General features: G+C 56.4%; 53 protein-coding genes and 1 riboswitch (2 of these 54 only partly in view). Of the genes, 21 read left to right on the plus strand and 32 right to left on the minus strand.

Annotated elements, in window-relative coordinates; translation table 11 throughout:
* From AC0TOF_RS11780 to AC0TOF_RS11800, 5 genes are all read left to right on the plus strand, one after another.
* On the plus strand, positions 1-166 hold the final stretch of the coding sequence (locus tag AC0TOF_RS11780; protein ID WP_473768368.1) for a D-TA family PLP-dependent enzyme. Its footprint begins 899 nt before the window's first position; 166 of the gene's 1,065 nt are visible here — the last part of the coding sequence; the start codon falls outside the window, past its left edge; its stop codon occupies positions 164-166.
* A gap of 13 nt (positions 167-179) precedes the next feature.
* Complete coding sequence (locus AC0TOF_RS11785) at positions 180-653, plus strand: hypothetical protein (RefSeq protein WP_473768369.1); 474 nt, start codon at positions 180-182, stop codon at positions 651-653.
* Between the two features lie 546 nt (positions 654-1,199).
* The gene (gene proV / locus AC0TOF_RS11790) at positions 1,200-2,384 is read left to right on the plus strand and encodes a glycine betaine/L-proline ABC transporter ATP-binding protein ProV (RefSeq protein WP_122001947.1); all 1,185 of its coding nucleotides are present in this window, start codon (positions 1,200-1,202) and stop codon (positions 2,382-2,384) included.
* An 81-nt stretch (positions 2,385-2,465) separates the two neighbouring features.
* Entirely contained in the window at positions 2,466-3,371 is a 906-nt protein-coding gene (locus AC0TOF_RS11795; protein ID WP_473768370.1) for an ABC transporter permease, read from the plus strand.
* A 60-nt stretch (positions 3,372-3,431) separates the two neighbouring features.
* Positions 3,432-4,298 carry a glycine betaine ABC transporter substrate-binding protein gene (locus AC0TOF_RS11800; protein ID WP_006469146.1) on the plus strand — a complete coding sequence of 289 codons (867 nt, stop codon included), beginning with the start codon at positions 3,432-3,434 and terminating at the stop codon, positions 4,296-4,298.
* 41 nt (positions 4,299-4,339) lie between these two features.
* Here AC0TOF_RS11800 and AC0TOF_RS11805 read toward each other — a convergent pair whose 3' ends face one another.
* From AC0TOF_RS11805 to AC0TOF_RS11845, 9 genes are all read right to left on the minus strand, one after another.
* The gene (locus tag AC0TOF_RS11805; RefSeq protein WP_473768371.1) at positions 4,340-5,239 is read right to left on the minus strand and encodes a DMT family transporter; all 900 of its coding nucleotides are present in this window, start codon (positions 5,237-5,239) and stop codon (positions 4,340-4,342) included.
* 313 nt (positions 5,240-5,552) lie between these two features.
* Positions 5,553-6,008 carry a BA14K family protein gene (locus AC0TOF_RS11810; RefSeq protein WP_473768372.1) on the minus strand — a complete coding sequence of 152 codons (456 nt, stop codon included), beginning with the start codon at positions 6,006-6,008 and terminating at the stop codon, positions 5,553-5,555.
* Between the two features lie 244 nt (positions 6,009-6,252).
* Positions 6,253-7,425 carry an iron-containing alcohol dehydrogenase gene (locus AC0TOF_RS11815; protein ID WP_473768373.1) on the minus strand — a complete coding sequence of 391 codons (1,173 nt, stop codon included), beginning with the start codon at positions 7,423-7,425 and terminating at the stop codon, positions 6,253-6,255.
* A 30-nt stretch (positions 7,426-7,455) separates the two neighbouring features.
* Positions 7,456-8,841, minus strand: coding sequence for an aldehyde dehydrogenase family protein (locus tag AC0TOF_RS11820; RefSeq protein WP_473768374.1), 1,386 nt, complete (start codon positions 8,839-8,841; stop codon positions 7,456-7,458).
* Between the two features lie 36 nt (positions 8,842-8,877).
* Positions 8,878-10,248, minus strand: a complete 1,371-nt coding sequence (locus AC0TOF_RS11825) for a glutamine synthetase family protein (protein ID WP_473768375.1) — start codon at positions 10,246-10,248, stop codon at positions 8,878-8,880.
* Positions 10,249-10,310: 62 nt separating this feature from the next.
* Entirely contained in the window at positions 10,311-11,378 is a 1,068-nt protein-coding gene (locus tag AC0TOF_RS11830) for a TRAP transporter substrate-binding protein (RefSeq protein WP_473768376.1), read from the minus strand.
* Positions 11,379-11,478: 100 nt separating this feature from the next.
* A complete protein-coding gene (locus AC0TOF_RS11835; protein ID WP_473768377.1) occupies positions 11,479-12,804 on the minus strand; it encodes a TRAP transporter large permease in 1,326 nt (441 codons plus the stop codon).
* On the minus strand, positions 12,801-13,352 hold the full coding sequence (locus AC0TOF_RS11840; protein WP_473768378.1) for a TRAP transporter small permease subunit: 552 nt from the start codon (positions 13,350-13,352) through the stop codon (positions 12,801-12,803). The genes AC0TOF_RS11835 and AC0TOF_RS11840 overlap by 4 nt, the downstream gene beginning before the upstream one ends.
* Positions 13,353-13,363: 11 nt before the next feature.
* The gene (locus tag AC0TOF_RS11845; protein WP_473768379.1) at positions 13,364-14,158 is read right to left on the minus strand and encodes an N-formylglutamate amidohydrolase; all 795 of its coding nucleotides are present in this window, start codon (positions 14,156-14,158) and stop codon (positions 13,364-13,366) included.
* A 192-nt stretch (positions 14,159-14,350) separates the two neighbouring features.
* Here AC0TOF_RS11845 and AC0TOF_RS11850 point away from each other — a divergent pair, with 192 nt between their 5' ends.
* Positions 14,351-15,130: a MurR/RpiR family transcriptional regulator gene (locus tag AC0TOF_RS11850; RefSeq protein WP_473768612.1), complete on the plus strand. Its 780-nt coding sequence runs from the start codon at positions 14,351-14,353 to the stop codon at positions 15,128-15,130.
* 20 nt (positions 15,131-15,150) lie between these two features.
* On the opposite strand, the gene AC0TOF_RS11855 is transcribed toward AC0TOF_RS11850, so the two are convergent.
* The 7 genes from AC0TOF_RS11855 to AC0TOF_RS11885 are packed head-to-tail and all read right to left on the minus strand — an operon-like array spanning position 15,151 to position 21,883.
* Complete coding sequence (locus AC0TOF_RS11855; RefSeq protein ID WP_122001935.1) at positions 15,151-15,801, minus strand: TetR family transcriptional regulator C-terminal domain-containing protein; 651 nt, start codon at positions 15,799-15,801, stop codon at positions 15,151-15,153.
* A gap of 26 nt (positions 15,802-15,827) precedes the next feature.
* Positions 15,828-16,838 carry an ABC transporter substrate-binding protein gene (locus tag AC0TOF_RS11860; RefSeq protein WP_122001934.1) on the minus strand — a complete coding sequence of 337 codons (1,011 nt, stop codon included), beginning with the start codon at positions 16,836-16,838 and terminating at the stop codon, positions 15,828-15,830.
* A gap of 16 nt (positions 16,839-16,854) precedes the next feature.
* Entirely contained in the window at positions 16,855-18,234 is a 1,380-nt protein-coding gene (locus AC0TOF_RS11865) for an FAD-binding oxidoreductase (RefSeq protein ID WP_473768380.1), read from the minus strand.
* Entirely contained in the window at positions 18,231-19,442 is a 1,212-nt protein-coding gene (locus tag AC0TOF_RS11870; protein WP_473768381.1) for an amidohydrolase family protein, read from the minus strand. Before AC0TOF_RS11870 ends, AC0TOF_RS11865 begins: the two co-directional genes overlap by 4 nt.
* Positions 19,414-20,256 (minus strand): ABC transporter permease, encoded by an 843-nt coding sequence (locus AC0TOF_RS11875; protein ID WP_473768382.1) that lies wholly within the window; start codon positions 20,254-20,256, stop codon positions 19,414-19,416. The genes AC0TOF_RS11870 and AC0TOF_RS11875 overlap by 29 nt, the downstream gene beginning before the upstream one ends.
* Positions 20,257-20,266: 10 nt before the next feature.
* Positions 20,267-21,073, minus strand: a complete 807-nt coding sequence (locus AC0TOF_RS11880) for an ABC transporter ATP-binding protein (protein ID WP_473768383.1) — start codon at positions 21,071-21,073, stop codon at positions 20,267-20,269.
* A 9-nt stretch (positions 21,074-21,082) separates the two neighbouring features.
* Positions 21,083-21,883, minus strand: a complete 801-nt coding sequence (locus tag AC0TOF_RS11885; protein WP_473768384.1) for a creatininase family protein — start codon at positions 21,881-21,883, stop codon at positions 21,083-21,085.
* A 245-nt stretch (positions 21,884-22,128) separates the two neighbouring features.
* On the opposite strand from AC0TOF_RS11885, the gene AC0TOF_RS11890 reads away from it, so the two are divergent.
* Entirely contained in the window at positions 22,129-23,361 is a 1,233-nt protein-coding gene (locus AC0TOF_RS11890) for an NAD(P)/FAD-dependent oxidoreductase (RefSeq protein ID WP_473768385.1), read from the plus strand.
* Between the two features lie 9 nt (positions 23,362-23,370).
* Positions 23,371-23,760 carry a RidA family protein gene (locus AC0TOF_RS11895; protein ID WP_473768386.1) on the plus strand — a complete coding sequence of 130 codons (390 nt, stop codon included), beginning with the start codon at positions 23,371-23,373 and terminating at the stop codon, positions 23,758-23,760.
* Between the two features lie 203 nt (positions 23,761-23,963).
* On the opposite strand, the gene AC0TOF_RS11900 is transcribed toward AC0TOF_RS11895, so the two are convergent.
* Entirely contained in the window at positions 23,964-24,110 is a 147-nt protein-coding gene (locus AC0TOF_RS11900; protein ID WP_002965914.1) for a DUF1127 domain-containing protein, read from the minus strand.
* Positions 24,111-24,603: 493 nt separating this feature from the next.
* A riboswitch (glycine riboswitch) is annotated at positions 24,604-24,687 on the plus strand.
* Positions 24,688-24,833: 146 nt separating this feature from the next.
* On the opposite strand from AC0TOF_RS11900, the gene gcvT reads away from it, so the two are divergent.
* The 7 genes from gcvT (at position 24,834) to efeO (AC0TOF_RS11935) (ending at position 34,216) form a co-directional block, all read left to right on the plus strand.
* Positions 24,834-25,937 (plus strand): glycine cleavage system aminomethyltransferase GcvT, encoded by a 1,104-nt coding sequence (gene gcvT / locus AC0TOF_RS11905; protein ID WP_473768387.1) that lies wholly within the window; start codon positions 24,834-24,836, stop codon positions 25,935-25,937.
* A 5-nt stretch (positions 25,938-25,942) separates the two neighbouring features.
* Positions 25,943-26,311 (plus strand): glycine cleavage system protein GcvH, encoded by a 369-nt coding sequence (gene gcvH / locus AC0TOF_RS11910; protein WP_006471988.1) that lies wholly within the window; start codon positions 25,943-25,945, stop codon positions 26,309-26,311.
* Between the two features lie 4 nt (positions 26,312-26,315).
* The gene (gene gcvP, locus AC0TOF_RS11915; protein ID WP_473768388.1) at positions 26,316-29,129 is read left to right on the plus strand and encodes an aminomethyl-transferring glycine dehydrogenase; all 2,814 of its coding nucleotides are present in this window, start codon (positions 26,316-26,318) and stop codon (positions 29,127-29,129) included.
* A gap of 844 nt (positions 29,130-29,973) precedes the next feature.
* Positions 29,974-30,816 (plus strand): iron uptake transporter permease EfeU, encoded by an 843-nt coding sequence (gene efeU, locus AC0TOF_RS11920; protein ID WP_473768389.1) that lies wholly within the window; start codon positions 29,974-29,976, stop codon positions 30,814-30,816.
* An 11-nt stretch (positions 30,817-30,827) separates the two neighbouring features.
* On the plus strand, positions 30,828-32,018 hold the full coding sequence (gene efeO, locus AC0TOF_RS11925; protein ID WP_473768390.1) for an iron uptake system protein EfeO: 1,191 nt from the start codon (positions 30,828-30,830) through the stop codon (positions 32,016-32,018).
* Positions 32,018-33,325, plus strand: a complete 1,308-nt coding sequence (gene efeB / locus AC0TOF_RS11930) for an iron uptake transporter deferrochelatase/peroxidase subunit (protein ID WP_473768391.1) — start codon at positions 32,018-32,020, stop codon at positions 33,323-33,325. The genes efeO (AC0TOF_RS11925) and efeB overlap by 1 nt, the downstream gene beginning before the upstream one ends.
* 63 nt (positions 33,326-33,388) lie before the next feature.
* Positions 33,389-34,216, plus strand: a complete 828-nt coding sequence (efeO, locus tag AC0TOF_RS11935) for an iron uptake system protein EfeO (RefSeq protein ID WP_473768392.1) — start codon at positions 33,389-33,391, stop codon at positions 34,214-34,216.
* 139 nt (positions 34,217-34,355) lie between these two features.
* On the opposite strand, the gene AC0TOF_RS11940 is transcribed toward efeO (AC0TOF_RS11935), so the two are convergent.
* The gene (locus tag AC0TOF_RS11940) at positions 34,356-34,850 is read right to left on the minus strand and encodes an Lrp/AsnC ligand binding domain-containing protein (RefSeq protein WP_122001921.1); all 495 of its coding nucleotides are present in this window, start codon (positions 34,848-34,850) and stop codon (positions 34,356-34,358) included.
* Between the two features lie 162 nt (positions 34,851-35,012).
* Here AC0TOF_RS11940 and putA point away from each other — a divergent pair, with 162 nt between their 5' ends.
* The 5 genes from putA to AC0TOF_RS11965 all read left to right on the plus strand — a co-directional run bounded on the left by putA (position 35,013) and on the right by AC0TOF_RS11965 (position 44,238).
* Entirely contained in the window at positions 35,013-38,696 is a 3,684-nt protein-coding gene (gene putA / locus AC0TOF_RS11945; RefSeq protein WP_473768393.1) for a trifunctional transcriptional regulator/proline dehydrogenase/L-glutamate gamma-semialdehyde dehydrogenase, read from the plus strand.
* A gap of 231 nt (positions 38,697-38,927) precedes the next feature.
* Positions 38,928-39,953, plus strand: coding sequence for an ABC transporter substrate-binding protein (locus AC0TOF_RS11950; protein WP_473768394.1), 1,026 nt, complete (start codon positions 38,928-38,930; stop codon positions 39,951-39,953).
* A 155-nt stretch (positions 39,954-40,108) separates the two neighbouring features.
* Positions 40,109-42,334, plus strand: a complete 2,226-nt coding sequence (locus AC0TOF_RS11955) for an ABC transporter permease (protein ID WP_473768395.1) — start codon at positions 40,109-40,111, stop codon at positions 42,332-42,334.
* Positions 42,331-43,392, plus strand: a complete 1,062-nt coding sequence (locus tag AC0TOF_RS11960) for an ABC transporter ATP-binding protein (RefSeq protein WP_473768396.1) — start codon at positions 42,331-42,333, stop codon at positions 43,390-43,392. The genes AC0TOF_RS11955 and AC0TOF_RS11960 overlap by 4 nt, the downstream gene beginning before the upstream one ends.
* 45 nt (positions 43,393-43,437) lie before the next feature.
* Positions 43,438-44,238 (plus strand): inositol monophosphatase family protein, encoded by an 801-nt coding sequence (locus AC0TOF_RS11965; protein WP_473768397.1) that lies wholly within the window; start codon positions 43,438-43,440, stop codon positions 44,236-44,238.
* A 20-nt stretch (positions 44,239-44,258) separates the two neighbouring features.
* Here the strand turns inward: AC0TOF_RS11965 and AC0TOF_RS11970 are convergent, their stop codons facing one another.
* The 6 genes from AC0TOF_RS11970 to AC0TOF_RS11995 all read right to left on the minus strand — a co-directional run bounded on the left by AC0TOF_RS11970 (position 44,259) and on the right by AC0TOF_RS11995 (position 51,229).
* Positions 44,259-44,702 carry an NUDIX hydrolase gene (locus AC0TOF_RS11970; protein WP_473768398.1) on the minus strand — a complete coding sequence of 148 codons (444 nt, stop codon included), beginning with the start codon at positions 44,700-44,702 and terminating at the stop codon, positions 44,259-44,261.
* Between the two features lie 78 nt (positions 44,703-44,780).
* A complete protein-coding gene (gene iolB, locus AC0TOF_RS11975) occupies positions 44,781-45,590 on the minus strand; it encodes a 5-deoxy-glucuronate isomerase (RefSeq protein WP_473768399.1) in 810 nt (269 codons plus the stop codon).
* Between the two features lie 3 nt (positions 45,591-45,593).
* Positions 45,594-46,496, minus strand: coding sequence for a myo-inosose-2 dehydratase (gene iolE, locus AC0TOF_RS11980; protein WP_473768400.1), 903 nt, complete (start codon positions 46,494-46,496; stop codon positions 45,594-45,596).
* Positions 46,497-46,499: 3 nt separating this feature from the next.
* Positions 46,500-48,323 (minus strand): 3D-(3,5/4)-trihydroxycyclohexane-1,2-dione acylhydrolase (decyclizing), encoded by a 1,824-nt coding sequence (iolD, locus tag AC0TOF_RS11985; protein WP_473768401.1) that lies wholly within the window; start codon positions 48,321-48,323, stop codon positions 46,500-46,502.
* Between the two features lie 32 nt (positions 48,324-48,355).
* Positions 48,356-50,263, minus strand: a complete 1,908-nt coding sequence (locus tag AC0TOF_RS11990; RefSeq protein ID WP_473768402.1) for a bifunctional 5-dehydro-2-deoxygluconokinase/5-dehydro-2-deoxyphosphogluconate aldolase — start codon at positions 50,261-50,263, stop codon at positions 48,356-48,358.
* Between the two features lie 132 nt (positions 50,264-50,395).
* Positions 50,396-51,229 carry a MurR/RpiR family transcriptional regulator gene (locus AC0TOF_RS11995; protein WP_122001910.1) on the minus strand — a complete coding sequence of 278 codons (834 nt, stop codon included), beginning with the start codon at positions 51,227-51,229 and terminating at the stop codon, positions 50,396-50,398.
* Between the two features lie 121 nt (positions 51,230-51,350).
* Here AC0TOF_RS11995 and iolG point away from each other — a divergent pair, with 121 nt between their 5' ends.
* On the plus strand, positions 51,351-52,355 hold the full coding sequence (iolG, locus tag AC0TOF_RS12000) for an inositol 2-dehydrogenase (protein ID WP_473768403.1): 1,005 nt from the start codon (positions 51,351-51,353) through the stop codon (positions 52,353-52,355).
* A gap of 194 nt (positions 52,356-52,549) precedes the next feature.
* Here iolG and AC0TOF_RS12005 read toward each other — a convergent pair whose 3' ends face one another.
* The 8 genes from AC0TOF_RS12005 to AC0TOF_RS12040 form a co-directional block, all read right to left on the minus strand.
* Positions 52,550-52,882, minus strand: coding sequence for a hypothetical protein (locus tag AC0TOF_RS12005; RefSeq protein WP_151651022.1), 333 nt, complete (start codon positions 52,880-52,882; stop codon positions 52,550-52,552).
* A 122-nt stretch (positions 52,883-53,004) separates the two neighbouring features.
* A complete protein-coding gene (locus AC0TOF_RS12010; protein ID WP_473768404.1) occupies positions 53,005-53,232 on the minus strand; it encodes a hypothetical protein in 228 nt (75 codons plus the stop codon).
* Between the two features lie 5 nt (positions 53,233-53,237).
* Positions 53,238-53,681, minus strand: a complete 444-nt coding sequence (locus AC0TOF_RS12015; protein WP_473768405.1) for a hypothetical protein — start codon at positions 53,679-53,681, stop codon at positions 53,238-53,240.
* 17 nt (positions 53,682-53,698) lie between these two features.
* A complete protein-coding gene (locus tag AC0TOF_RS12020) occupies positions 53,699-54,373 on the minus strand; it encodes a peptidoglycan recognition protein family protein (protein WP_063881997.1) in 675 nt (224 codons plus the stop codon).
* A gap of 57 nt (positions 54,374-54,430) precedes the next feature.
* Positions 54,431-55,561 (minus strand): phage late control D family protein, encoded by a 1,131-nt coding sequence (locus AC0TOF_RS12025; RefSeq protein ID WP_151651024.1) that lies wholly within the window; start codon positions 55,559-55,561, stop codon positions 54,431-54,433.
* Positions 55,562-55,565: 4 nt separating this feature from the next.
* Positions 55,566-55,805 carry a tail protein X gene (locus AC0TOF_RS12030; RefSeq protein ID WP_006472365.1) on the minus strand — a complete coding sequence of 80 codons (240 nt, stop codon included), beginning with the start codon at positions 55,803-55,805 and terminating at the stop codon, positions 55,566-55,568.
* Complete coding sequence (locus AC0TOF_RS12035) at positions 55,802-56,224, minus strand: phage tail protein (protein WP_151657822.1); 423 nt, start codon at positions 56,222-56,224, stop codon at positions 55,802-55,804. The genes AC0TOF_RS12030 and AC0TOF_RS12035 overlap by 4 nt, the downstream gene beginning before the upstream one ends.
* Positions 56,224-57,082 carry the final stretch of a phage tail tape measure protein gene (locus AC0TOF_RS12040; protein ID WP_473768406.1) on the minus strand. Its footprint extends 1,415 nt past the window's final position, so only the last 859 of its 2,274 coding nucleotides appear in the window; its start codon lies beyond the right edge, outside the window; it ends in the stop codon at positions 56,224-56,226. The genes AC0TOF_RS12035 and AC0TOF_RS12040 overlap by 1 nt, the downstream gene beginning before the upstream one ends.

The raw sequence follows: 57,082 nt of genomic DNA on the forward strand, positions 1-57,082 counted from the left end.
CGGCAAGCTGACCGGCGATGTTGCCGGTCTGGAAGTCGGCGAGCGCGTGCGGATTATCCCTGACCATGTCTGCGTCGTTTCCAACCTCTTTGACGAGGTTCATCTTGTTTCGGGCGATAACGTCATTGATATCTTGCCGGTCGCCGCGCGTGGAAAGTTAAGATAATCAGGAGGATAGCATGAAGGGTGCGGTCAATCCGTTTGCAGGCGACAAGGATCGCGAGCAGATATGGGAAATGCTCGTGCGACGCGATATCGAGGCTTTCGTATCGCAGGACTGGTCGCTGGTGGCCAATGATTTCGACGAGCTACGCTTCCTCGGCATTCACGCGCATAATGATCGCGATCCCGACAAATGGGATGCAGGATTTCCGACGCTCGCAAGCTATCGCGATGAATGGCTGCGTCAGGCGGCAGAAAGTGCGGCGGTTGAATATGCCGAATCTTTGGCCGAAGGGATCTTCCGTGCGACCGATTTGAGCGTGATCGATATTACAGGCGACGTCGCGGTGGCACGAAAAAAATTCGATGGAACGATTGCAAGAAAGGACGGCTCCGTCGACCGCCTCAACTGGCAGACGCTCTATTTCTGCCGCCGCGAGGGAACGCGCTGGAAGATCACAGGCTTTGTTGGATATATGGCGTATCGCTGAAAGATCGGCCACACTGCCTATCACGGCGCGGATCGCCCGATCTGCGCCGTTTTTATGTATAGACTAAATAGTTGCAGATTGCAGTATAATCACACTATTTTTCTGCAATTATAGTCTTTTTTCTCCCGAATTATACTAATTCGGATGATGTCGCAGCTGATGGCATATTTGTCGCAGGCCGTTCCGGTAATTGACTGGAAGAGGACTACTATTGCCTTCAAGCTGGTTGATCACCTCCTGCTTTGAGCGGTGTCGAACAGTCCTCAAAATTCGTCGTGCAACCCTTCAAAAAAAACATTCAAGGGGACGGTTGCCGGACGGATCATTCAGATGAATTCACGGCTGTGGGTGGACATGTCGGGAAATGACCTATATAGAATCAGGCAATCTATCGATAATCATTCCATGTGGGCCGTTCGCGGAACGCAGATTGAGTGCGAGCATTTTGCGCTGGAATGAAGTTCTATCAATGTTAAAAAGGAGATTAAGTCCGCCAGCACAGCGGGGTTAAACTTAATGCATGGTATTTTATACAAGGAAGAAAGTATGAAGTCGCCGGCTAAGACTAAAATAAGCTTGAAAGGCATTTTTAAAGTCTTCGGCGATGATCCGGAGCGTGCAATGCAGGAGTTGCGCGCAGGTAAATCAAAAACCCAGATTCACAGCGAATTCGGCGCAACAATCGGCGTCGATAATGCGACCTTCGATATCTATGAAGGCGAAGTATTCGTTATTATGGGCCTCTCCGGCTCGGGCAAATCCACGCTTCTGCGTCTGCTCAATCGCCTGATCGAACCGACTGCCGGCTCCATCGAAGTGGATGGCCGCGATGTCGTCAAAATGACCAAGCGCGAGTTGATCGATCTTCGTCGCCGCGACATGAGCATGGTATTTCAATCCTTCGCGCTGCTACCCAATCGTTCGGTCCTCAACAATGCGTCTTTCGGCCTTGAAGTGGCTGGAATGGGCGAGGCGGAACGCCACCAGAAGGCACTGAAGGCGCTCGCAGCGGTCGGACTGGAACCATACGCCCATAGCATGCCGGACCAGCTTTCCGGCGGTATGAAACAACGCGTCGGACTGGCGCGGGCGCTGGCCAGCGAGCCGACCATTCTTCTGATGGACGAGGCTTTTTCTGCACTCGATCCGCTGATCCGCACCGAAATGCAGGACGAACTGAAGCGTCTTCAGGCGGAGCACAGCCGCACGATCATTTTCGTCAGCCACGATCTCGATGAAGCCATGCGTATCGGCGACCGTATCTGCATCATGCAACACGGCAAGGTGGTGCAGGTTGGAACGCCGAACGAAATCGTGTCGGCACCGGCCAACGATTATGTCCGTTCCTTCTTCCGCAATGTGGATGTGTCCCGCGTATTCAAAGCCGCTGATGTGGCGCGCGAGGATGAGCTCATCGTTTTCGAACCCGAGCAGCTGGCAACAGCGCTTGAACGGTTCGATACGAGCGGGAAGACATTCGGTGTGCTGATCGACGCTGACCGTACCTATCGCGGAATGGTTAGCCGTGATGCGCTGGCAAAGGGTGCTGTAGCGCAAGGCGGGAACGGGCTGGAAGGCGTCTCTGCCATCGAGGCGGAAGCGCCGCTTTCCGGATTGTTGACGCAGGTGGCGGAAAGCCCCTGGCCGGTCCCGGTTACGGACCGCCAGAACCGCTATGTCGGTGCCATCAGTAAATCGGCATTGCTCGAAACGCTTGGCCGCGCGGGTTGATACCTGCACGCCAACGGACTTTTGCCTGATAGGGGCAGAATGGGTCCAATCCAGAAGAAATACGGAAATGGACGGTAAAACATGGATTTGAATTTCAGTGTCGGCGGCTGGGCGGATGTTGTGGTCAACTACATTCTCGACCACTTTACGCCCGCGCTCGATATGATCGCAGCCACTATCGGTTTTGTTACCGACAGTATTCAAAATGCTCTGCTCGCTGTGCCGCCGAGCGGCGGGGTTGCAGTTTTAACATTGCTATCGCTGTGGCGCGTGGGGTGGAAATTTGCGATTTTCACCGCACTCGCGCTGGGCCTCATCATCCACATGGATTTGTGGATAGGCACGATGGAAACTCTCTCGCTAGTATTGGCTTCTACTGCTATCGCAGTGTTTATAGGTATTCCACTCGGCATCGCTATGGCGCGCAGCAATACGATAGCATTGTTGGTACGCCCGGTTCTCGACCTCATGCAGACCATGCCTGCTTTCGTCTATCTCATTCCGGCTGCAATGTTTTTCGGTCTTGGTGCTGTGCCGGGAACGATTGCGACGGTGATCTTTGCCATGCCGCCAGTCGTGCGTCTAACCAATCTCGGTATCCGGCAGGTGCATTCGGAGTTTGTCGAGGCGGGGTTGGCATTCGGCTGCACGTCGCAGCAGCTTCTGTTTAAGGTGCAGCTTCCGAACGCCATGCCCTCGATCATGGCCGGTATCAATCAGACGATCATGCTGTCGCTTTCAATGGTGGTTATCGCATCGATGATTGGTGCAGGCGGACTTGGTAGTACGGTCCTGACCAGCATAGGCCGCCTCAATGTGGGCCTCGGCTTCGAAGGCGGCCTTGCCGTGGTCATTCTGGCAGTCATTCTCGACCGCATTACCCAGAGCTTTGGCAAGGGCGGGGCCGGATTTTTCAAGCGGCTCGCATCTCTAAGGAAGGCGGCGGACACTCAGTCCGCCTCGTCCTTTCGCAAGCAGGAAGCATGAAACAGGCAAAAATAAACAAGAATAACAACGGGAACTGATACCAATCGAAAAGGAGAAGCTATGTTAGGCAAACTAACCAAATTCGGTCTGGCGGCAGTTGTGGCGGGAACGATGACCATGGGCGCAGCATTTGCGCAGGACAGCAAGCCGGTTAAAATCGGCTGGGCACCATGGTCGGATGCTGAGTTCGTCACAAAACTTGCCAAGAAGCTGATCGAAGACAATCTCGGCCAGAAGGTCGAACTGGTTCAGACAGACGTGGCCCCACTCTATCAGGGCGTGAGCCGTGGCGATATTGATGCCATGATGATGGCCTGGCTGCCGGAAACCCACGCTGACTACTACAAGCGCATCGAGGGCAAGGTCGAAAATCTCGGCCCGCTCTATGAAGGTGCGAAGCTCGGCTGGATCGTTCCGGCATACATTCCCGAGAGCGAGATCAGCTCCATCGAGGACCTGAAAAAGCCCGAAGTTCGCGAAAAGCTGAAAGGCGAAATCCAGGGCATTGATCCGGGTGCCGGTCTTACCCGCCTGTCGCAGGAAGCGATCAAGAAATATGGGCTGGACTACAAGCTCAATATTTCGAGTGAAGCGGCCATGCTGACCACGGTCGACCGCGCCACGCGTTCCGACGGCTGGTTCGTGGCGACTTCGTGGAGCCCGCACTGGATGTTCGGCAAGTACAAGCTGCGCTACATTGCCGATCCTGAAGGCGCACTTGGTGGTGCTGAACATATCGACGCTATCGCACGCAAGGGCTTCAAGGAAGAGAACCCGAAAGTTGCGTCGCTGCTCACCAAGATGAGCCTTCCGATCAGCGAGCTTGAGGCTGCGATGTTCGATGCGCAGGAAACATCCTATGAAAAGGCCGTCGACAAATATATCGCGGACCACCCTGATCGCATCAAGGAGTGGCTGGCGGAATAAAGCCCAAGCAAAAGCCCCGGGAAACCGGGGCTTTTCGCATTCTATCCTCTTCGAGCAATCAGGATACCGGAGATCACGATAATACCCCCGAGAGCCTGCAGCATGCCGATGGGTTCGGACAGGAGCGTCCAGGCAAGAAACGCCGCGACGACCGGTTGCAGAAGCAAGGTGAGTGACGAGAACGACGCAGGAAGATAGGCAAGCGCATAAGCGATCATGCTTTGACCTGCGGCATGGGTCACCCAGGCCAACCCGGCAAGGATCAGCCAGCCAAAGAGCGTGGCGGGCAGAATCTGACCTTCCATGAAATAAGCGACCGGCAGTGAAAACACCGCGGCAATCGCGCTGCTCCACAGCATGATGCGCATGGTGGAAAAGCGGCTGCGCAGGCGGCCCACCGAGAGGATGTAACCGGCATAGAAGACTGCGGCCAGAAGCGCCATCGCATCGCCGGAAGATTGGGACTGGAGAAGCTCACCCGGTCCACCTTTCAGCACCACGACACCGAGGACCGCGACGGCAAGTCCGATCATGAAGGAGGTGCTCACGCGCGACTTGAAAAGCAGCCATGAGCCGAGCGTCACGAAAATCGGTGCCATATTGGCAAGCAGCGTTGCATTGGCAACGGATGTCATGTGCAGCGACAAATGCCACGCGCCCAGATCGAAAGCGATAAACAGACCGGGCAGGGCGAGACGCAAACAATCGGACGGGGTGAGCGGAGCCGCAGCTTTTTCTTCGCGCCGCTCGCGGCCATCCATGAGCAAAAGCGGCAAAACCGCCAGTGCAAGACGCCAGAAGCCGGTTGCGAGCGGGCCAACCTCTGAAAGTCTTACAAAGATCGGTGAACTGCCAATGGCTATGCCGCCAACAATCAGGGCAGTCATTGCCCAGCGCTGTGCGTTGGAAGGTGCAGGGTTTGCGGCGGTGGTATGCGACATTTTGAAGCCCAGTATTATGCCGACATGCCGCTTTTGATCGCGCAATGCGAGATCTGGCTTCGGACTGAACCGATCACGGAGAAATCAGTACTTTTCTTCCAGCGATCTGTTCTGAGTGTTATTTTTCGTATCGCGGAAAGATGAAAGTTTGGAAAATCTTGCCCGCGACATTGATATGACGCGGGCTTGCTTATTCCTGTTTTGGGGAGACGTCTAGCTCCTGCATATGGATGAAACTTAAAAATTCATTCCGCTGTTGTTCGGCGTGGTGCAACGTGAATGAAAAAGCGCCCCGGAGGGCGCTTCCCGATCATCAGCGATAATAGGGTGAGTAGCACTGTTTGCGCGGCCCATTATTGGGCTGGAACGTATTGTCCGATGAGCGATAGGATTTGTAGCGGTTATAGCACCACTGCACATGTGCACTGGAGAGCCTGGGTGCGCGATATACGGGGCGGGGCTGGCTTATTGCGCCGCCAATGATGGCCCCGGCACCGAATGCGGCCAGCGGATACCACCACCCGTCGCTATGGCGACGATAGCCGTGGCGATAATGCCGATAACCGCGATGGCCATGCCAGTATCCGGGTCGGTTGGGGCGATGACCACGATAATGACGCGGTGGGCGGCGATGATCGCGTACCTGTTCGATAGCCTGGTCGATGATTGGGCGTTCCAGGTTCATGGGTGCGGCCATTGTCGGTGCAACCGATGTCGCTCCGAAAATCATGGCCAGTGCCCCTACACAAGTCTGTTGGAAGATGTTCACGTGCAACCCTCCGTGTTGGCCTCCGTATTGGCCTCCGTATTGGAATGACGAGGGTAAACGATTGAAATATAGAATTGTTCCCAATTTTATATGGGTGTGGGGCGGAGTTTCAGGCTTCTCAAGAACGCAGAAAATGAAGAGGAGCGGGCTCCTCCCCAAGAACCCGCTCCCCAATGCATCGCCCCCCGCCATAGGTGGTGCGATGCTGACCCCTTGTGGCCTTTGTCAGCCTGAATTCAGCGCATCAGACCTTACCTTCGAGCGCGGCATTTAGCAACTTCAGCGCGCGTTCTTTTGTCAGCTCAATCGGGTTGCCGCCAGCGGTCGGATCGACGATGGCCATTTCGGCTATCAGGTCTTTCCGGGCGTCGTCCATTTCAAGACCCTTGATGAATTCGGGCAGTGTATTGGGGACACCGAGGCCGCTGCGCAATTTCATGACAGCGGCCAGAAATCCGTCAAATCCACCCTTGATGCCGAGATAATCGGCAAGTCGTTCGATACGCTTTTCGATAGCCGCCCGGTTCTGAAGCAGGACATAGGGCATGAAGACCGCGTTGGTCATGCCATGATGGGTGTCATAGAGGGCGCCAATCGGGTGTGACAGCGAATGGATTGCACCGAGCCCTTTCTGGAAGGCGGTTGCGCCCATGGCCGCAGCCGCCATCATGTTGGCGCGGGCTTCGACATTCTTGCCATCGGCATAAGCCTTCGGAAGGTTTTCGAAAACGAGACGGATGCCCTCAACCGCGATGCCGTCTGCCATTGGGTGAAAGCCTGGCGCGCAATAGGCCTCAAGGCAATGCGCCAGCGCATCCATGCCTGTCCCAGCCGTGATGAAGGGCGGCATTCCGGTCGAAAGTTCCGGGTCGGCAATGACCGTGACCGGCAGCATCTTCGGGTGGAAAATCACCTTCTTGGTTTGGGTGGTTTCATTGGTCAGAACACCTGCGCGGCCAACTTCCGAGCCGGTGCCTGCCGTCGTCGGCACCGCAATGATCGGCGCAATGGCATTGCTGTCAGCGCGGGTCCACCAGTCGCCAATATCTTCAAAATCCCAGACGGGCCGGGTCTGGCCAGCCTGAAAGGCAATCAGCTTGCCAAGGTCCAGTGCCGAACCGCCGCCAAAGGCGATGACACCGTCATGCTTGCCGTTTTTGAAGACCTCGACGCCCGCATAAAGATTGCTTTCAACCGGGTTCGGTTTCACATCGGAAAACATCCCGTATTTCACGCCAGCTTCGTCCAGAATAGCAAGGGTGGACGCCACCACGGGAAGCTTCGCCAAACCCGGATCGGTGACGAAAAGCGGGCGCTCAATGCCTGCGGCTTTCAGGACGGCTGGAAGCTCCCGGATGCGCCCCGGCCCGAAAAGCACGGTGGTCGGGAAGTTCCATTTCGCGGTCAAAGTGGTCATGTCGATTGCTTTCCGAATTATGATGGGCGGTCAGATTTTTTCACGCAGATGGAAGGATTTCGGTCGCGTGAGATTGCCGTAGCCGATGGCCGAGAGGGCAGCACCTTTGCCGGTGTCCTTCACGCCAGTCCAGACAAGTCCAGGATCGAGATAATCGCAGCGGTTCATGAAAACCGTGCCTGTTTCGATGCGGTCACCGAGAGCGGCGGCGCGGTCTGTGTCTGTCGTCCACAATGAAGCCGTCAGGCCGTAAATGCTGTCATTCATGAGCGCGAGAGCTTCCTCATCATTGCGCACTTTCATGATGCCGACGATGGGGCCGAAACTTTCCTCACGCATGACGCTCATCTGGTGGTCGACGTTGGTAAGCACTTCCGGCGCGACATAGGGAGAACCTGCGCGGTCATTCGCGACGCTCATATTCACATGTGCTTTTGCCCCTTTGCGCAGGGCCTCCGCTTTCTGTTCGCGGATGAGATCGGCGAAACGCGCCTGTGCCATGGGGCCAAGGGTGGTTCCCGCATCCAGCGGATTGCCGACGACATATTGCTTGGTCAGGTCGATGAAACCATCGACAAAGCGGCCATAGACAGCTTCATGCACATAGATGCGCTCGATCCCGCAGCAGCACTGGCCCGAATTGAAAAACGCGCCGTCCACCAGATTTGCGATGGCATGATCCAGATTGGCGTCGGGCAGGACATAGGCCGGGTCCTTGCCGCCCAGTTCCAGCCCCAGCGTCATGAAGGTGCCTGCGGCAGCCTTTTCAATTGCTCGACCACCGCCGACCGAGCCGGTGAAATTCACGTGGTCAATCGTGCCGGAGGCGAGCAGCTTTTCTGTCGATGCATGGTCGAGCACTACATTCTGGAAAACCCCTTTGGGCAACCCGGCCTTCTCAAACGCTTTTGCAAAGCGTTCACCGGCCAGTAGCGTTTGCGTCGCATGTTTGAGGATCACGCTGTTCCCGGCCATCAATGCCGGAATGATCGTGTTGACGGCGGTAAGATAGGGATAGTTCCACGGCGCGATCACCATCACCACGCCGAGCGGAACATGTTTCACATAGCGGCGGAAGCCATCCTTCTGCGCTGGGACATAGGCCTTGAGCGACTCCTCTGCAATGTCGATCATATATTGGCCGCGCTCCTGAACGCCGCCGTTTTCGCCGCCGTAGCGCGTGGGGCGACCCATCTGCCATGCGATTTCAGGAACAATTTCATCCTGCATTCCGGCAAGGGCATCGAGTGCGGCCCGGCAATAACGTGCGCGTTCCGCGATGCTCAGTTGAGCCCATCCGGCCTGCGCATCGCGGGCAGCGGCCACCGCCGAGGCGATTGCGGCGCCGTCCAAGAAAGGACGTTCGGCATAAACAGAACCGTCTATCGGGGAGATGACTTTGGCTGTGCCGCTCATCTTTGGTTTCCTTTGAAGTCTGGCATTATCTCAGGGTCAATAGCGCTCGAAACCGCGGTGCAGTTCCCAGTCAGTCACGCGCCGGTCGTACTCGATCTGCTCCCAATGAGCGGTGTGGACATAGTGGTTGACCACTGCCTCCCCGAGCGCCTCCTTGAGAAACGCGGAGTTCTTGAGGGCCTGAGCGGCTTCACGCAATGTATAGGGGATTTCCTTGAGTTTTACGGCGCTATAGGCATCGCCCACGAAGGGTTCTTCGAGTTCCAGCTGCTCGTCTATTCCTTTCAGGCCGGCTGCGATAAGCGCTGCAAAGGCCAGATACGGATTGAGATCGGCACCGCCGATGCGACACTCAATGCGGATGCCTTTCGTGCCTTCGCCACAGAGACGGAAACCTGCGGTGCGATTATCCTGGCTCCACATGATTTTTGTTGGCGCGAAGGTGCCGGCCTGAAAACGCTTGTAGGAGTTGATGTAGGGCGCCAGGAAATAGGTATAGTCGGTGGCATATTTGAGCTGCCCGGCCACCCATGAACGCATTAGCGGCGTCATGGTGTAAGGCGCTTTCGGATCGAAAAAGAGCGGGTCCTTGCCGTCGGCACTCCAGATGGAATTATGTACGTGGCTCGAACTTCCGGCCTTGCTGTAATCATACTTGGCCATGAAGGTGATGCATTTGCCGTGCGCCTCGGCAATTTCCTTCATCGCGTTTTTCATGATGACATGGCGATCCGCCATTTCCAGAGCTTCGGCGTAGCGCACATTCAGCTCTTCCTGCCCCGGACCCCATTCGCCCTTGGAGTTTTCGACCGGAATGCCGGCCGCTGCAAGCTGGTTGCGCATCGCACGCAGAACCGGTTCTTCCTTGGTAGTCAGGTGGATCACATAATCCTGCACGTAAGGAGAGGCCGTTTCCATATCCTGCCAGTGCTTGGAGCGGGCGGTCTTGTAGGTCTCATCGAAAAGATAGAATTCAAGTTCGGACGCGAAGTAGGCGCGATAGCCGCGCTCGTGCAGGCGGGCGAGCTGCTTCTTGAGGATGGCGCGCGGAGAATGCGCCAGATCCTGATGGTCATGATGATCGAGCACGTCGCAAAGTACGATGGCGGTCTTTTCCAGCCATGTGGCGACGCGCAAGGTCGAAAGATCCGGCTTGATGACAAAATCACCATAGCCCTTATCCCATCCGGCCGCTTCGTAGCCCGGGACCGGCTCCATATCGATATCGTCGGCAAGGAGATAGTTGCAGCCATGGGTCTCGTCGTAACCGGATTCCACGAAAAACTGTCCGTAGAAGCGTTTGCCGATCAGGCGTCCCTGCATGTCCACAAAACATGCGAGAACGGTGTCGATTTCGTCATTTGCAACGGCTTGTTTCAATGCATCGAAAGTCAATTGTCCGGCCATTTATGCTCGCTCCAGAACGGAAAAAAGTGATGGACGCGGCGCACTGCGCCGCGTCCAAAATTTCAGGCATAACGATAGGGCGCGCCCGCATCGCGCATGGTCTTCTGATATTTCTTGAGTATTTCGACCACCTTCGCATTTCGTGCGCTCTTGGCGGCGATTTCGTCCCAGAACTGCATGGCTGCATCTTCCACCTGCTTCCATTCAGCCTCAGGAATGCTGGTGAGTTCCAGCTTGCCGCCCGTCGTGCGGTAGTGCGCTTCGCCCCACCAGTACCAGTGCTGGCGATAGTAATGCGAACTATCCATTGCCAGCCGGAACAGCTGCTTGAGATGATCCGGCACGGCATTCCACTTTTCCGTATTGGCAAAATAGGAACCGGCCCATGCACCGCTGATATTATTGGTGAGATAGTATTTGTTGATGTCGGCCCAGCCGACCGTATATACCTCCGTCGCGCCGGACCAGCACACGCCGTCCAGCTCGCCGGTCTGGATCGCCACTTCAATGTCTTCCCATGGCAAAGTCACCGGAACCACGCCGAATTTGGTCAGGAAGCGCCCCCCGGTCGGGAAGGTGAAGACGCGCAGTCCTTGCAAGTCCTGCAGGCTGCGGATCGGCTTGGTTGTAGCAAAATTGCACGGGTCCCAGGAACCGGCACTAAGCCAGGTTACCCCCGGAATTTCCTTATATGCTTCTTCCCAGATTTCATTGAGCCCGTACCAGTTGAACAGGGCGGGCACATCGAGGCTGTAGCGTGATGCGAAGGGGAAATAAGCTCCGAACACCGCGACGTCGACGGGCGAGGCCATGGAGTCGTCGTCGCTTTGCGCGGCGTCGATTGTGCCGGACTGAACAGCCCGAAACAGCTCGCCCTGCGGGACAAGCTGGTCTGCGGTGTAGAGCTCGATCACCATTTCGCCATTCGCGGCTTTGTTGAACGCTTCGATTGACGGCTTGATGACGTGCTCGGCCAGCGCCGGACCCGCATAGGTCTGAAGCCGCCATTTGATCGGGCTTTGCGCCCGCACATAAGGCGTTGCAAGTGTGCTGGCACCCAAGGCACCTACGGTTGTCAGCCCGGCTTTCTTGAGAAAATCGCGTTTGTTAAGCTTGCTGTTCTCACTCATGCCCATTCTCCCACTCTTGTTTGAGTTCACCCTTTAATTATTCCGGTCCGGCCCTTTGGGCTCTTGTCACCGGCTTATGCGCATTCTCCCGTGCGTGTCGTCACCGTCCGCTGTACCAATTCGGCAGCCACATCGCGATCTGCGGAAAGATCATCAGGATGATGATCGTCAGCACCATGAGGAAGAAGAACGGCACGATTGAGCGATAGATGTCTATCAGCGTGACTTCCTTCGGTGCCAAGGCCCGCATCATGAAGAGATTGTATCCGAAAGGCGGCGTGATATATGCGATCTGGCAGGTGATGGTGTAGAGGACGCCGAACCAGATAGCGTTGAAGCCGAGGCTCTTGACCAGCGGTATATAGAGTGGCGCCACGATCACCAACATCGCTGTATCGTCAAGAAACATGCCCAGTATGATGAAAGAAAACAGCATCAACACCAGGATCGTCCACGGTGACAGATCGAAGGTGTTGAGCAACACGCTCTCGATGGCTTTCACTGCACCGAGACCGTCATAAACCGACGAGAAACAGAGCGCCGCCAGAATAATCCAGAGGAACATGCAGGTGACGGTGAGACTGTTGCGTGTCGTGGTTTCCCAGACGATCTTGTTGAGGCGTCCGGTGAAAAGCGCGGCCAGGGTTGCAAGAAGTGCGCCGACGGCAGAGCTTTCGACAAGGCTGGTAACGCCGGTGAGGAACAGGCCCATCATCGCGCCGAATACCACGAGCGGCAATATGCCGGCACGCAAGGTGACGAACCGATCGCGCCATGTGATTTTATCCAGTTCCTCCTGGGGCAGTGTCGGGCCCAGTTCGGGTTGGATGCGGCAGCGAATATAGATATAGATCGCGAAGAGCGCGGCCATGAGAAGGCCGGGTCCGATGCCTGCGAGCCACAACTGCAAAACCGGCTGCCGGGCAATCATCGCATAAAGCACCAGCACGACGCTGGGCGGGATCAGGATGCCGAGCGAACTGCCTGCCTGAATGACGCCTGTGACCATGACTTTGTTGTAGCGGCGCTTGAGAAGCTCCGGCATCGCCACGGTTGCGCCGATGGCCATGCCTGCGACGCTGAGGCCGTTCATGCAGGAAATGATGACCATCAGGCCAATTGTTCCCAGAGCCAGACCGCCGCGAATGCCGCCGAACCAGACATGGAACATGCGATAAAGATTGCTGGCAATGCCCGATTCCGAGAGCATGTAGCCCATGAACACGAAGAACGGCACGGTGATAAGCGGATACCAGTTCAACACCGCAAAGGTGGCATTATACGGCATCTCGAACGAGCCCTTGCCCCAGAGCAGCAGTGCTGCGAGGGAGCCCACAAACCCGATCACGCCGAAGACGCGCTGCCCGGTCATGAGCAGCACCATCATGGTTGCGAACATGAAGAGCGTAATGAATTCCGAGCTCATATGTGATGCCCTTCCTCAATGGCAGGACCCGCAATGGTGCTGATCGGCTTTCCACGCAGGGAGGCCCAGTCCTTGAAGAAATTGGAGACGCATTGGAGCAGCAGCAGGAAAATGCCGACCGTCATGATGAGCTTGATCGGCCAGAGAAGTGGTGCCCAGGCAGTGTAGTTCGTCTGCTTGTAAACGATGGCGTAATTGGTCGATGAAATTCCACCCGCAACCATCACGCCAAGATAGAAGATGATGAACAGGATGGTGATCATATCGGTGATCATTTTCCTGCGGGGCGAGAGACGGTCGAAGAACAGGTCCATGCGCACATGCGCGCCTTGCTGCATGGCATAAGCGCCGCCGAGCAGATAATAGGCGGAAAGCAGAAACTGGGACATTTCCAGCACCCAGTTCACCGGGATGCCCAGCACCACGCGCGAAAAGGTGGAATAGAGAAGGCAGGCGCCCAGCACAAATAGAAGATACATCGCGAAGCGCCCGATATAATAATTCAGCGCATCAACATATTTGACGAACAGTCTGATTGGCTTCGGCATTTCCGGCTCCCTCAGGCTTTCTGTTCCGTGTTATGCGGACCAATTGCTTTCGCAATTTCCTTCAAAATTTCTGCAAGCCTTTCGGCCCAGAGCGTCTGTGTCCGGCTATTGGCGATTTCATTGTTGCGGATTTCGATCATCACGCAGGGCGCATTGCGCGGGCGCGCATGCCGCTCCAGCGTGTAGTAGACGCGGTCAGCGGGCGAATAGGGCTCGTTCACGCCCACATGCAGGGTGTCGTCTTTGCGCAGGGCAGCGATCAGGGGCATGCCAATCCGGTCGTCTTCATCGTGGATGATGCCGATCTGCCAGGGCCGGGGCACATCGCGATAAACGGGGGTGAAGGAATGGACCGTCACGATCCAGGACGGTAGTCCGCGTTGCGCACGCTCCGCCATGACCTGTTCGACAGCGGTGTGGAATGGACGGTGTGAAAGATCGACGCGCGCCAGACGTTCCATGGAACTGAGCGCGTGATTTCCGGGAACCACGGTCGTCTCGCTGATTTCCGGAATGAGGTCGGGAGCATCGAGCGGACGATTGCAATCGATCAGCAGTCGAGAAAGCTGGCTTTCGACAAGAGGTGCGTCGAGGGAAGTAGCGAGATGTCTTGCGACTTCCACAGCGCCGGGGTCCCACGCGATATGCGCGCGCAATGCCTCGGCATCAAGGCCGAGCCCCTGGAAAGACTCAGGAATGAAATTGGATGCGTGTTCGCAGACAAAGAGATAGGGGCTTTCCCCATCCTTGTTGAAGACAGAAACAGGCTCGCACGAAACCGTGCGATATTCTCGCTCGTCCGTCATTCTGTTTGTTCCCCGCGCTGTAACTTATGTTACGTTTTTTCAGATTATGCGCTATTGCGGATTATTTGATACGTCCTATGATTATTTGTCAAACACAATTTCGCCCAAGTTCAAAAAGGGCGTTCGGGAACAGAAAGTATTGTGCCTGTGCATGCGAGCGTTGCGGAACTGATCAATGAGCGGATTGATACGATGCCAGCGGGCGAGCGAAGTGCAGCCCAGACGTTGATCGCCAATTATCCGATGCTGGGCTTGAAAACCGTTGCGGAATTTTCCGCCCTGGCTGGTGTCAGCTCCCCGACGATCCTGCGCTTCGTAAACAGGCTCGGGTTCCAGAACTATCCTGATTTTCAGGCGCGATTGCAGGACGAACTGGCGGCGCAATTACAATCGCCGCACCATCGCAATGAATTGCCTGGCGGCGGGCCGGACGCGGCCTATCCGGCGGTGGAGCATACGCTGGAAAATATCCGCGAGAGTTTCCGGCATCTTGGCGAAAGGCAGTTGCGGCAAGCCGTGTCAGCTTTGAGTGAAGCCAAGGGCAATGTTTATCTGATTGGCGGGCGCTTTACCGATCCCATTGCGCAATATATGGCGGCGCATATGACTGTCATTCGTCCGCATGTCTTTCATCTTGGCGGGCAGGAGAGCGTCTGGCGCGATCGTCTTCTTGATATGGGAAAGCGCGATGTTCTGGTGGTTTTCGATATTCGCCGTTATCAGGACAGTCTTTTGAAATTGGCCGAGAAGGCACGGGCCAGAGGCGTGGAGGTCGTTCTTGTTACCGACCAGTGGCTTTCGCCGATAGCGCGCGTGGCCCGTCATGTTCTGGCAGGGCGCACAGCCGTGCCGTCCGCGTGGGATTCATCGGCTGCACTTTTTGTTTTGGCAGAAACGGTCATTCGCGAAATGACCCGAATGCTGGAAAAGGACAGCGCCGCCCGCATTGCCGAACTTGAAGAGCTGCGCTGAAAGGGATTTCAGTCCGCGCCTTATTCCAGCCCGCAGGCCCGCAGAAACAGCGTTGAGACTTCCTTCTCGATCCGTTCAAGGTCGAGCGGTTCGTCCTTGTCGAGTTTCATCATGCTGCGAACCTGCGCTTCGAAATCGGCATAATGCTGAGTGACTGCCCATATATGCATCTGGAACAGTAGCGGATCGACGGGCTTGATACGACCGTCATCCACCCAGGACTGGATGAGGCGGACGGCATTCTGGGTCGCAGACTGATGCTTGGCCCAGTGGCGTCCGAGATAAGGCGCACCGTTGGCAATTTCGGTAGTGAAAAGGCGCGAAGCCTTGGGGTTCTTCTGACTATATTCGAGCTTGGCGCGGATATATTGACGGATCACCCTGGCAGGGTCGTTTTCGGTATTTGCGCCGAGGAATATCTCTTCCCATTCGTCGAGGATATAAACGATGATGTCCTCGTAAAGTTCTTCCTTGCTCGAAATATAGTAGTGCAATTGCGGCTTGGTCAGGCCTGCCCGTTGCGCAATGCCTTGCGTGGAAGCCCCCGCAAGGCCCTTTTCAGCGAATTCATCAATCGCGGCGGCGCGGATTGCGCCGAGAATGCGCCGCCTGCGGTCGAGAACCTTGTCTCGTCCGGTTGGCTCCGTGTTATCATTCTCGTCGTTGTTCATCCGTGCCTGCCGCGATTGGAGATGGCTTATTGGCCGAGCTTCTTCTTGATGTCGAGGCCCACGCCCTTGTTCACAAAGGCATCAGTTGCGACCTTGCTCATGTCGAGTTCGTCACCGCTGACGATGCCAGCCTTGCGCGCGAGTTCGTAGAATGCCTTCACGCGGTTCATATCAATGGCGCCGATGCCTTTCTCGGCTGCATCGCCACTGTCGATCAGCTGCAACTCCTTGATGCGGGCAAGCTCGGCATCCAGCGTTTCCTTGCTCATGTCCGGATTGTCTTTCAGGATCAACTCATAAGCTTTGGTGTGGTCGCCATAGAGGAAATTCGTCCAGCCCTCAATAGAAGCGCTGACAAAGCGCTGGACCAGATCGGGGTTCTTCTCGATCAGCTCCTGACGCGTTTCGATGGTGTTGCCATAGGTGCTGTAGCCATAATCGGCCAGAAGATAGGTCGTGACCTTTGCCCCTTCCTTTTCGGCGTAGAGCGGTTCCGCGGTGGCATAGGCCTGCTGCACCACCTTCTTGTCGTTCAGAAACTGTGCCAGGCTGTAGCCATAGGGGCGAAGCTGTTCTTCCTTGAAGCCGAATTCCTTCACCAGCCACGGCCAGAACGAGAATTGCGCATCCTTTGAAAGCAGGATCGTTTCGGCATTGGTGAGATCCTTGAAGTCCTTGTATTCACCTTCATGGACCATCAACGCCTGCGGGTCTTTCTGGTAGAAGCCGGCGACAACCGTGGTCGGCACGCCATTGGCCACATTGTTGAAGGAAAGAAGGAGATTGCCCGCCAGCAGGAAGTCGAGACGGCCTGCGGCAAGCATCGGGCGATTGTTGACCTGCGGTCCGCCCATTTCTATTTGCACATCGAGCCCGTATTTCTCATAGGTGCCATCGGCAACGGCCTGATAGAAGCCACCGTGACCGGCTTGCGCCAGCCAGTTGGTGCCAAGCGTCACCTTGTCGAGCGCATAGGCCATTTGTGCGGAAAGGCCCATGGAAAGCGCCGCCAGCGCTGCAATCAGATTTTTTTTCATATTGGTTCCCCTTGTTTTAATCAGTCAAAGCCATGTCGGCGGTCCAGCCGCGCGTCTTACCCGGATTGAGCAGGCCATACGGGTCAGCGAGTTTCTTGAACTCGATCTGGACGCTGTCGATCTCCTTCATGCCGCCATCCTCGATGGTGTAGGCATGAGGATCGTAGATGTCGCAGCCGTCAACCTGCTCCAGTTCCTTGATCAGGCGATACATCTCGTCACGACCTTCAAAGCGGACAAGCGGCAGCGCGAAAATCTGCACTTCGCCTTCCAGACGTGCCATTTCGTGATGCATATATTGCGTCTCGCCGTAGCGTTCGATCTGGCGGGTCACCACATCAACATCGAATGGACGCGGATAGGCAACCTGCAGATAGGTCCAGCCTTCCTCAGCTTTCAGCGCCTGCAAGGTGGTGTGGTTCCAGCCACATTCATAGGCAGGCTGCAGGCCGTTCTTGTGCAATTCATCCAGTGTCATGGCGAAGGATAGCTTGCCGCCAAATTCGGTGGCGAGTGCTTCGAAACGGGCCATTTCCTCCGGCGCGATCATGGCGAAAACCGCATCCTTGTCGGAAGGGAAGAGCTCGCCGAACTTGGTGTAGAAACGCGCGAAGCGACGGTCAACGGTGGTCAGCAGATAGCAGTCCAGATTTTTTTCCAGCGCCTTGAGGCAGAAGTTGAGCGTTGCCTCGTAACTGTCGAACAAGGCAGCGGTATGTATCCAGTCGGTTGATTTGGTCAGCCCGATTTCCAGCTCCAGAATGATGCCGTTGGTGCCATAGGCGTGCTGGACCTTGTGGATATCGCGGCCAGTCAATTCGATGATTTTCGGTTCCGGTTCGACGGTCAGAACCTTGACCGAATAGACGTTGCCGTCGTCGCGCAACATGCCGTGGCGCAGCGAACCGATGCCGCCGGAACCGCCGGAGAAAAAGCCGCCAATCGTGGCGATGCGGCGGGTGGACGGATACATGAGAAGTTCCTGTCCGGTCTCGCGCACAGCATCGTCAAGGCGCGAAATGCGCGCGCCGCCTTCCACGCGAACCTTGCCGGGTTCGATGGAAATGATACGGTCGAGCTTGGTCATGTCGAGGATGATGCCACCCTCCAGCGGGACGCATTGGCCGTAATTGCCGGTGCCGCCGCCGCGCACGGTGATGGGGATGCGGAGTTTCGCGGCAGCCGCCGCCACGCGGCGCACTTCGTCCTGATCTTTCGGGATGACAACGAGATCGCCAACATACTGGCCGATATCTTCGGTCAGGATGGGGCTGTACCAGAAATAATCGCGTGAGCGCAGTTCGACCTGCTTCGGGTCGTCATAGATGCGGATTCCATCGATTTCGGCGCGGAATGCGGCCCAGTCGTAAATGCGCTGCGGAGCGGCAGAATTCATGGGGTTCTCCCGTTGTTTTGGGGCGAGGCGACACCGTCGCGCCAGATGGTGCGCGGGGCCTGCGGACGGCTGATGAGGTCGTTGAGGTCTTCGGCGTCGTGCCAGATGAAATTTGCGGGCGCACCGGCTTTGGGTACTTGCACGCGCTCGCTTTTGATGAGGCGAGCAGGCAGGGTGGTGATGCTGTCCAGCCATTCATGGGGCTCAAGATGGCAGACGGGTGCCGCAAGACGCAGGATCGCCAGCGGATCGTAATCGCCATAGGGGTAAAAGGCGTCGCGCACATTGTCGGAGCCGATCATGACATCCATGCCCGCAGCGCGTGCCTCTTTCAGCGGCGCTACGCCGCGCATTCGCGGCGATTTTCCGCCAAGCCGGTCTTGCAGATAAAGGTTCGTCGTGGGCAGCGCGACGAGCGCGACACCCGCTTCTGCTGCGGCATCGAGAATGCGTGGAAGCTCGTCGGGCCCGCGCAAGGACAGCGAACAGGCGTGACCGCACAGCACTTTCCCGCCCATGGAATGGCGGCGGGTTGCATCGACAATCAGGGAGAAGCCGTTGGCTTCGATATCCAGGCCTTCATCAACATGAAAGTCTAGATCGAGCCCGTGTGCAGTCGCCAGCCGGAACATCTCCGCGATTTTCGCTTCAAGATCGGGATTGCGATAGAAGAATGCGCCAAGCACGCCATTATCCTGCGCCACGCGGGCAGCAATCGACTTGCCAGCTTCCAGCACGAGATCGCCATGGACAAGGGCGGCAAGTTGAAGATCGATCCGGCCTTTCCATTCCTCGCGCAATTCGTTCAGAACAGGCCATGCCGTCGGCGTTTCCGGTGCAATCCAGTCCACGTGACTGCGCATCGCGCCGACCCCTTGCGCAAAGGCTGTCTCAAGCCCTTTGCTTGCGCGGGCGCGAATATCATCCGCGGTCCAGTTCTGCCGGTCGGCATTCATCAGATCGATGGCGTCGAACAGACATTCCACCTTTGCCGGACCGTTTTGCACAATCCGCGGCATGGTGAATGTCTTGTCGAGATGCACATGCACATCAGCGAAAAGCGGCGTCACCAGCCCGCCGCCGGTTGTGGGGGACGGCGTGATCGAGGCAATGCGGCTCCCCTCGATATGAATATCGTGACGACCGGAAAGCCCGGTTATGGCAACGCCGCTCAGCATGTCAGCGTTCCCGGCGAATTTCGCTTTCATGCCAGCGCCCGAGGACAAGGCGCGACAGCCAGCTTGTGATGAGGAAGATCACGATGCCCAGCAGCGACACGAGAAACAGTGCAGCAAACATCCGCGGAATTTCGTTGCGGAAGCTCGATTCCAGAATGCGCGAGGCAAGGCCGGTGCTTTGGCCTGCTGTACCGGCGACAAATTCGGCGACAACCGCACCGATCAGCGACAGGCCACCGGCGATTTTCAGTGCCGCCATGAAATAGGGCAATGCGCTCGGCGCCAGCAGATAGCGCAGCCGCTGCCATGGCGAGGCACGGTAGAGCTTGAACAGGTCGCGCAGGTTATGATCGGCACTGCGAAGCCCGATCACCGTATTGGAAAGGATAGGGAAGAAGGCGACGATCCACGCGCAGATCAGAAGGGCGGAGAAGGTATCACGCACATAGATCAGGATCAGCGGTGCGATGGCGATCACCGGTGTCACCTGAAGTATGACGGCGAAAGGAAAAAACGCCATTTCTATCGGGCGCGACAAGGCGAAGACCATGCCAAGCAGTACGCCGCCGACGATGGCGCAGGCAAGCGAGATGAGTGTCAGCTTTACCGTGAACCATAGGGATGCCATCAGCGACGGGCCATCCTTGACGAGCGTTTCCGCAACCAGCGAAGGGGCGGGGATCAGATAGTGGGGTATCTGATAGTAACGGACGAGACTTTCCCATATGCCGAGTGCGATGAGGATTGCCGCGGTGGGCATGAGGATGCGCAAGGTGCGCTCGCGCCTGGCAAGGCGGTCCTGTTCGGAATTGAGGACAGGCAGTTCGTTTTGCATCTGGTTCATTTGCATGTCCTCAGTGATCTATATCTTCAGAGGAAAGCGTCGCGGTCAGCGCATCAGAAACCTTGGCGCAATATTTTGCATATGCTTCTGTCGTGCGGTAGCTTTCTGCACGGGGATAGGTGCCGATGATCGGTATATCGGCGACCACGCGCCCCGGCCTTGCTGCCATGACGATGACGCGGTTGGACAGATAGACCGACTCATAAACGCTGTGGGTGACGAAGATCACCGTCAGGCCGTGCTCTTGCCAAAGACGCAGCACATCATTGTTGAGCTTGAAACGCGTCATCTCGTCAAGCGCTGCAAAAGGCTCGTCCATCAGGAGAAGGCGCGGCCGTGTAACCAGCGCGCGAGCGATGGAAACGCGCATTTTCATGCCGCCGGAAAGCTCACGCGGGAATGCCTTGGCGAAACGTGAAAGACCGACCTGTGCCAGCACTTCTTCGACGCGTGGCGTTGCTTGCCTGCGCGATATGCCGGAAAGACGGAGCGGCAGATAGACATTGTCGAAGACGTTCGCCCAAGGCATCAGGGTCGGTTCCTGAAACACGAAACCGATATCCTGCGCCCCAATCGGGCCTTTGCCGGGGGTGTGGCCGTTGATGTGGATTTCGCCAGCGGAAATGGATTCCAGCCCCGCTATCATGCGCAGCGCCGTGCTTTTGCCGCATCCCGAGGGGCCGAGAAAGCTTACGAACTGGCCTTGCTCAATTCTGAGCGACATGTCGCTCACGGCCATGACGCCGGTGCCATACTGCTTGTAGACGCGGTTTATTTCGATGAGGGAGGAAGGGGAGGAGTCGGGGGCCACGCTCATTGTCCTTTCCTACCAGCCTGGCTTGTTATCGAGCCAGGCGAGCGGCGCTCGTTCGATTTCCATCAATGCCTCGACTAGCCGGTCAGCGGCAAAGTCGATGGTCTTGCGGCCTTTTTCAGCGGTTGCAAGCGTTGCGTTGCCTGCTGCGCCGTGAGAATTGATATCCTGAATCTGCCAGGCGGGCTTGGCGCCGCCGCTCAGCGACAGGTGTTCGAAATCGCTTGCGAATTTTTCCGTAAGGGTGCGGAAATCCTGCGCTTTCGACATGTCGACCAGATCGGGATGCATTTCCAGCATCACCGAGGTTTCCATGTCGCCTGCATGGATGCCGTGCTTCAGATCGTGCTCGCTGTAAACGCCTTCGGGCATTCCAAGGCCGAACCAGTTGATGCTGACCACCATCATGTTGTGACGGATGCGCAGCTCGCGTGCTACGATATCCATGACGCTGATCTGGCCACCATGACTGTTGAGAAGCGCCATCTTGCGGACACCGCTTGCTGCCACGCAGCCACCTATCTCGCACCACATGCGAATGATCGTCTCTGCCGAGAACGTCAGCGTGCCTGGGTAAAGGTTGTGCTCGTTGCTCTTGCCAATGGCCTGCGTGGGGAGGAACAGCGCATGGCTGGATTCCGGCAGGCGGGCGATTGTTTCTTTCACCATGCCATCGACAATGGCGGCATCCACTGCCAGCGGCAGGTGAGGCCCGTGCTGTTCGATCGCGCCAACGGGCAGAACTGCCACGAGCTTCTCACGCTCAAGGCGGGAGAATGCCTCGCTCGTATAATCGGACCAATATCGTTTCAAGACTGCAACTCCTACACGCTCGGGCCAAGGGCGTTAGAGCGCATCCCGAAAAGTGTGAAACGGCTTTCGGAACAAGATGCGCGTCAAACCAGATTTAGCGCATCCTACTAAACAATCTGACCGATCGGTCAAACTAAATGTTTTAAATATTCAAATTGCGTGCAATTAAGGTGTGAATCCGTGGCTATTTGGTCACGTGACGGGCCGCGACAGGTTTATGATGTGCGGAAATTTCCGGAGGTCCTATGGACGATAGATGCATTATCATTGGAGCTGGTCATGCCGGCTCGCAGGCCGCGATCAGCCTTCGGCAGGAAGGCTATGCAGGCGAAATCATTCTCATCAACGACGAAACCGATATTCCCTACCATAAGCCACCGCTGTCCAAGTCCTACCTGAAGGCGCCCGAAGGTGGAGGGCTGGTTCTGCGTCCAGAGTCGGCCTACCGCGACAATAATATCGAGATGATGTTTGGCCGTCGCGTCGATGGCGTATCTCTTGCAGACAAGACGGTCACGCTCGATGACGGGCAGGTCCTGAACTGGTCCGAATTGATCTTCGCGACCGGTGCGCGTGCCCGCATTCCCGATGTACCGGGTGTTGAGCTTGACGGTGTTTTCACGCTGCGCCGGATGGAAGATGCACGCCGCATCGCGGCGGCGATGCCCAATGTTGAGAATGTGGTTATTATCGGCGGCGGTTTCATTGGCCTCGAAATGGCTCATAGCGCAATCGCGCTTGGCAAAAAGACAGTTCTGATCGAGGCTGCGCCTCGCGTGCTGGGGCGCTCGGTGGCAACGCACATCTCCGCCCATGTGGAAGCGCGCAGCCGCGCCGCCCGTATCACGGTTTTGACCAGTCTCGGCGTGATGGCAATTGAGGGCGAAAATGGCCGCGTGACGGGCGTGAAAGCCGCTGACGGAGCCATGTTTCCGGCGGATATGGTTGTGATCGGCACGGGCGCGGTGCCAAACGTGGAGCTTGCAGTAACAGCCGGGCTTGCAATCGACAACGGCATTGTAGTGGACGGGAATCTGCGCGCGTCCGCGAGCCATGTCTACGCAATTGGCGATTGCGTGAGCTACGATCATTTTCACGCTGGTCGTCGGGTGCGGCTTGAATCGGTGCAGAATGCGACAGATCAGGCAAAGCATGTGGCGCGCACTATTGTCGGACGCGAAACGCCATTTCGAGAGATTGCCTGGTTCTGGTCCGATCAGGGCGATATGAAGTTGCAGACCGCAGGCCTGTCCTTCGATGCTGATCGGCATGTGCTTTCCGGGAACCCGGAAGAAAATGCGTTCTCTATCTTTCATTTCGCCGGTGACAGGCTTGTGGCTGTCGATTCCATCAATCGCCCGGCGGATCATATGATCGCGCGCCGCTTGCTGGCGGCAGGGATAAATCCGACCGAGGCTGATATTGCCGCCGGGGCAGCACGGCTGAAAGAAATGCTGGCTGCTGCGCCGAAAATTTGAGGATATACGATGAGCACTTTGAAACATCTGCTGCCGCAGGATATGGCGGCTCCCTTTGCCGCCTATAGCCATGGTGTGAAAGTCAAGACTGGCGCGGAAATGATCTTCTGCTCCGGCCAGCTGGGTATCGCGCCGGATGGCAATGTTCCGCAGGATGCGGGGGCGCAGGCGGAGCTTTGTTTTGAGAATATCCGGCGCATCCTTCGTGACGGCGGCATGGACCTTGCCGATGTAGTGCGCATCAACGCCTACGTGACGGATCGCGCTCACATGCGGCCATATATGGACGTGCGCGACAAGCTGTTTCCAGCGCCAGCGCCTGCTTCCACGCTGATGATCGTTTCCGGTTTCACGCGCGAGGAATTCAAGATCGAGATCGAGGTCGTCGCCGCGCGGTAATCTCCAAACGAAAACACCCGCCGCGGGAGGAAGCGGCGGGTGTTTTATGGGGAAGACCGGACTGGGAGGAGGGTATCCGGTCTTGAATCACCGAGGGAATGGGAGGAGGAGAAAGCCCCCGATGATATTCTTGAAACTGTAGGACCGCGCAATTATGGGGATTCGCGATCCTTGAAGAAGGCGCATGCCTTCCGGCGGCGCTATTAGCGAGCAGCGGCCTTGCGGGCGACGAACGGAATTTCCGAAGGCAGGATGCCGAGGTCGTTCAGTTCACGTGGGCTCAGGCGGCTCAGTTCGTTTACGGTGTTACGGTAACGGCGCCAGTTGTTGTACGAGCGGATCAGGTTCATTTCTCTCACCTAGTAAAATCTTATCTCTTTGTTGCAAACAGCATATAGGCTCGAAGCATTTCGAATTGGAGAGACAGATTTGCATAGCTGCAATGCGTTAAAGCTTGTCAGTTGCACGTCTTTTGCGCAGCTTGGTCATTATACGATCACAATCTCATGTCCTGTTGGGGAAATCCGCTGGATTCAGGCTGCTTCGACGGCTAACCGGTTAAAACTTCTTTAAAATTTCACCAACCAGAAAGTTGCACCCACAAAATGAAGTGGGATGACGGCCTGTCGAGGCGCGTCGGGCCAATAATTGCGCGATCTCCTCGTGTCGCGACAGGCGTGTATAATCAAGTATAAATCTGAACCTCCCTCGGCTTTCAATTTTGTCGCAAAAGTCCGTTAAATCGTCGGTTGGAGACAACAATTCCACATGACTTGCGCGCGGGATTGGGTTAAGGGAGTTTCGTCGGGTGCTGGGACATCATATTATATGGCGTCCTTGCACTGTCTGTCTGCGGGAGAGCGCCAACCGGCCGCCGAAGGGGAAATCGCCCGAAATCTCTCAGGTACAAGGAACCGCAGACGGGTAAGGCAACTCTGGAAAGTCGGGGGAAACCCTGCGCCGAAGGTGTAAGTATGGCTTTATATATAGCCATGCGAGTCTCTCAGGCCTGAGACAGAGGGGCACGAAGCAACCGCATTTTGCGGAGGCACACGTGCGACTCTGGAGTTGTTATGGGCGATACCGCACATCTGAAGACCCTGCCTTTGCAGGACATGCATGAAAAGGCTGGCGCGCGCTTTGGCGGCTTTGCTGGCTGGAACATGCCGATCACCTATCCGCTGGGCGTCATGAAGGAACATCTTCATACACGTGAACATGTCGGGCTTTTCGACATTTCTCATATGAAGCTGATCGAAGTTTCGGGCGCAGATGCCGCCGCACTTCTGGCCGAGACTTGCCCGCTCGATCCGACGATCCTGAAGACGGGTCAGTCGAAATATACTTTCTTCCTCAATGATAATGGCGGCGTGCTGGACGATTTGATCGTCACGCGTCTTGGTGAAGACCGCTTCATGGTCGTCGCCAATGCGGGCAATGCCGATGCCGATATCGAACATTTGAATGAAGCCGCGTCGGGCAAGGACGTGAAGGTCAATCCTCTCGACCGTGTTTTCCTCGCATTGCAAGGACCAGAAGCCGAAGCAGTCGTCACCGAAGCGGGGCTGCCGGGCGCAGATCTTGCCTTCATGAACGGTTTTGAGCCGAAGCAGGGCTGGTTCATGACCCGTTCGGGATATACCGGCGAAGACGGTTTCGAGATCGGCCTGCCTGCCGAAGAGGCGCGCGCGCTGGCCGAAAAGCTTCTTGCCGATGAACGCGTCGAATGGATCGGTCTTGCCGCCCGCGATTCCTTGCGCCTTGAAGCTGGACTTTGCCTCCACGGCCAGGACATTACCCCGGAGACAGACCCCGTTTCGGCTGGTCTTACCTGGGCGATCACCAAGCCTGTGCGCGAAAAGGCGGCGTTCAACGGTGCAAAGGCCGTCCTGGATGCAATCGCCAAGGGCGCATCTGCCAAGCGCGTTGGCCTGAAGCCGGAAGGCCGCCAGCCAGTCCGCGCAGGCGCTGACCTTTTTGATGAATCCGGTCGCCAGATCGGCACCGTTACTTCGGGTGGTTTTGGTCCATCGGCAGGTTTTCCTGTCGCGATGGGCTATGTCGAGGCAAGCCTCGCTGCCCCCGGCACACGCGTTTTCGCTGACGTTCGCGGCAACAAGGTTCCCGTTGACGTTTCGGCGCTTCCCTTCACACCGCATCGCTATCGCAAAGGATGATTTCCATGGCCAATATCCTGTTCACCGAAGATCACGAGTGGATCAGCGTCGAAAACGGCGTCGCCACTGTCGGCATTACGATCCACGCACAGGAACAACTGGGTGACCTCGTTTTCGTTGAGCTGCCGGATGTCGGCCGCACGGCAACCAAGGGCGAGGGCATTGTGGTTGTGGAATCGGTCAAGGCCGCTTCCGACGTTTATGCGCCGGTCGACGGCGAAGTGGTTGAAGTCAACGAAGCCGTCGCAAGCGATCCGGCTCTTATCAATCAGGCTGCGGAAGGCGAGGGCTGGCTGTTCAAGCTGAAGCTTTCCGATGAAAGCCAGCTTTCCGGTCTCCTCGACAAGGCCGGTTACGACAAACTGGTAGGATAACGCGATGACCCAGCAGGTTCTTCCCTTCGTTGCCCGTCATATCGGGCCAAGACTGGAAGACGAGCGCGCAATGCTTGCAGCGCTCGGCCTTCCTTCCATGGAAACCCTCATCACGCAGGCGGTTCCGGCATCTATTCGCCTCAACCGTGCGCTTGATCTGCCAGCGCCGCTTAGCGAATCCGAAGCGCTTGCCGAACTGAACGCCATCATGGGCCGCAATGTGGTGAAGAAGAGCTTCATCGGCGCGGGCTATCATGGTGTGCACACGCCGCCGGTCATCCAGCGCAACCTGTTTGAAAATCCGGCCTGGTACACGGCCTATACGCCGTACCAGTCGGAAATCAGCCAGGGCCGCCTTGAGCTTCTGTTCCATTTCCAGACGCTGGTTGCGGAGCTGACCGGCCTGCCGGTTGCCTGCGCCTCGCTGCTTGACGAAGCAACTGCCGTTGCCGAAGCGATCGGTGTTGCCTGCCGCCATCATCGCGACAAGCGCAGCCGCATCCTGCTGGCGGGTGAACTGCATCCGCAGACGGTCGACGTGGTGAATACCCGCGCCGAACCGCTCGGTTGGGAAATCGCCACCGGCAGCGATATTGACGACAACACCGCGGCAATCGTGGTGCCGTGGCCGGATACGCGCGGCGTCTACGGCGACTTCAGCAAGGTCATCGCCGATGCCAAGGCCAAGGGTGCACTGGTTATCGCCGTTGCCGATCCGCTGGCGCTGACCATCATGGAAGCTCCAGCAAGCTGGGGTGCCGACATGGCCGTTGGATCCATGCAGCGTTACGGCGTGCCGATGGGTTTTGGTGGTCCACACGCAGCATATCTGGCTGTGTCTGAACCGCTGACCCGCATCATTCCGGGCCGCATCGTTGGCCAGTCGGTTGATGCGCATGGTCGTGCGGCCTATCGTCTGGCGCTCCAGACCCGCGAACAGCATATCCGTCGCGACAAGGCGACGTCGAACATCTGCACTGCGCAGGCGCTGCTCGCCAATATGGCAGCATCCTACGCCATCTGGCATGGCCCGGCTGGCTTGCAGGCGATTGCAACGCGTGTTGCTGGCCTTGCTTCGCGCTTCGCCGCTGGCCTCAAGGCTGCTGGCGTCGAGATCGCAGGCGATAGCCTGTTCGATACGGTTACGATCAAGGTCGCCGGCAAGGCTGCGAAGATCGCCGACGAGGCCGACAAGGGCGGACGTCTGCTTCGCATCATCGACGCCGATACGGTTGGCGTCACCTTTGATGAAACCTCAACCGAGGAAGATCTCGCAGCGCTCGCCGTTCTGTTCGGCGCGAAGGCAGTCGAAGGCGACACGGCTCTCGTTCCGGGCAAGGGGCGCGGTGAAGGCTTCCTGACGCAGGATGTGTTCCATTCGCATCGTTCCGAAACCGAGATGATGCGCTTCCTGCGTCGTCTGGCCGACAAGGACCTGGCGCTTGACCGCGCGATGATCCCGCTTGGCTCCTGCACGATGAAGCTCAACGCGGCGGCAGAAATGATGCCTGTGAGCTGGAACACGGTTGCAAATCTGCATCCGTTCGCGCCTGCGGCCCAGACCGAAGGCTATGCGAAAATGACGGCTGACGTCGAGGCTTGGCTTTGCGAAGTCACCGGCTTTGCTGGCGTTTCGCTACAGCCGAATGCAGGCAGCCAGGGTGAATATGCCGGTCTTCTGGCTATCCGCCACTATCACCAGTCGCGCGGCGAAGGTCATCGCAACATCTGCCTGATCCCGTCGTCTGCACATGGCACCAATCCGGCCAGCGCTTCGATGGCAGGCATGAGCGTTGTCGTGGTCAATTGCCGTCCGGATGGCGATATCGATATCGACGATCTGAAGGCCAAGGCCGAGAAGCATCGCGATAATCTCGCTGCTTTCATGATTACCTATCCGTCGACCTACGGCGTGTTTGAAGAAGGCATCAAGGCTTTCTGCGAAATCGTGCATGACAATGGCGGTCAGGTCTATTTCGACGGTGCAAACCTCAATGCACTCGTTGGCCTTGCTCGTCCTTGCGATATTGGTGCCGACGTCTGCCACATGAACCTGCACAAGACCTTCTGCATTCCGCATGGCGGCGGCGGTCCGGGTGTCGGTCCGATTGGTGTTGCCAAGCATCTGGTGCCGTACTTGCCCGGCCATGTGGATATCGGTTCCAAACATGCCGTTTCGGCTGCGCCGTTCGGTAGCGCATCTATTCTGGTCATCACGTGGATGTATATCCGCATGATGGGCGGTGCGGGTCTGAAGAAGGCTACCGAAGCCGCAATCCTCAACGCCAACTATATCGCGCATCGCCTGAAGGACGCTTATCCGATCCTTTATACCGGCGCGCATGATCGCGTGGCGCATGAGTGCATCGTGGATACGCGAGTTCTGAAAGACAGCGCTGGCATCACCGTGGAAGACGTGGCCAAGCGTCTTATCGACTATGGGTTCCATGCGCCGACCATGTCCTGGCCGGTTGCTGGTACGCTTATGATCGAGCCGACGGAGTCTGAACCGAAGTCGGAAATCGACCGTCTTTGCGATGCGATGATTGCAATTGCAGCCGAAGCGAAAAAGGTTGCCGATGGTGTCTGGCCTGCGGACGACAATCCGCTTGCCAATGCACCGCATACGGCAGGCGATACGCTGGCAACGGAATGGACGCATCCTTACACGCGTGAGGAGGCCGTATTCCCGGCAAGCGCGATCAATGGCGATTTCGATGCGACGGCAAAATATTGGCCGCCAGTCAGCCGTGTGGATAATGTCGGCGGCGATCGGAACTTGATCTGCTCCTGCCCGCCGGTCGCAGCCTACGGTTGATCGTGCTGGATTGTTTTGAAATCAGGGCGCCGCGGAAACGCGGCGCCTTTTCGTTTACGAAGAATGTTGGAGCATTTTCAGCAAAAGTGCGAAGCGGTTTTGCGTGGATGATGCGATAAAAACAAAAGGTTAGAGCGGTTCCGACGGTTCCAAGTTAAACCGGAACCAGTCCATCCAACTGAATTTTAGGCAAAAAAAGAGCCGGACTAGGAAGTCCGGCTAAGTTATGAAGGTGCCACTTGGGCAAACCTCCAGAGGGGAACACTTACCGCGCGCAATGGGAGGAGGCACAGCGGTAAGTGACTGTGATATGTATCACCTTGCTCCAATCTTCAACCCCTGAAACACGAAATTTTTGACCATTTCGGAAAATTCTGAAACTTTTTGAAATGTGGCCGTGTTTTGCAGTTTATTGGTCAATGTTTGTACTCCTCGGACGGGCCGAGCGTACTCCAGATCGAAACAATCTTTCGTTATAATGCAGGTGCTTGCGACTCGCTGTGGAGGATTGCGGCGTTCTCTAATTTGATTGGTTCGCAAAGCTCGCGGCGATGCGCTGCCAGCAACGCACGGGCGCGTTGGAAGTTCATATTTTCTCGCGATTTCAATAATGTATATGATCGTTTCTATGGGGGTAAGTTAATTCCGCCTGCGAACAGCACACTTATAAACTGCTGAATTGGTTAGAATAATTCTAAAACATTCCTGCTTTGGTCAACTTCATTTAACTTGCGGCGCTGACGGTGCGGATATAAAAGATGACCAAATGACGAAGGCTTCACGCCGGGGTTAAAGAGAAGCGACCAAGGGGCAGGCCGATTTCTCTGTCTTTTGGATAGTCGGAATGCTTGTACCTTTTCTCATCATGTTCCGCGAAGGCGTGGAAGCTGCGCTGATTGTCGGCATTATCGCCAGCTATCTTCATCAGACAGGCCGTAGTGCCTGGATGCCTGTCGTCTGGATCGGCATTCTGCTTGCTCTGGCCATGTCGCTGACGGTTGGCGCAATTCTGCAGCTGTTGAGTGCGGAATTCCCGCAGAAAGCGCAGGAGATGTTTGAGGCCATTATTGGCCTGATTGCCGTCTTTGTGCTGACCTCAATGGTTTTCTGGATGCGCAAGGCGGCCCGATCGATCAAGGCGGAGCTGCACCACTCCATCGATGCGGCTTTTCAGACCCCGACGCATAAAGGTCTCGGTCTTATTCTCATGGTTTTCTTCGCGGTGGCCCGCGAGGGGCTCGAATCCATCTTCTTTCTGCTGGCTGCCTTTCAGCAGAGCGAGGGACCGGCTGCGCCGATGGGCGCGCTTCTCGGCGTGTTGCTCGCGGCGGCGGTCGGCTACGGCATTTTTAAAGGCGGTTTGAAACTGAACCTCCGTCGCTTCTTTCGCTGGACCGGTGTCTTTATCCTGATCATCGCGGCGGGCATTCTTGCCAATTCTGTCATGGCGCTGCATGAGGCAGGTGTTTGGAACCACTTCCAGGCAGTCGTTTTCGATGCGAGCGACATTCTCCCGCTCGACAGCACGCTTGGCTCGGTTCTGGCGGGCATTTTTGGCTACATCGCAACACCGACCGTCAGTGAAGTCGTTGCCTATGTGGCGTTTCTCGTTCCGGCGCTCATTCTGTTCCTGATGCCAACAAGTGTCCCGGCCACAGCCAATCAGGCCAGACCAAGCGCACAATAAAAGAGATTTTCATGACGAATTCGAAGTCTGCTGAACCCATGTCACGTAACCTGGTCCGCATCGGGCTGGCTCTCGCCGTGCTTCTGCTTTTTGCTGCGGGCGCTGCGTTCTTTTATGCATCCCGCGTGTCGGACAAGGCCCGCCATGCAGAAGTGGATGGCAAGGTACAAGTCGCAATCAATGCAAAAAGCTGCGAGCCGAATGAACTGACCGTTCCTGCCGGGCGTTCGGTGTTCGAAATCGTAAACAAGTCGGATCGCACCGTGGAATGGGAAATTCTTGACGGAGTGATGGTTCTTGAAGAACGTGAAAACATCGCGCCGGGCTTCAAACAGACAATCACTGCGAAGCTGGCACCGGGTGAATACCAGATTACCTGCGGGCTTCTGTCCAATCCTCGAGGCAAGTTGACCGTAACTGCGACCGCCGCCAGCGAAGCGGAGAAGGGCAAGCTTCCGCTTACTGCTTTCATCGGGGCGCTGGCTGAATATCAGATCTATCTCGCAACCGAAGTGGCTGAATTCCAGAAAGCAGTTGCGGCGCTTTCCGCAGCAATAAGGAGCGGAAATCTTGATGCCGCACAATCTGCCTATGGCCCTGCACGAGAAGCCTATGGACGTATTGCCCCTGTTTCGGAGGCCTTCTCTGATCTCGATACCGCTATCAATGCACGCGCGGATTATTTCGAAAAGCGGGAGCAGGACGCTGCTTTCGGCGGCCTGCATCGTATCGAATATGGGCTGTTCGAGCAGAAATCGGCAGATGATCTGGCCCCGGTTGCGGACAAGCTGGCCCAGCATGCGGGCGCGCTGAAGGAGCGTATTCGCGCTCTGCGTATTTCGCCGGATCGCATGCTGGCTGGCACCGCATCGGCGCTTAATCGTTTCGCCTCCACGGCGGGCGATACCGGCGAAGACCGTTATGCCCACACTGATCTGCACGCTTTTGTCGGGCTCGTTGAAGGCGCGGCCAAGACGGCAAATGTGTTGCGTCCTATCGTGGACAAGGTCGATACGAAGACTTTTGAAGGCATCGACAAGGAGCTCGCTGGAGTGAAAGCTCTCTTGAGCGCCAATGCCGAAGGCAATGGTTTCAAGGCCTACGACAATCTCTCGTCTGATGAAAAGGCGAAGATCAAGGAGGGCGCCGCTTCGCTCGCCGCCCAATTCTCTAAACTCCGCGATCAATTGGGAGTGAATTAGTGACCAAGAAATTTTTGAAAACAGATAATCCTGTTTCACCTTCACGCCGCGCATTGCTGCTCGGTGTTGGAGCAACAGGTGTTGCAGGCGTGCTTGCTCCACAGTCGGCACAAGCGCTTTCTTCCGACAATGTAACCAATGCGCCGGAAAGCGAAAAGCTGCACGAAAGCCAGTCTTTTTACGGGCAGCATCAGCCGGGCATTGTGACGCCACGCCCTGCGGCTGGTCTCGTTGCTTCTTTCGATGTGCTGGCGCGCGACCGCGCTGAACTTGAGCGCATGTTCAAGCTGCTCACCGAACGTGCGGAATTCTTGATGAAGGGCGGAAGGCCGCCGGTGTTGGATGCGAAATTTCCGCCATCGGATTCCGGTATTCTCGGCCCGGTCGTCACACCGGATAATCTCACTGTCACGGTCGCGCTCGGCTCGTCATTATTCGATGATCGTTTTGGCTTGAAGCCGTTGAAGCCGAAACTTCTACAACGCATGACGGGTTTTCCCAACGATGCCTTGCAAAAGGACATCTGCCATGGGGACCTTGTAATTCAGTTCTGCTCGAATACGCCGGATACGAATATCCATGCTTTGCGGGACATCATGAAGAACATGCCTGATCTTCTGATGGTGCGCTGGAAACAGGAAGGAAGCGTTCCGGTACAGCCTCCGCATTCACCCAAGGCAAAAGAAAGCGCCCGGAATTTCCTCGGCTTTCGCGACGGCTCCGCCAACCCGGATTCCTCCGATGAAGCGTTGATGAACCGTATTGTGTGGGTGGGGAAGCAAAATGCAGAGCCGGATTGGGCGACCAATGGCAGCTATATGGCCGTGCGGATCATTCGCAATTTCGTGGAGCGCTGGGACCGCACCCCGCTGCAGGAGCAGGAAGCGATTTTCGGGCGCCGCAAGGATAGCGGAGCGCCATTCGACGGAAAAACCGAGACCGACGTTCCCGATTACGCGAAAGACGCCGACGGCAAGGTCACGCCGCTCGACTCGCATATTCGTCTGGCAAATCCGCGCGATGCAAATGCTGATCAGCACCTCATTCTGCGTCGTCCGTTCAACTATTCCAACGGCGTCAGTAAATCGGGCCAACTTGATATGGGCCTCCTCTTCATCGCCTATCAGGCCGATCTGGAAAAGGGCTTCATCACGGTTCAGAACCGGCTCAACGGTGAGCCTCTGGAAGAATATCTGAAACCCATTGGGGGCGGGTATTTCTTCGCGCTGCCGGGTGTTCAAGATCACAAGGACTACTACGCGCGCGCACTTTTGGAGGCCAGCGGTCCGCAAAATGCCCGCGGGTGAGATCGCGACCAAATTTTATTAAACGCGTATTCCTCGGAATTCGCCGACATGGAGAGGCTAAACATGAAATATCGTCTGCCATTGCTTGCATCGGCTTGCGCCGTCGCAATTTCGCTTAGCTTCGGCGCAGCCAAGGCCGAAGTATCTCCGCTGGATCTTGTTCAGCCGATCGCTGACTATAAGATCTACGTGCAGGAAAACCTTGATATACTGGTAAAAGACACCAAGGCTTTCACGGATGCGGTCAAGGCAGGCGATCTGGAAAAGGCCAAGGAGCTTTATCCCTCCACTCGTGTCTCCTACGAGAAGATCGAACCAATCGCCGAACTCTTCGCTGATCTCGACGCTTCGATCGATAGCCGCGCTGACGACCATGAAAATGGCGAGAAGTCGGAAGATTTCACCGGATTTCATCGCATCGAGTATGGCTTGTTTGCGCAGAATTCAAGCGAAGGGCTCGCTCCGGTCGCCGACAAGCTCTACGCAGACGTGCTGGAACTCCAAAAGCGCGTAAAAGACCTTACCGTTCCGCCGGAAAAGGTAGTCGGCGGCGCTGCTGCCCTGCTGGAAGAAGTAGCCGCTACCAAGATTTCCGGTGAGGAAGATCGTTACAGCCATACGGACCTTTGGGATTTCAAGGCCAATGTGGATGGCGCTCAGAAGATCGTTGAGCTGTTCAAGCCTCTGCTGGAAAAGGAAAACCCGGACCTCGTGACGAAGGTGGAAGCCAACTTCAAGACGGTTGACGATATTCTCGCCAAGTACAAGAAGGGCGACGGTTACGAGTCCTATGACAAGCTTTCCGACGACGATCGCAAGGCGCTGGCTGGACCTGTGACTACGCTGGCAGAGGATTTATCCACTCTGCGCGGTACACTCGGCTTGAACTAAATAGATAAAATAAAATGGCGGGGTGAATCGCCATTTTTACTTCTGAATCACTGCGTAAAAAACAAATAGATAGAGCGGTTCCGACGATTCCGTTAAAACAGGAACTGCTCTAGCATGCAGACGACCAATATAAGAGCGATCATAACGCGCCTGGATAAACCCTGACCGGGCGGTTGTCCTTCACGGATTCCATCACCACGAAAGTCGATGTGCTTGCCACATTGGGCAGGCTCGAAATCTTTTCGCCCAGCACCTCGCGGTAGCGCCGGATGTTGGACGTTCGCACTTTCAGGAGATAGTCGAAAGAGCTTGCTATCATGTGGCACTCCTCGACTTCACGTATTTTGCGCACCGCCACATTGAACGCTTCAAGCGCCGCCTCGCGTGTGTCCGACAGCTTGACCGTCGTAAAGGCGATATGATCGAGACCGAGCTTTTCCGGGTCAATGGCCGCACGGAAGCCGACAATATAGCCTTCATCGACCAGTCTTTTCAGTCTGGCCTGGCACGGTGTCTTGGAGAGCCCGACTTTTTTCGAGAGCTCCGTGACTGGAATGCGCCCATCTTCACTCAAGACCTCCAGAATACGCCGATCGAATTGATCCAGATCGTCCACAGAGTCTATTTTTCGCATCCTTTTAGCCTTCTGATAGGTCTGTAATAAGATCATTTTTCCTTTATATGGAGCAAATGAAGGCAGAACGCAATTTGTACAAATGATAGTGTGCGCCCACATAAAGCAGAGCTAAACTGTGCACAGACGCTCTGGGCTGTTTTCATTTGCGAGCATAGCATCATGACCGACACCATACCCGCTCCCACCAATCCGGTTTTCCAGAATTTTGCGCCGCCGATCCGCGAGCAAAATGCGCTAAGGCAGGCGATTACCGCCGCTTATCGTCGGCCCGAATCCGAATGCGTTTCCGCATTGGTGGCACAGGCAACCTTGCCGGAAGAAACAGTCAAGCAAATCCGTGCTACCGCCCGCAAGCTGATCGAAACGCTGCGCGCCAAGCACAAGGGCACCGGCGTCGAAGGTCTGGTGCATGAATATTCGCTGTCGAGCCAGGAAGGCGTGGCGCTGATGTGCCTTGCCGAAGCTCTGCTGCGCATTCCCGACATGGCGACACGCGACGCGCTGATCCGCGACAAGATTTCGAATGGCGACTGGAAGTCCCACATCGGCGGAGGGCGTTCGCTTTTCGTCAATGCTGCGACCTGGGGCCTTGTCGTCACCGGCAAGCTGACGAATACGGTCAATGATCGTGGCCTGTCGGCAGCTCTCACTCGCCTCATCGCCCGTTGCGGTGAACCAGTCATTCGTCGCGGCGTGGACATGGCCATGCGCATGATGGGCGAACAGTTCGTCACCGGCGAAACCATCGAAGAAGCATTGAAACGCGCTAAGCCGCTGGAAGAACGCGGCTTCCGCTATTCCTACGACATGCTGGGTGAGGCCGCGACGACTGCCGCCGACGCCGAGCGCTATTACAGGGATTACGAGACCGCAATCCACGCCATAGGCCGTGCATCGGCTGGCCGTGGCATTTATGACGGTCCCGGCATTTCCATCAAGCTGTCCGCTCTGCACCCGCGTTATGTCCGCTCCCAGAGCGAGCGCGTGATGGGCGAACTTCTGCCTAAGGTGAAGGCGCTCGCTGCCATCGCCAAGTCCTATAATATAGGCCTTAATATCGATGCCGAAGAAGCTGACCGTCTGGAACTGTCGCTTGACCTGTTGCAGAGCCTGATCGAAGACCCGGAACTGGCAGATTGGGAAGGCATCGGCTTCGTGGTGCAGGCCTATGGCAAGCGTTGCCCGTTCGTGCTCGATTTCATCATCGATCTGGCGCGACAGAACAAGCGCCGCGTCATGGTTCGTCTGGTCAAGGGCGCTTATTGGGACGCCGAGATCAAACGTGCTCAGGTGGATGGGCTGGAAGATTTCCCGGTTTATACCCGCAAGGTGCATACCGATGTTTCCTACATCGCCTGTGCCCGCAAGCTCCTTGCCGCGACCGATGCCGTTTTCCCGCAGTTTGCAACCCACAATGCGCAGACGTTGGCCACCATCTATCATCTGGCTGGCCCGGATTTCAAAACCGGCAAGTTCGAGTTCCAGTGCCTGCATGGCATGGGTGAGCCGCTTTATGATGAAGTTGTCGGCGCTGACAAGCTTGGCCGTCCGGCTCGCATTTACGCGCCAGTCGGCACACACGAGACGCTGCTGGCGTATCTGGTTCGCCGCCTTCTGGAAAACGGCGCGAATTCCTCCTTCGTCAACCGCATCGGCGATGCAAGTGTTTCCGTCAATGAGCTGATCGCCGATCCGGTTGAGGTCGTTCGCTCCATGGCTGTTATCGGCGCACGCCACGACCAGATTGCTCTGCCGGAAAATCTCTATGGCGTTCGTAGGAATTCCGATGGTTTTGACCTGTCAAACGAGACCACGCTGGCGGAACTGAGCAAAACTCTGGAAGACAGCACCAATCGTGCATGGACGTCGGAGCCGCAAGTTGCTGGCGCCAAGGTGAAGGGAACCAGCCGTCCTGTTCTCAATCCAGGTGATCGTAACGATGTTGTCGGCACGGTGACTGAGATCGCCGAAGCAGACGTAGCCAAAGCCATGAAGTCGGCAAAGAAGGCGACGGCAAGCTGGTCGGCGGTAGCGCCTGCTGAACGTGCGGCCTGTCTTGAACGCGCAGCCGACATTATGCAGCGTGATATGCCAGTTCTGCTTGGTCTCATCATGCGCGAAGCCGGCAAATCCATGCCAAACGCGATCGCCGAAGTGCGCGAAGCCATCGACTTCCTGCGCTATTATGCCGAACAGGCCCGCCGCACCTTGGGCGTTGCCCATAAGGCGCTGGGGCCAATTGTCTGCATCAGCCCGTGGAATTTCCCGCTGGCGATCTTCACTGGCCAGATTGCTGCCGCTCTCGTCGCGGGCAATCCGGTTCTGGCGAAGCCCGCCGAAGAAACTCCGCTCATTGCAGCACAGGGCGTCCGTATCTTGCATGAGGCTGGCATTCCGGCTGATGCGCTCCAGCTTCTGCCGGGTGATGGCCGTATCGGGGCAGCACTGGTTGCTGCTGAAGAAACATGCGGTGTGATGTTCACGGGTTCGACGGAAGTAGCGCGTCTCATTCAGGCGCAGCTGGCATCCCGCTTGCTGCCAAATGGCAAGCCGATCCCGCTGATTGCCGAAACCGGCGGTCAGAACGCCATGATCGTGGATTCATCTGCCTTGGCGGAGCAGGTTGTCTTCGACGTGATTGCATCCGCATTCGACAGCGCTGGTCAGCGTTGTTCGGCGCTGCGCGTTCTCTGCCTGCAGGAAGACGTGGCTGACCGCATCCTCACCATGCTCAAAGGCGCATTGAAGGAACTCTCCATCGGCCGCACCGACAGGCTGAAGGTCGATATTGGCCCGGTTATTACTGATGAAGCCAAAAACATCATCGAAAAACATGTTCAGGGCATGCGCGACCTTAGCCGCAAGGTGGAACAGCTTCCGCTCGGACCCGAAACCGAGAAGGGCACTTTCGTCGCGCCGACCATCATTGAGATCAACTCACTTCGCGATCTGAAGCGGGAAGTCTTTGGTCCGGTTTTGCATGTCGTGCGTTACAAGCGCGATGACATGGAGCGTCTGATCGACGACATCAACGCAACTGGTTACGGGCTTACTTTTGGTCTGCATACCCGCCTTGACGAAACCATCGCAAATGTCGCGGATCGTATCCGTGTCGGGAACATCTATATCAACCGGAATGTCATTGGCGCGATTGTCGGCGTGCAGCCTTTCGGCGGGCGCGGCCTGTCTGGCACCGGCCCGAAGGCGGGTGGCCCGCTCTATCTCGGACGCCTCGTGGAAACGGCGCCGATCCCGCCGCGTCATAGTTCGGTTCACACCGATCCGGCGCTCAAGGATTTTGCCAAATGGCTTGGCCAGCGTGGCATGAACGATCTTGCTCAAGCTGCACGCGACACCGGTGGCGCTTCGGCTCTCGGTCTTGATCTTGAACTGCCGGGGCCGGTCGGTGAGCGCAATCTTTATGCGTTGCATCCACGCGGAAATATCCTGCTGGTTCCGCAGACGGAAACAGGACTTTATCGCCAGATGACTGCGGCACTCGCTACGGGCAATACCGCCTGTATTGACGAGACTTCGGGCTTGCGGAATGTTCTGAAAGATATTCCGGCTTCTGTGGCTGCGCGCACGATCTGGACCAATAACTGGGAATCCGATGCACCATTTGCCGGTGCGCTTGTTGAAGGCGACTCTGAACGCATCGTGGAGATCAACAAGAAGATCGCAACGCTTCCGGGACCATTGGTTCTGACGCAAGCGGCTTCCTCGGAAGAACTGGCAAACAACCCGGACACCTATTGCCTTAATTGGCTTCTGGAAGAAGTTTCAACTTCTATTAATACGACCGCTGCCGGCGGAAATGCCAGCCTGATGGCAATTGGCTGATCGCATAGGCATCGGAAAGAGCAGAAAGGCGGCTTCGGTCGCCTTTTTCTTTTGCCTGTAAAAATTTGCATGGCTGTGCAAACGATGGCTCAAAACAGAATGATTGAATTATTTTTTATAATTTCAGAATAAAATTTACAAAGGCATTGACAGGCTTTCATAAAAGGCAAAGACTGTGCACACGCTTGCAAAAGCGTCGGCGTGGAGGCGCCGTATAAAGGGAGGAAAACAATGCGTTCGGCATTTCTGGTTGCGGCGCTGTCCGCTGGCGTATCTTCATTTGCTTTTTCTGCGCAGGCCGCAGGCAATCTCAATCTCATTTGTTCTGCGGATGTGGTTATCTGCGAGCAGATGAAGAACATGTTCGAGAAGGATACCGGCATCAAGGTCAACATGGTGCGGCTTTCTTCCGGCGAAACTTATGCCAAGGTAAGGGCGGAAGCGCGTAATCCAAAGACCGATATCTGGTGGGCTGGCACCGGCGATCCACATCTACAGGCTGCGGCTGAGGGACTTACGCTCGAATATAAATCGCCCATGCTCGACCAGTTGAATGATTGGGCCAAAAAGCAGGCCGAAAGCTCCGGATTCCGCACGGTTGGTGTTTATGCCGGTGCGCTTGGTTGGGGTTACAACACTGATATTCTGGCCAAGAAAAACCTGAAAGAGCCGAAATGCTGGGCCGATCTTCTGGACCCTTCCTATAAGGGCGAAATCCAGATGGCCAACCCGAATTCTTCGGGCACGGCCTATACGGCGCTGGCTACGCTGGTGCAGATCATGGGCGAAGATAAGGCCTATGAATATCTGAAGAAGCTCAACGAGAATGTATCGCAATACACCAAATCCGGCTCGGCTCCGGTCAAATCCGCCGCGCGCGGCGAAACCGGGATCGGGATCGTCTTTATGCATGATGCGGTGTCGATGACGGCGGAAGGCTTCCCGGTCAAGTCGGTTGCTCCATGTGAAGGCACGGGTTACGAGATCGGCTCCATGTCGATCGTTAAGGGCGCCAAGAATCTCGAAAATGCCAAGAAGTGGTACGACTGGGCGCTGACCGCAGAAGTGCAGTCGCATATGAAGGATGCGAAGTCCTTCCAGTTGCCGTCGAACAAATCGGCCGAGGTTCCAAAGGAATCCCCGCGCTTCGAAGATATCAAGCTGATCGATTATGACTTCAAGACCTATGGCGAACCAGCCAAGCGCAAGGAATTGCTTGAGCGCTGGGACAAGGAGATCGGCGCGCACGCCAACTGATCTTTCTACGGCCTGAAATCCGGGTGCGCCGCTCCTGTTATGCGTCGCACCTGTTCCGAATGGCGGAGCAGAGTAGCGGTACTCCCGAAATAAGCTGGAGCCGGAGCTTGTAGCCATTCCTTGGAAATCCCCGATCTGGAGGGACGCGGACATCCATGAAACAGCATAATCGCAGACTGGATATCGTTCTGGCACTTGCGCTTGCGGCATTTGTCTTGTTGCCGTGGTATCGCGTGGAGGACGGTTTTCTGAGTTTCGGCTGGCTGGACGGAATGTTCGGCGATGGGGCAACTGCACCCGGCCTGTGGCAGATATTCTTTTTCGGACGCCCGTGGCTGGGGGCTGTCGCTGTATTCATGTTGGTCTGTGCTGCTTCCCGCTTTTTGCTCCCGGTTGAACGTCGCAGTGGGGCCATGATCTGCGCGAGCCTTCTCGGCTTGCTTTTTTTGAGCCTGCAAGGATTGGCCATCGGATTCTCGGGCTGGAACTGGGCGATTAGTGAGAAACTGTTTGGCGCACTTGCCGATGGTCAGCCAGCCTTTGGGGCAGGGGCGATACTGACGGGGCTTTGTTTCCTGCTCATTTTTGCGTTTGGTGTCGCGGAACGCGGCGTGATGAAAGGAGACGCTTTTGTTGTCTCGTCCATTACTCTGCTTGTCGCACTGGTGGCTGTATTTGTCTTCTATCCTGTTCTCAGCATGTTTGTCGGGTCGGTGCAGGATTTCGACGGCTCGTTCAAGCCAGATGGTTTCATAGGTAATATCCAGGATTCTTCGATCTGGAGCCTGACCTGTGTTGTCGGTGAAGGACGGTGTGGCGTTGCGTGGCGCACATTGTGGCTGGCGCTGATGACCGCGACGGGATCGACTGTGTTGGGGCTTGCCTTTGCCCTTGTCGCAACCCGCACAGGTTTCCCTTTCAAGAAAGGCCTCCGACTTCTTACCATATTGCCGATTATCACACCGCCTTTCGTTGTCGGCCTTGCATTGACTTTGCTTTTTGGTCGCGCAGGTGTGGTGACGGAGCAGATTTCCAATATATTCGGCGTAGAACCGGGACGGTGGCTCTATGGGCTGACGGGCATATGGATCGCACAGGTCCTGTCTTTCACACCGATTTCCTTCCTCGTGCTTATCGGCGTTGTGGAAGGCGTTTCACCCTCGATGGAAGAGGCATCGCAAACTTTGCGCGCCGATCGCTGGCGGACTTTTCGCAGGGTTTCTCTGCCACTGATGGCGCCAGGCCTTGCCAATGCGTTTCTCATCGCTTTCATTGAAAGCATGGCGGATTTCGGCAATCCGATGGTGCTCGGAGGCAGCAGTGGTGTGCTTTCGACTGAAATATTCTTTGCCGTGGTGGGCGCGCAGAACGATCCTTCCCGTGCGGCGGTTCTCGCTATCGTGCTGCTCTGTTTCACACTGACCGCATTTCTTATCCAGCGCGTATGGCTCTCGGGCAAAAATTTTGCGACGGTGACCGGCAAGGGCGATTCCGGCATGCATGCCGGGCTGCCAAAAGGGTTGAAGATCGGTGTTTATGCCCTTGTCATCCCGTGGATGATTTTCACTATCGTTGTTTATGCGATGATCCTTATTGGCGGTTTCGTACGGCAGTGGGGGCTCGACAATACACTGACGGTTGAGCATTACGCGCGTGCATTCTCCGTCAACTGGACCGAAAACGGTATCGCATGGACCGGCGTGGCATGGAACTCGTTCTGGACAACCATGGAAATTTCGCTGCTCTCGGCGCCGCTGACTGCGGCGGTGGGTTTGCTGACAGCTTATCTGATTGTTCGCCAGCGTTTCGTCGGGCGTAATGTCTTCGAATTTGCCCTGATGTTGAGCTTCGCCATTCCTGGAACCGTCATCGGTGTCAGCTATATCATGGCGTTCAACCTGCCACCGCTTGAAATGACAGGCACGGCGCTGGTCCTGATCGCATGTTTTGTGTTTCGCAACATGCCGGTGGGCGTGCGGGGCGGGATTGCAGCCATGAGCCAGCTCGACAAAAGCCTTGATGAAGCTTCCCTGACGTTGCGGGCGAACAGTTTCCGCACAATCCGCAAGGTCATTCTTCCGTTGCTGCGTCCGGCGATCACGGCAGCGCTGGTTTATTCCTTTGTGCGCGCCATCACGTCCATCAGCGCGGTGATTTTCCTTGTGTCAGCACAGTACAACATGGCGACGTCCTATATCGTCGGTCTGGTCGAAAACGGTGAGTTCGGCGTGGCGATTGCATATTCATCGATGCTGATTGTCGTGATGATCGTCGTCATTACAGGCTTCCAGCTTCTCGTGGGTGAACGCAAGCTCAGGCGCGAAAACCGTGTCGCTGCTGCCGCGCCCATCAAAACTGTTCGTCAGGAGAAAACCGCATGACTGCGATCCGTCCCGGCTCCGTTACATTTGAGAATGTCACCAAGAAATTCGGTAATTTCACCGCCTTGCCCGATCTGTCACTGACCGTTGAGCCGGGAACGCTGGTGACGCTCCTTGGGCCATCCGGTTGCGGCAAGACGACAACCTTGCGGTTGCTGGCCGGGCTCGAACATCCTACGTCTGGCCGTATCCTGATTGGCGGCAAGGATGTGACCAATCTGCCGGCCAATGAGCGTGATGTGTCTATGGTTTTCCAGTCCTACGCGCTCTTTCCGCATATGAGTTCGCTGGACAACGTGGCCTATGGGTTGGAATCCTCCGGCTTGAAGAAGGCCGAAGCGCGCGAACGTGCAGAAGAAGGGCTGAAGCTCGTCGGTCTTGCAGGAATGGGGCACCGCCTGCCGGCGGAATTGTCGGGCGGCCAGCAGCAGCGCGTCGCTGTAGCCCGAGCCCTTGTGCTGGAGCCACAGGTTTTGCTTCTGGATGAGCCACTCTCAAATCTCGACGCTCGCTTGCGTCGTCGGGTGCGTACTGAAATTCGCGAGTTGCAGCAACGGCTCGGTTTTACGGCCGTCTATGTGACGCATGATCAGGACGAGGCGCTGGCCGTCTCCGACACAATCATCGTCATGAAGGAAGGCAATATCGCACAGAAGGGAAGTCCCCGTGATCTCTATGAGGCACCCGCATCAGCTTTTATCGCGGATTTCATGGGAGAAGCGAATGTCGTTCCATGTGAGGTGATGACAGCGGACGGCGCCGAGGCCGTTATTCGTGTCGGCGGTCTGACCCACAGGATTGCCGCACGCAATGCCAGACCCGGACCGACGCAGCTTGCAATTCGTCCCAACGCTGTGACGCTGCGACCAAAAACCAATGGCGGTTTCCCCGGACGTGTTGCACATTCAGCCTATCTCGGAGATCATATCGAGTATGAAATCGAGACCGAACACGGCAAGCTTTTCATTGTCGATCCAGCTGTCGAAGAGGCACTGCCACCACAAACCGACGTCTCCATTGAGTTCAAAACCCGCGGCCTTGCCATAATCAATCAATAGGCGCAGAAGCGTCGTGCCGTTACCAACTCTTACCGGAAAATCATCATGACTTCTCATCCCCGACAGGAACTGGAAGCGCGGCTGGCGCTGGCCGAAAAGATCGCGCGCGAGGCGGGCGCCAAAGCGCTCGACTATTTCAATCAGCGTGAAACGCTGGTTGTCGAAACCAAGCGCGATCCGCAGGATGTGGTATCGATTGCCGACAGGGACGTCGAGCAGCTTATCCGCGCTCGCGTGTCGGAAACGTTTCCTCAAGACGGTTTTCTGGGAGAGGAATACGGGCTGAACGAAGGCACGTCAGGTTACACCTGGGTCGTTGATCCCATTGATGGCACCAGTCCTTTCGTCAACGGCATGCCGAATTGGTGCGTTTCCATTGCCGTTCTGAAAGAAGGCGAGCCCGTCATCGGCGTAATCCAGGCCCCGTGTTTTGACGAGCTCTACGCTTCAGCCAAAGGTCTGGGCGCTACACTTGATGGAAAGAAGCTGGTTCTCGATCCGAGCCGCACGATCCGCAATTCGGTGACGGGTATCGGTGCCAACAACTATGTTACGCCGCAAGTCGTGGCAAAAATCGTGGAAGACCTGCTTGAGGCGGGCGGAACCTTTATTCGCAATGGTTCCGGTGCGCTGATGATTGCTTACGTCGCAGCGGGCAGGCTCGTCGGATATTATGAGCCTTATATGCATGCCTGGGATTGCATGGCGGGCTTTTGTCTCGTGCGCGAGGCGGGCGGTTATGCGCATCCTTTTCCTGTCGACGGAGAAAAACTCACCAAGGGTAACAAGGTCTTCGTGGCAGCGCCTGGTGCGATCGATGATCTCAAGAAAGTGGCCCGTCTATAGGAGGCGATCTCTTCGGAATTTTACTCCCATCCATATTCTGAATAGAGTTCGCCTCGGGCGGAGCAGAGGAGTGCTTGCCGAACGTACGGAATGGTAGTCTCTGGCAGATTGTCCAGAGTTCTCCATTCCAGATCGGCATGCTTGTCAGGTTCACATAGGGTAGGTGTGCCGATCCATTCTTCAGCGCGGAAGAAATGGCCGAGCCACTGGTTGCCAGCAGTCAAGCTATGCAGTGTATGGACGGGTTGCAGGGTTTCTGGCGCTATAGTTATGCCGATCTCTTCGTACGCTTCGCGTGCCGCTGCAAAGCGTATTGTTTCGCCTGCTTCCAGTCCTCCGGCTGGAATGCTGAACGAACCGTCCATCCAACCAGTTGTTTTTCGCCGCAACATGCAGATTTCTGGTCCACGTGTCAGAATGATAAAAACCGCAGACGAAAGCTGAAAGCGCACCCGCTCGTTCAATTGGTTCTCCCCCCAGTAAAATCGGCAAGCCCTCTACAGACCTGCCGACAAGTTGCTCCGAACTCAGGTCAGGCTGGCTCAGGGATTGTCGCGTTTGAAAATCCAGTCGTGATCGGGGTGGTTCTTAAACCGCCATTTGCGCAACGGACCGGCCATCACGTTGAGATAATACATCTCATAGCCATAGGGAGCGCCACATGGATGGTGACCTTTTGGCACAAGAACGACATCTCCATCCGCGACCGCCATTGTTTCATCAAGGCTTCCGTCCTCAGTGAAAACACGCTGGAAGCCAAAACCTTGGGCCGGATTGAGGCGGTGATAATAGGTCTCTTCCAGATAGGTCATATCCGGAAAATTGTCTTCGTCATGTCTGTGGGGCGGATAGGATGACCAGTTACCCTGAGGGGTGAAGACCTCGGTAACAAGAAGGCTGTCGGCAACATCGCGGCCTTCCATTGCTATATTATGGATGAAACGGGTGTTAGCGCCTGTTCCGCGTTGTTCCAGTGACAGGCCTTTCGGTCCAAGCTTCTGTGCCTTGCGGCCCGGCTTACCTGGCGCGGTACATACGGCCAGGACACAATCTGTTGTGGCGGTCGCATGCCAGTCGCTTTCAGCAGGCACATAGAGGCAGTGTGGCGGCAGTTTATCGAACACATTCATGCGTTCGCCCATCTCACCGAAATCCTCGCCGGAAGCCGAAATCTTCGCCTTGCCTTCCACAAGAACGAGGATTACCTCGGTCGAGCCTGTCTTTTCCGAAGCGCTTTCACCAGCCTTCAGGCGATAAAGTCCGAACCCGACATAGCCCCATTCGGCGCTTTCCGGGCTAATGTCGTGAACCTTGCCATGCGCGCCATTGGGCTTGCGCAACAGATGGGCCATGTCTCAGTCTCCTTTATCGAGTCCTGCTTCGCGTGCAAATGACTTCAGCGATTTCAACCCAAGTGACTGATATTGATATGGATTACGAACATCTGGATCTTGCTCGGCTTCGATCACCAGCCAACCTTGATAACCACTTTCAGCGGCAACTTTCAGCACGGGCACGAAGTCTACGCCGCCTTCCTTATCGCCCGGAACGGTAAAGACACCGCGACGGACACCTTCCAGAAACGACAGGCTTTGGTCGCGTACTTCGGCGGCTATCGCCGGGCGAACGTTCTTGGCATGGATATGCCCGACGCGATCCATATGCTTTTTCGCGACCCGTTCCGGGTCACCACCACCGAACAGGCAGTGGCCGGTATCGAGAAGAAGCTTTGTATGCGGTCCCGTATGATGCATCAGAAGATCAATCTCATCCTCGCTCTGCACCACCGTTCCCATGTGATGATGATAGACAAGAGCTATTCCTTGCTGGGCGGCATATTCAGCGAGTGCTTCTACGCCCGCGCCGAATTCTTCCCAGCGCGCTTCTTCCAGCACCGGACGCTCGGATAGCGGTTTGTCGTTGTCGCCGTGAATGGCGTTCGAGGTTTCGCAAACGATGATGACCTTCGAGCCCATTGCCTTCAGAAGATCGAGCGCTGGCTGCATCGCCTTCTTTTCATCTTCCACCGAATTCACCAGCAGGTTGAGCGAATGCCAGCCCGACACATAGCGAAGATTTCGAGGTTCGAGCACTGCTTTGAGCGCAGACGGTTCCTGCGGAAATTTGTGACCTTTTTCGATCCCGTCAAAGCCGATTTCGGCGGTTTCATCGAGACATTGATCCAGTGTGATATGCGCGCCGAGGCTGCGATCATCGTCGTTCGACCAGGCAATAGGATTGGTGCCATAGAGGATCATCGGTCAGTTTCTTTCTTTGAGCTTGGCTTCATAATTTTTGCGCGCGGCGCGCACCTGCTCGCGCTCGGAGACTTCCGGCACTGCGACATCCCACCACCATCCACCCGTTTCTGGCGTTGAATAGGGGTCGGTATCGATAATGATGACGGTGGTGCGCACACTGTTGCGGGTTTCCGCCAAAGCTTCTTCAAGCTCGCGGATGGAGGCTACTTTCTTCGTATCTGCACCCATTGCCCCGGCGTGGGCAGCGAAATCGACGTGAGATGGGTTCACATGGCTCGAATGATCGAGCAGATTGTTGAACTCGGCGCCGCCGGTCGCCATTTGCAGCCGGTTGATGCAGCCGAAACCGCGATTGTCGGTAACAACGACCGTAATCTTCTGTCCCATCATGACGGCGGTGGCGAGTTCGGAATTGGCCATCATGTAAGATCCGTCGCCGACCATCACGATGACGTCCCGATCCGGTTCGGCCATCTTGATGCCAAGGCCGCCAGCGATTTCGTAGCCCATGCAGGAAAAGCCGTATTCCATGTGATAGGACATGGGGCGACCGGCCTTCCAGAGTTGATGCAATTCTCCGGGCATTGTGCCAGCCGCGCACATGACGACGGTGTTCTGTCGTGCCTGACGCTGCACCGCGCCGATCACCTGCATATCGGTTGCAAGCGCGTTGCCATCGCTGGGGGCAGCAGTAAACCGGTCTGCCGACGCAAACCATTTCTCTTTCAAAGCGGCATCCGCCGGCTGGCGTTTGTAGCTGCCGATCGCTTTTGAAAGAGCTTCGAGGCCAATCTTTGCATCGGCAACCAATGGCAGTGAATTGTGTTTGGTGCTGTCGTAGGGCTGGACATTGAGTGAAAGCAGCTTGCGTCCCGGATGCTTGAACAGCGCCCAGGATCCGGTGGTGAAGTCCTGAAAGCGGGTGCCAACGCCGATCACGAGATCAGCTTCTGCCGCGATAGCATTGGCGCTATCCGCTCCGGTCACGCCAACCGGGCCGAAGTTGAGCGGATGATCCCAAGGCAGGGCCGACTTACCCGCCTGCGTTTCGATCACCGGAATGCCGTGCGCTTCGGCAAAATTGCGCAACGCCTCGTGAGCACCGGAGTAATGAACCCCACCGCCTGCAACGATAACGGGCTTGAGCGCTGCCTTGATTGCCGCCGCTGCGGTATGCAGTTCATTTTCATCCGGCGGTGGGCGGCGCCAATGCCAGACTTTTGGTTCAAAGAACTCTTCCGGCCAGTCATAGGCTTCTGTCTGCACATCCTGACAAAAGGCAAGCGTGACCGGTCCGCAATCAGCGGGATCGGTCATGGTGCGGAAGGCGCGAGGCAGGGCGGTGAGAAGCTGTTCGGGCCGGGTGATCCTGTCGAAATAGCGGCTGACCGGACGAAAACAGTCATTCACGGTCATTGTGCCGTCGTTAAAGTCTTCGATCTGCTGCAAAACGGGATCAGGCCCACGATTGGCAAAGACATCGCCGGGGATGAGGAGAACTGGCAGGCGGTTTACATGGGCGAGGGCCGCTGCCGTGACCATATTTGTTGCGCCGGGGCCGATGGAGGAGGTGACAGCACAAGCGCGCTTGCGGCCAAGCTGCTTGGTGTAGGCAATTGCTGCGTGAGCCATGGTCTGTTCATTATGCCCGCGCCATGTGGGTAGTTTTTCGCGAATCCCATGGAGCGCCTCACCAAGCCCGGCCACATTGCCGTGGCCGAAAATTGCCCAAAAGCCTGCGATAAAAGTCTCGCCATCCGGCGTCATCTGGTTTGCGAGATAGCGCACCAATGCCTGCGCGGCGGTCAATCGAACGGTTTTCATAGCTCCTCCAGCTTCCTCCCGGCAGAACGATTTCAATATGTACGCACGCTGTCCCAGACGTTGCAAAGATTGCGGTAGCGCGCGGTCATGTCGGCGATTGCTTCTTCGTCGCTGATCAGGCCGTTCAGCCATTTGCGTGCAGCGTCGCCGAAGATCGTGCGTCCCACCGCGAATCCTTTGACGAGGTCAAACTCGGCTGCAATCGCAAGACTGGCCTCTAGTTCTTCGGCAGGCGCGTCCAGCCCCAAAACAACAATGCCGCGTGTGTGCTCATCATTGCGCGTGATAGCGTCACAGGCATTGGCCCACGCTGCTCTGGTTTTCATGGGTTCGAGTTTCCACCAGTCGGGATAGACGCCGATCTCGTAGAACCGCTCGATCACGCGCGCTGTGGTATTATCGTCAATTGGCCCCGCTTTGGACGGGATGATTTCCAACAAGAATTCCAGTCGGTTGCGCCGAGCAGCTGCGAAAAGGCGTGAAACAGTTTCTTCCTGTTTTGCCTTGAACTCGGCAGTATCGTCGGGATGATAGAAGCATAGCAATTTTACGACATTCTCGACGGGCCACTCGACCAGTCCGCCACAGTCCGGTCCGAGTTCGGGTTCCAGCTTGAGTGGACGCGAACCAGGCCATTCGGTGGGCCGTCCGATCCACAAGCCTGTGCCCGCGGCCCGGTACAGGGCATCTCGCCCCAGTCGCCCGTCACACAATATGCCATAGCCGTCAGCGCCATTTGCCACCCGTAATGCGGCATTCAGGCAGAGCTGTTTGAACTCGCCGATCTTTTCTAGCGAAACGCCCGCCTCGGCGGCTATTTCTTCCAGCTGGATGCGGTGGTCGAACGCAAAGACGCGCATATGCGGCCAATGACCGTTGCGGTTTGTAGACCAATGGATTTGCTCCAAAGCGGCGTCCTTGCGCAAAGCCTTGTTGCGGATGCCGGTGCGGAAGAAATACTGAAGTTCTTCCCAACTCGGATAGGCTGGCGTACATCCATGCCGCGAGACTGCGAAAGCTCCGCAGGCATTGGCAAATTTGAGGCTCGTAGGCCAGTCTTCACCCTTCAGCCAGCCTCGCAAAAGCCCGGACATGAACCCGTCGCCTGCGCCAAGCACATTGAAAACATCGATCGGGAAACCTTCGCCGCTCTGCCCCTTGTCGAGGCTGTCGGGAATTGGCCCTTCGAAAACTACAGCCCCCATGGGCCCGCGTTTACAAACCAGCGCAGCATTCGTCACGTCGCGCACGGCTTTAAGCGCCTGCAACGTATCAGTCGAGCCGCCAGCAATATGGAACTCTTCTTCCGTTCCGACAACGAGATCAAACAGGTGAAGCGTCGATTGCAGTTTCGCAGTAACGGCCGCAGATTCGATAAAACGGTTTTCACCGTCGCCATGGCCGGAAAGCCCCCAGAGATTCGGGCGATAATCTATGTCGAGTGCTGTCCGGCTTCCATTTTCACGGGCAAGACGAATTGCCTTCAAAACAGCCGCTTCCGTTTTTGGATGGGACAGGTGTGTGCCGGTAGCCAACACGCAGCCAGCTTCGGCGATGAAGGCCGGATCGATATCATCCTCGCACAAAGCCATGTCGGCACAATTTTCCCGATAGAAGATCAGCGGAAAATGCTGCTGGTCGCGAATGCCGAGAATGACGAGGGCGGTCAGGCGTTCGGGATCGGTGGCGATGCCACGCGTGTCCACGCCTTCGCGTTCCAGTTCGCGCAGCAGAAAACGCCCCATATGCTCATCGCCGACGCGGGTGATCAAAGCCGATTTGAGGCCAAGCCGCGCGGTCCCGGTGGCGATATTGGTGGGGGAGCCGCCCACATACTTGTTGAAGGATGCCATGTCTTCCAGAAGGCCGCCAACCTGTGCGCCGTACAGGTCAACCGAAGATCGCCCAATGGTGATCAAGTCGAGCCGCTTCACTGCCATCCTCCCTCGCTATTTTCTTATTGCTGCATGACCGCGCTTGATTCATGCGTCATCATGCAGTTATTCCATTTTTGATTAAAATGGATTTATTATTCTATTTCAACCAAAAAATGGAATAGTGTGCGAGAGGGGTCAGTCGCTTTGGCGTGCTGTGCCCACAGCAACGGCCAATGCTATGGCCAGACAGAGCGTCGCGGAGAGTGAGCGGAATGCACCGAAATCCACCTCTGAAACCAGCAAAGTCTGCTTGGCGAATTTGCTCAAGGGGCTCACAAATGTGTCGGTGATGCCGACGACATCAATACCCCGCGCGGCGACTGCTTCGGCCATGGCGACAGTTTCGGGCGAGTATGGGGAAAAGGTGATGGCCAGAAGCACGTCGCCTTCGCGGATAGCATGCAGGTTTTCCAGTTTGCCGACGGCACTGTGCAGCATTGCGGGTACTTGCATTTTCTCCAGAGCGTAAGCCAGATAGCTTGCGACGGGAAATGCGCGGCGGATGCCGACAATGTGGATTGTCTGCGCACTGGCCAGAAGCTGAACGGCCTTCTCGAGGGCTTGCGGATCAATGGTTTTGAGCAAACCTTCAAGGGAAGTGCGCCCGGCCTCGGCAAATTCGGCGAGGAGGGCAGGAGCGCTACCCGTTGCTGTTTCTCGCAAATGTTGCAACCGGGTCGAATAATCGGGCCAGCCGCCCGCATAGGATTCCCGGAACAGCTTCTGCATTTCCGAAAAACCGGAGAAGCCCATGATCTGGCAGAAACGCATGAAGGCGGAACTCTGCACGCCTGCGCCCTCGGCCATCTCAGCAACGGTTGACACAGCAATACGATCCTGATTGGCAGCAACAAAATCGGCACACTGTTTCAGTCTTTTTGGCAACCGGTCGGAAACCTCCAGCAGTTTCGCCTCGAATTCCTTGATATTCGTAGGAACGCTGTTTGATGATGGTGTAGGGGAATCCATCCTTGGCCTTTCAATATGGTCTCTTGACAATCTTTATGTCACATTCTAGCAAAATAGAATAAATATTCTATAGCATATCTTCGGTTGACTGAAGATGGCCGTTTCCTGGGAGGATGAGGCAATGGTGACACGTCTGGCACTGCTTGGTGCGGGCCGTATTGGCAAGGTTCATGCCGGCGCAATCGCCGCGGACAAGCGGGCTCAACTGGTCGCCGTTGCGGACGCCAACGAGGCGGCGGCGAGGGCAATCGCCGATTCTGCCGGTGCGGATGTTCGCACCATCGACCTGATCGAGCAATCCGACGACATCGACGCAGTGCTGATTTGCACGCCGACCAATACCCACGCCGATCTTATCGAACGGTTTTCACGCGCCGGCAAGGCCGTTTTCTGTGAGAAACCTATCGATCTTGATATTGCACGTGTACGAGCCTGCCTCGCCGTCATTCGCGAAACCGGCGGTAAGGTGATGCTTGGTTTCAATCGCCGTTTCGATCCGCATTTTGCAGCAGTACGCAAAACCATTGAAGACGGACGTATCGGCAACGTCGAAATGGTAACGATCACCAGCCGCGATCCCGCTGCTCCGCCTGCCGAATATATCAAGGTATCGGGTGGCATTTTTCGCGACATGACAATCCACGATTTCGATATGGCGCGTTTTCTGCTTGGGGAGGAAATAGAGAGCGTATCTGCGTCGGCGGCGGTCCTTGTCGATCCTAAAATCGGAGAACTTGGCGATTTCGATAGTGCGAGCGTCATTCTGACGACCGCTTCCGGTCGACAGTGCGTTATTTCCAATTCGCGACGTGCTTCCTATGGCTACGACCAACGTATTGAGGTCCATGGATCGCTTGGCGCTGTTTCGGCGGAAAACCAGCGCCCGGTTTCGATAGAAATAGCTTCCAGAGATGGCTATAACCGCCCGCCGCTGCACGATTTTTTCATGACGCGCTATACGGCTGCATATGCTGCGGAGATTGCCTCGTTTATTGATGCGCTTGATACCGGAAAAGCGCCCCATCCTTCAGCAGAGGATGGACTGCAGGCTCTGGCTCTCGCCGAGGCCGCTCTTCGCTCGATCAAAGAAGGCCGCACGGTCAAAGTTGCGGAAGTTCTCGAATAAGGTAGTAATTTTGTTTGCCTTTTCCCGCATTCGGCTGCGAAGAACGGGAAAGTAAAGATTTCAACTAGTTGGAAGAAAGTGCGGCCCAACCTTTACCCTCGGAATTCCGGGCTTTTTCGTTCAGGCGGGCCGCACTTTCCAAGGGTACAAAAACAAAAAAAGCCCCGCTCGGTTAATGGCCGAGCGGGGCTTCTCTATTCTTTGTCTCGCGATTTTACAAAGCGCATAAGGCGGTCTGCCAGAATGTCGGTAATCCACATTGCTATGACGCCGACGATGAAGGCCGCCGCATTGTTCGTTGCCTCGGGCGCGCCGTCGGTTGGCATGGGCCAATTCATCATGCGGGCGTAGTGGATGATTGGCTCGGTCAGATAAGCGGCAGCAAGCGCGCCGCAAATCGGGGAGAAGACAACCTCGCGGATTTTGAACTGCTTTCGGGATAGTGCCCGAAGAAAGCCGCCAGCGGTGCCCGCAACGATGAAGTTCGGATTGAGGCCGAGGCTCGCAAGGAATTCATGAAGCGACATTGCACCATTCTTTCCGGGCGGCATTGTTGCCCTTAATCTCGATCCTCGTTTGTGCCGTGTCGTTCTTACTCGACGTGATCGGCAACCAGACTGCGCAAACTGCGTTCGTGTCCACATTCTGCTTAATCCCTTGTCCACTCGTCATCGAGCATCCCGCCGCGAGCATCACGCTCGGCAGAAGCGCGAGCATCGGCGGCACGGCCGACCCTTTCGATTTCCTTTTCATAGCTATCCGCCTTGCCCCTTATGTCTTCGGCGGACTGCACTTTTTTGCCCGCGGAAAACGCTTTGTATAAAAGGGCGGCTATTGCAGCCGCCCCCGTTAGAATGCCGAGAAGGATCGCAGTCATGGGCGCTACGCCTTCGGAATGAGTTTAGGACTGATAAGGTCGGTAATTTTATCGTCCGTCAGCTTGAAGAAGCCGACCGCATCGGGAACCGATTGCCGAACGTACTTTGTCGCGGCCAAGAGCGCCGGATTACTTAGGTCAACGGGTTTACCAACCAGCTTGCTTTCCAGATGCCCGATTGCGAGCCGAGCGGCATTTTCGAGAGCCGATTGAAGCGCCTCGCGGTGCTTCGCTTCGATTGCGATGCCGGTCCAATCGGTAAACCGCTTGATGGCATAGCCCACGCCAACGGCGATCGCAGCCGACGCGAGGTTAAAGAGAAGCGGGTTCACGCTTTCAAAAAAGCCGGGGGGTGACGATGCGGCCTCGGCCGTCGCAACGGCCGGGAGCGCGAGGGCAAGAGCCGCAACCGCGCACACTGCCACGCCGATCATAGAAAAAAATCTCATTCCGAATTCTCCTTCGGTTAGAGGATGGTTTTGACGGCGGCGCGGAATGCGTCGCCGACCTTAGCGGCCGTGTTGAGCGAAGGCTCAAACGGCAAGATCGCAATGTCCCATTTCCCCCGCTGTTGGATGCCAAGCGTGCGCTGCACTTCGGCGTGCGAAAGCACGGTCGACGGGGTGACTGGGATCGAGTAGCGGCGGCATAGGTCGGCAACGGCCTTAATCGCCGCTTCCCATTGCTGCCGGGTGATTGGATATTTGCCAGCATTGAACGGCTTCTCGACCGCACCGGCCATGCCGCAGAGCGACAGGCCAATTGAGCCGCTATTGCAATTCAACGTGTGGGCGGCATAGCCGGATGATACCGGCGCTTGGTTTGCAGCGATCGACGGATCGCCTTTCACCGGAGTGCCATCGCCTTCGATAAGCACATGATAGTGAGCCTTATCGACCGCGCTCGCCTTGTTTGCCCCGGCGGTCCAATGGACGATGACACGTTGCATTTGCGCCCAAGGGAGCCATTCTTCCGGCAGGAACCGAACCGCAGGGCTTGGTTGCGCGCCCCCTTTGCCTTCCAATGCAGTAAGCGCCGCATCGATAGCGGAGAGCGTTTTAGGGCCGATCAGGCCGTCAGCCGCACCCGGATTGTAGCCGAGCGAAGCTAACCGCCGCTGAATAGTCAGCACGGTAGTCATGTTCTGTCCTTTGGTTTTGTGATGGCCGGTTGCTGCGGCCCTTCTATGGGGTAGGGGTTAGTCCGGGGTGCTCCATCCGCCCCCGCCGCCAGTTACCGGCGTCGGGGTATTCTTTTGGCGGCGCGGGCCTTTTCGGCTCTTGTTGGAGTTCTTGCGCTTGTCCTTCCCGGCGTCGCCCTGCGGCTGTTTGACGTCGAGGCGGGTTACCCAACCAGTCGAGCGCGAAAAGTCATGATTGACGGTGTCGATGCGGTACGTTCCATCTATCCCGGGACGCGAACCACTAAGGTTGACCGATCCCTCGGGCTGCGCATCGGCGTTGCCGTCGATCGTGATCGAGCCTTCGCCCTTGGCGCGCTCGCTGTCCGCCTTCCGGCTTTCTGACAAGCGCTTTGCCTCGGCAGCATCCCCGGCCGGAAAGCGGCTCATAAATTCGGCTTTGGCCTTTTCGTCCTCAATCTCGACTTCTTCCGTTTTCCACGTGCCTGTTTTGGCATCGTACCAACGGGTTTTAGTTTTCGAATATCGAGGGCGGCCGGTGACGGGCGCGATATCCCAAGCGATAAGATTGTCGCCGTATGTCGCGTTGATGATAGCAAGCGGTTTGCCACTCGCTGACTTGCCGCCGTTGCGTTTGGCAAGGATTGCAACGTCATTCGAGATTTTGAATGTCCCGCCGACTTCACGCGCGAGACGTTCGCCAAAATGAATGAAGCTCTCCGATTGCATCGCCCAATAGGGACGAATGATCGATGCAAGCTCCTCGTCGACGCGAACGGTTTCGATCCCGCCGAGCTTTGCCGCCTCGGCGAACACATCGCCGAGCTTCTTTTCGTCCCAATGCTTTTCTTGCTGTTGTTTCGGTTTCCCTTGTGCGTCGAAGCCTTTTCCGCTGATCGACAGAACGCGGCCCTCGCTCCGCGATCCTTTTGAACGGACCTCGTCAACCACGCCACGAAAAGCAACGCCCGCGCCTTTTCCGGCGGCTCCAAGAGACACAGAAATCGAAACGCCCTCGCTTGGCAGGAGAATTTTCCCGTCCGCATCGTCGAGGTCAATGCGGACTGTGTCACTCGAAGCACCGGCTTTATCCGAGATATTCAGATTGAGAAGCCGGGGCATAAGAGCGCTGGAAATGTCGCGCCCGTCGACGATGACAACGCACTCGGTTTTTTTGCTCGTTGCCATTTAATCAATCCCAAAGATGAACGGTGTCCCGTTCCTTCGTCTCCAATTCTGGCGCATCGACCGGAAACAGGATTTCGGTTCCGACCGGAAGGAAGGGGCCGAGGTCGGCAATGCCAGGGTTCAAGTCGAGAACGCGCTCAACAAAGCCGGTGGGCTGCCTTTTGAAGCGCCGCCAAACAAGAAGGGGAAGCGTGATAGCTTCCCCTTTGACGACGATCGTTTCCGCGTTGCCTTGGTAACTCATTCCAGCATCCCTATGACCGATGCGAAATAGTCAGCGTCTTGCGGGGCATCGCCCCGCAGCAAACTTATTTCGACGTTGATTTGCTGCCCGACGCCCTGCGCTGAAAGGTAGGAACCTTGTTCCTTAACCCCGGTCACGCCAAACCAGCCGAGCGGCTTTCCGTCACCTCGCATGAGGTATTGAGGAATGCCGCTTTTTCGGATGGCGTGAAGCTGGTCGAGCTTTTCAAGGCCGCCGAGCTTTTCGGGGAACAGAACGGCCGAGAACGAAAAGCTCTCTGTAGCTTCGCCGACAAATTCCAGTGGCGGGCGTCGGCCCATTACTGGTTTCTCGACATAGTCGCCGCCGTTCTCGCTGTCGGTGCTGGTCGGATTGAGCGGCCAAATCTCGAATGACAATGCGCCGAGAAGGAAAAGCATTATTCAACCCCTATATCAGCGTGAAGCCCCGAGATTGACGACGTATCAAGGCGCGGTGAAATCACCGGGCTAAGGGTCGTCGCCATTTTTTGTTTGATGCGAGCCATGAACGCGTCAATCTGCGCCTCGGCCGCCGAAAGTTCGGTCGACAATGCGGCGTTGTATCCGTCCATCGTTTGCTTAGCGGCCGCCGCGGCTTCGGCAGGCTGCGCCTGCGGTATCGCCGCATTGATTTGCTGATCGAGCATAGAGCGCTCGGCCTGCAAATTGTCTCGCTCGATGTTCGGCATGTCACGCATTGCCGGGTGAGTGTTTTTCTCAATTTGCGCAAGTCGGGCGTCTATTTCCGCTTGGCGTGCTTGCCATTCGGAAATGTCATGCGCCCGGCCTTCTTCCGGTGTGGCTTCCGGCCCGACGCGCTGGCTTCCGCCGACTTTTGACGGGTTGATGCCGGTCTTGCTTTCGATCCACGCGTCAATGCCGCTCGTCAGGCCCCAAAGATTGCCCTCGGGGTCAACAGCGTCCAGCACTTCCTTGACCGTCCAAGCGGTGCCGATGATACCGGCACCCTTGGCAGCCTTGCCGAGAAGCGAACTTCCCTTCGATGCTGCGCCAGCCCCTGCCGCCGCACCTGCGGCGGCCGCTCCGGCTCCGGTTGCGCCAGCGGCCCCCGAGATACCCATCGCAGCGCCTGCGACGCCGAGCGCACCGCGCCCGACCTTTGTCACAAGCAACAGCATCGCTAGAAGGGACGTGAAGAATGAAATCACGCCTCCGCCGACAAGGGCAATTGGCCCGAGTACACCCGCAATCATGAGGGCGTAAGTTCCGAATTCGAGGAGCTTAGGGTTCGACTGC

The organism is Ochrobactrum sp. PL_is501 (assembly GCF_055816895.1).

Excerpts from the sequence above, each read along its gene's own strand:
- AC0TOF_RS11785 (WP_473768369.1), top strand. The coding sequence starts at position 180 with ATGAAGGGTGCGGTCAATCCGTTTGCAGGCGACAAGGATCGCGAGCAG.
- proV (WP_122001947.1), top strand. The coding sequence starts at position 1,200 with ATGAAGTCGCCGGCTAAGACTAAAATAAGCTTGAAAGGCATTTTTAAA.
- AC0TOF_RS11795 (WP_473768370.1), top strand. The coding sequence starts at position 2,466 with ATGGATTTGAATTTCAGTGTCGGCGGCTGGGCGGATGTTGTGGTCAAC.
- AC0TOF_RS11800 (WP_006469146.1), top strand. The coding sequence starts at position 3,432 with ATGTTAGGCAAACTAACCAAATTCGGTCTGGCGGCAGTTGTGGCGGGA.
- AC0TOF_RS11805 (WP_473768371.1), bottom strand. The coding sequence starts at position 5,239 with ATGTCGCATACCACCGCCGCAAACCCTGCACCTTCCAACGCACAGCGC.
- AC0TOF_RS11815 (WP_473768373.1), bottom strand. The coding sequence starts at position 7,425 with ATGACCACTTTGACCGCGAAATGGAACTTCCCGACCACCGTGCTTTTC.
- AC0TOF_RS11820 (WP_473768374.1), bottom strand. The coding sequence starts at position 8,841 with ATGAGCGGCACAGCCAAAGTCATCTCCCCGATAGACGGTTCTGTTTAT.
- AC0TOF_RS11825 (WP_473768375.1), bottom strand. The coding sequence starts at position 10,248 with ATGGCCGGACAATTGACTTTCGATGCATTGAAACAAGCCGTTGCAAAT.
- AC0TOF_RS11830 (WP_473768376.1), bottom strand. The coding sequence starts at position 11,378 with ATGAGTGAGAACAGCAAGCTTAACAAACGCGATTTTCTCAAGAAAGCC.
- AC0TOF_RS11835 (WP_473768377.1), bottom strand. The coding sequence starts at position 12,804 with ATGAGCTCGGAATTCATTACGCTCTTCATGTTCGCAACCATGATGGTG.
- AC0TOF_RS11840 (WP_473768378.1), bottom strand. The coding sequence starts at position 13,352 with ATGCCGAAGCCAATCAGACTGTTCGTCAAATATGTTGATGCGCTGAAT.
- AC0TOF_RS11845 (WP_473768379.1), bottom strand. The coding sequence starts at position 14,158 with ATGACGGACGAGCGAGAATATCGCACGGTTTCGTGCGAGCCTGTTTCT.
- AC0TOF_RS11850 (WP_473768612.1), top strand. The coding sequence starts at position 14,351 with ATGCCAGCGGGCGAGCGAAGTGCAGCCCAGACGTTGATCGCCAATTAT.
- AC0TOF_RS11855 (WP_122001935.1), bottom strand. The coding sequence starts at position 15,801 with ATGAACAACGACGAGAATGATAACACGGAGCCAACCGGACGAGACAAG.
- AC0TOF_RS11860 (WP_122001934.1), bottom strand. The coding sequence starts at position 16,838 with ATGAAAAAAAATCTGATTGCAGCGCTGGCGGCGCTTTCCATGGGCCTT.
- AC0TOF_RS11865 (WP_473768380.1), bottom strand. The coding sequence starts at position 18,234 with ATGAATTCTGCCGCTCCGCAGCGCATTTACGACTGGGCCGCATTCCGC.
- AC0TOF_RS11870 (WP_473768381.1), bottom strand. The coding sequence starts at position 19,442 with ATGAAAGCGAAATTCGCCGGGAACGCTGACATGCTGAGCGGCGTTGCC.
- AC0TOF_RS11875 (WP_473768382.1), bottom strand. The coding sequence starts at position 20,256 with ATGAACCAGATGCAAAACGAACTGCCTGTCCTCAATTCCGAACAGGAC.
- AC0TOF_RS11880 (WP_473768383.1), bottom strand. The coding sequence starts at position 21,073 with ATGAGCGTGGCCCCCGACTCCTCCCCTTCCTCCCTCATCGAAATAAAC.
- AC0TOF_RS11890 (WP_473768385.1), top strand. The coding sequence starts at position 22,129 with ATGGACGATAGATGCATTATCATTGGAGCTGGTCATGCCGGCTCGCAG.
- AC0TOF_RS11895 (WP_473768386.1), top strand. The coding sequence starts at position 23,371 with ATGAGCACTTTGAAACATCTGCTGCCGCAGGATATGGCGGCTCCCTTT.
- AC0TOF_RS11900 (WP_002965914.1), bottom strand. The coding sequence starts at position 24,110 with ATGAACCTGATCCGCTCGTACAACAACTGGCGCCGTTACCGTAACACC.
- gcvT (WP_473768387.1), top strand. The coding sequence starts at position 24,834 with ATGGGCGATACCGCACATCTGAAGACCCTGCCTTTGCAGGACATGCAT.
- gcvH (WP_006471988.1), top strand. The coding sequence starts at position 25,943 with ATGGCCAATATCCTGTTCACCGAAGATCACGAGTGGATCAGCGTCGAA.
- gcvP (WP_473768388.1), top strand. The coding sequence starts at position 26,316 with ATGACCCAGCAGGTTCTTCCCTTCGTTGCCCGTCATATCGGGCCAAGA.
- efeU (WP_473768389.1), top strand. The coding sequence starts at position 29,974 with ATGCTTGTACCTTTTCTCATCATGTTCCGCGAAGGCGTGGAAGCTGCG.
- efeO (WP_473768390.1), top strand. The coding sequence starts at position 30,828 with ATGACGAATTCGAAGTCTGCTGAACCCATGTCACGTAACCTGGTCCGC.
- efeO (WP_473768392.1), top strand. The coding sequence starts at position 33,389 with ATGAAATATCGTCTGCCATTGCTTGCATCGGCTTGCGCCGTCGCAATT.
- AC0TOF_RS11940 (WP_122001921.1), bottom strand. The coding sequence starts at position 34,850 with ATGCGAAAAATAGACTCTGTGGACGATCTGGATCAATTCGATCGGCGT.
- putA (WP_473768393.1), top strand. The coding sequence starts at position 35,013 with ATGACCGACACCATACCCGCTCCCACCAATCCGGTTTTCCAGAATTTT.
- AC0TOF_RS11950 (WP_473768394.1), top strand. The coding sequence starts at position 38,928 with ATGCGTTCGGCATTTCTGGTTGCGGCGCTGTCCGCTGGCGTATCTTCA.
- AC0TOF_RS11955 (WP_473768395.1), top strand. The coding sequence starts at position 40,109 with ATGAAACAGCATAATCGCAGACTGGATATCGTTCTGGCACTTGCGCTT.
- AC0TOF_RS11960 (WP_473768396.1), top strand. The coding sequence starts at position 42,331 with ATGACTGCGATCCGTCCCGGCTCCGTTACATTTGAGAATGTCACCAAG.
- AC0TOF_RS11965 (WP_473768397.1), top strand. The coding sequence starts at position 43,438 with ATGACTTCTCATCCCCGACAGGAACTGGAAGCGCGGCTGGCGCTGGCC.
- iolB (WP_473768399.1), bottom strand. The coding sequence starts at position 45,590 with ATGGCCCATCTGTTGCGCAAGCCCAATGGCGCGCATGGCAAGGTTCAC.
- iolE (WP_473768400.1), bottom strand. The coding sequence starts at position 46,496 with ATGATCCTCTATGGCACCAATCCTATTGCCTGGTCGAACGACGATGAT.
- iolD (WP_473768401.1), bottom strand. The coding sequence starts at position 48,323 with ATGAAAACCGTTCGATTGACCGCCGCGCAGGCATTGGTGCGCTATCTC.
- AC0TOF_RS11990 (WP_473768402.1), bottom strand. The coding sequence starts at position 50,263 with ATGGCAGTGAAGCGGCTCGACTTGATCACCATTGGGCGATCTTCGGTT.
- AC0TOF_RS11995 (WP_122001910.1), bottom strand. The coding sequence starts at position 51,229 with ATGGATTCCCCTACACCATCATCAAACAGCGTTCCTACGAATATCAAG.
- iolG (WP_473768403.1), top strand. The coding sequence starts at position 51,351 with ATGGTGACACGTCTGGCACTGCTTGGTGCGGGCCGTATTGGCAAGGTT.
- AC0TOF_RS12005 (WP_151651022.1), bottom strand. The coding sequence starts at position 52,882 with ATGTCGCTTCATGAATTCCTTGCGAGCCTCGGCCTCAATCCGAACTTC.
- AC0TOF_RS12010 (WP_473768404.1), bottom strand. The coding sequence starts at position 53,232 with ATGACTGCGATCCTTCTCGGCATTCTAACGGGGGCGGCTGCAATAGCC.
- AC0TOF_RS12015 (WP_473768405.1), bottom strand. The coding sequence starts at position 53,681 with ATGAGATTTTTTTCTATGATCGGCGTGGCAGTGTGCGCGGTTGCGGCT.
- AC0TOF_RS12020 (WP_063881997.1), bottom strand. The coding sequence starts at position 54,373 with ATGACTACCGTGCTGACTATTCAGCGGCGGTTAGCTTCGCTCGGCTAC.
- AC0TOF_RS12025 (WP_151651024.1), bottom strand. The coding sequence starts at position 55,561 with ATGGCAACGAGCAAAAAAACCGAGTGCGTTGTCATCGTCGACGGGCGC.
- AC0TOF_RS12030 (WP_006472365.1), bottom strand. The coding sequence starts at position 55,805 with ATGAGTTACCAAGGCAACGCGGAAACGATCGTCGTCAAAGGGGAAGCT.
- AC0TOF_RS12035 (WP_151657822.1), bottom strand. The coding sequence starts at position 56,224 with ATGCTTTTCCTTCTCGGCGCATTGTCATTCGAGATTTGGCCGCTCAAT.